Source organism: Vagococcus sp. WN80Y (genome assembly GCF_059621045.1).
On the sequence record NZ_JCAQHY010000171.1, the window covers coordinates 57,672 to 115,342 of the forward strand.

General features: G+C 37.5%; 59 protein-coding genes and 2 pseudogenes (2 of these 61 cut by a window edge). 17 read left to right on the forward strand and 44 right to left on the reverse strand.

The window, feature by feature from the left end; all coding sequences use genetic code 11:
* The 4 genes in view from lacD to pfkB are tightly spaced (at most 48 nt apart) and all read right to left on the reverse strand, a layout consistent with a single transcriptional unit that may run on beyond the window.
* A protein-coding gene (gene lacD / locus AC5KOD_RS18605; RefSeq protein ID WP_496916093.1) for a tagatose-bisphosphate aldolase crosses the window boundary here: on the reverse strand, window positions 1-861 show its 5' portion. Its footprint begins 129 nt before the window's first position; 861 of the gene's 990 nt are visible here — the first part of the coding sequence; it begins with the start codon at window positions 859-861; its stop codon lies off the left edge, out of view.
* 48 nt (window positions 862-909) lie between these two features.
* A complete protein-coding gene (locus AC5KOD_RS18610) occupies window positions 910-1,359 on the reverse strand; it encodes a PTS sugar transporter subunit IIA (RefSeq protein WP_496916094.1) in 450 nt (149 codons plus the stop codon).
* Between the two features lie 9 nt (window positions 1,360-1,368).
* A complete protein-coding gene (locus AC5KOD_RS18615) occupies window positions 1,369-2,781 on the reverse strand; it encodes a PTS fructose transporter subunit IIC (RefSeq protein ID WP_496916095.1) in 1,413 nt (470 codons plus the stop codon).
* A gap of 18 nt (window positions 2,782-2,799) precedes the next feature.
* The gene (gene pfkB / locus AC5KOD_RS18620) at window positions 2,800-3,723 is read right to left on the reverse strand and encodes a 1-phosphofructokinase (protein WP_496916096.1); all 924 of its coding nucleotides are present in this window, start codon (window positions 3,721-3,723) and stop codon (window positions 2,800-2,802) included.
* Window positions 3,724-3,876: 153 nt separating this feature from the next.
* Here pfkB and AC5KOD_RS18625 point away from each other — a divergent pair, with 153 nt between their 5' ends.
* Window positions 3,877-4,632 carry a MurR/RpiR family transcriptional regulator gene (locus AC5KOD_RS18625; RefSeq protein ID WP_496916097.1) on the forward strand — a complete coding sequence of 252 codons (756 nt, stop codon included), beginning with the start codon at window positions 3,877-3,879 and terminating at the stop codon, window positions 4,630-4,632.
* A 47-nt stretch (window positions 4,633-4,679) separates the two neighbouring features.
* On the opposite strand, the gene AC5KOD_RS18630 is transcribed toward AC5KOD_RS18625, so the two are convergent.
* From AC5KOD_RS18630 to AC5KOD_RS18660, 7 genes are all read right to left on the reverse strand, one after another.
* Window positions 4,680-5,972 carry an MATE family efflux transporter gene (locus AC5KOD_RS18630; protein WP_496916098.1) on the reverse strand — a complete coding sequence of 431 codons (1,293 nt, stop codon included), beginning with the start codon at window positions 5,970-5,972 and terminating at the stop codon, window positions 4,680-4,682.
* A 309-nt stretch (window positions 5,973-6,281) separates the two neighbouring features.
* Window positions 6,282-6,812, reverse strand: a complete 531-nt coding sequence (locus AC5KOD_RS18635) for an HdeD family acid-resistance protein (protein WP_496916099.1) — start codon at window positions 6,810-6,812, stop codon at window positions 6,282-6,284.
* 315 nt (window positions 6,813-7,127) lie between these two features.
* Window positions 7,128-7,835, reverse strand: a complete 708-nt coding sequence (locus AC5KOD_RS18640) for an HAD family hydrolase (RefSeq protein ID WP_496916100.1) — start codon at window positions 7,833-7,835, stop codon at window positions 7,128-7,130.
* Window positions 7,836-7,903: 68 nt separating this feature from the next.
* Complete coding sequence (locus tag AC5KOD_RS18645) at window positions 7,904-8,452, reverse strand: RNA 2'-phosphotransferase (RefSeq protein ID WP_496916101.1); 549 nt, start codon at window positions 8,450-8,452, stop codon at window positions 7,904-7,906.
* 644 nt (window positions 8,453-9,096) lie between these two features.
* Window positions 9,097-12,588 carry a hypothetical protein gene (locus tag AC5KOD_RS18650; protein ID WP_496916102.1) on the reverse strand — a complete coding sequence of 1,164 codons (3,492 nt, stop codon included), beginning with the start codon at window positions 12,586-12,588 and terminating at the stop codon, window positions 9,097-9,099.
* A 181-nt stretch (window positions 12,589-12,769) separates the two neighbouring features.
* Complete coding sequence (locus tag AC5KOD_RS18655; RefSeq protein WP_496916103.1) at window positions 12,770-13,174, reverse strand: organic hydroperoxide resistance protein; 405 nt, start codon at window positions 13,172-13,174, stop codon at window positions 12,770-12,772.
* Window positions 13,158-13,610 (reverse strand): MarR family winged helix-turn-helix transcriptional regulator, encoded by a 453-nt coding sequence (locus tag AC5KOD_RS18660; protein ID WP_496916104.1) that lies wholly within the window; start codon window positions 13,608-13,610, stop codon window positions 13,158-13,160. The genes AC5KOD_RS18655 and AC5KOD_RS18660 overlap by 17 nt, the downstream gene beginning before the upstream one ends.
* Before the next feature lie 250 nt (window positions 13,611-13,860).
* On the opposite strand from AC5KOD_RS18660, the gene AC5KOD_RS18665 reads away from it, so the two are divergent.
* Window positions 13,861-14,526, forward strand: coding sequence for a B3/B4 domain-containing protein (locus AC5KOD_RS18665; protein WP_496916105.1), 666 nt, complete (start codon window positions 13,861-13,863; stop codon window positions 14,524-14,526).
* A gap of 117 nt (window positions 14,527-14,643) precedes the next feature.
* Here the strand turns inward: AC5KOD_RS18665 and AC5KOD_RS18670 are convergent, their stop codons facing one another.
* The 17 genes and pseudogenes from AC5KOD_RS18670 to AC5KOD_RS18750 all read right to left on the reverse strand — a co-directional run.
* Window positions 14,644-15,507 (reverse strand): nucleoside hydrolase, encoded by an 864-nt coding sequence (locus tag AC5KOD_RS18670; protein WP_496916106.1) that lies wholly within the window; start codon window positions 15,505-15,507, stop codon window positions 14,644-14,646.
* 77 nt (window positions 15,508-15,584) lie between these two features.
* Window positions 15,585-16,262, reverse strand: coding sequence for a TIGR04282 family arsenosugar biosynthesis glycosyltransferase (locus tag AC5KOD_RS18675; RefSeq protein ID WP_496916107.1), 678 nt, complete (start codon window positions 16,260-16,262; stop codon window positions 15,585-15,587).
* Between the two features lies 1 nt (window position 16,263).
* Window positions 16,264-17,250, reverse strand: a complete 987-nt coding sequence (locus tag AC5KOD_RS18680) for a phosphotransferase family protein (RefSeq protein ID WP_496916108.1) — start codon at window positions 17,248-17,250, stop codon at window positions 16,264-16,266.
* Between the two features lie 5 nt (window positions 17,251-17,255).
* Window positions 17,256-17,954: a TIGR04283 family arsenosugar biosynthesis glycosyltransferase gene (locus AC5KOD_RS18685; protein ID WP_496916109.1), complete on the reverse strand. Its 699-nt coding sequence runs from the start codon at window positions 17,952-17,954 to the stop codon at window positions 17,256-17,258.
* Window positions 17,951-18,961, reverse strand: coding sequence for an ABC transporter ATP-binding protein (locus AC5KOD_RS18690; protein ID WP_496916110.1), 1,011 nt, complete (start codon window positions 18,959-18,961; stop codon window positions 17,951-17,953). The genes AC5KOD_RS18685 and AC5KOD_RS18690 overlap by 4 nt, the downstream gene beginning before the upstream one ends.
* Window positions 18,962-18,975: 14 nt before the next feature.
* Window positions 18,976-19,755 carry an ABC transporter permease gene (locus tag AC5KOD_RS18695; protein ID WP_496916111.1) on the reverse strand — a complete coding sequence of 260 codons (780 nt, stop codon included), beginning with the start codon at window positions 19,753-19,755 and terminating at the stop codon, window positions 18,976-18,978.
* Window positions 19,748-20,623 carry an ABC transporter permease gene (locus tag AC5KOD_RS18700; RefSeq protein WP_496916112.1) on the reverse strand — a complete coding sequence of 292 codons (876 nt, stop codon included), beginning with the start codon at window positions 20,621-20,623 and terminating at the stop codon, window positions 19,748-19,750. Before AC5KOD_RS18700 ends, AC5KOD_RS18695 begins: the two co-directional genes overlap by 8 nt.
* Complete coding sequence (locus AC5KOD_RS18705) at window positions 20,616-21,866, reverse strand: ABC transporter substrate-binding protein (RefSeq protein WP_496916113.1); 1,251 nt, start codon at window positions 21,864-21,866, stop codon at window positions 20,616-20,618. The genes AC5KOD_RS18700 and AC5KOD_RS18705 overlap by 8 nt, the downstream gene beginning before the upstream one ends.
* A 65-nt stretch (window positions 21,867-21,931) precedes the next feature.
* Complete coding sequence (locus AC5KOD_RS18710; RefSeq protein ID WP_496916114.1) at window positions 21,932-22,579, reverse strand: TVP38/TMEM64 family protein; 648 nt, start codon at window positions 22,577-22,579, stop codon at window positions 21,932-21,934.
* A gap of 9 nt (window positions 22,580-22,588) precedes the next feature.
* Window positions 22,589-23,344 carry a heterodisulfide reductase-related iron-sulfur binding cluster gene (locus AC5KOD_RS18715; protein ID WP_496916115.1) on the reverse strand — a complete coding sequence of 252 codons (756 nt, stop codon included), beginning with the start codon at window positions 23,342-23,344 and terminating at the stop codon, window positions 22,589-22,591.
* The gene (locus tag AC5KOD_RS18720) at window positions 23,341-23,715 is read right to left on the reverse strand and encodes a 4Fe-4S dicluster domain-containing protein (RefSeq protein WP_496916116.1); all 375 of its coding nucleotides are present in this window, start codon (window positions 23,713-23,715) and stop codon (window positions 23,341-23,343) included. The genes AC5KOD_RS18715 and AC5KOD_RS18720 overlap by 4 nt, the downstream gene beginning before the upstream one ends.
* Window positions 23,702-24,430 (reverse strand): TVP38/TMEM64 family protein, encoded by a 729-nt coding sequence (locus AC5KOD_RS18725; protein WP_496916117.1) that lies wholly within the window; start codon window positions 24,428-24,430, stop codon window positions 23,702-23,704. Before AC5KOD_RS18725 ends, AC5KOD_RS18720 begins: the two co-directional genes overlap by 14 nt.
* 27 nt (window positions 24,431-24,457) lie before the next feature.
* Window positions 24,458-24,919, reverse strand: a complete 462-nt coding sequence (locus tag AC5KOD_RS18730; RefSeq protein ID WP_496916118.1) for a rhodanese-like domain-containing protein — start codon at window positions 24,917-24,919, stop codon at window positions 24,458-24,460.
* Window positions 24,920-24,938: 19 nt separating this feature from the next.
* Window positions 24,939-25,349, reverse strand: a complete 411-nt coding sequence (locus AC5KOD_RS18735) for a hypothetical protein (RefSeq protein ID WP_496916119.1) — start codon at window positions 25,347-25,349, stop codon at window positions 24,939-24,941.
* A 19-nt stretch (window positions 25,350-25,368) separates the two neighbouring features.
* On the reverse strand, window positions 25,369-26,397 hold the full coding sequence (locus AC5KOD_RS18740; protein WP_496916120.1) for a sulfurtransferase: 1,029 nt from the start codon (window positions 26,395-26,397) through the stop codon (window positions 25,369-25,371).
* Between the two features lie 94 nt (window positions 26,398-26,491).
* Complete coding sequence (locus AC5KOD_RS18745) at window positions 26,492-27,409, reverse strand: sulfurtransferase (protein ID WP_496916121.1); 918 nt, start codon at window positions 27,407-27,409, stop codon at window positions 26,492-26,494.
* A gap of 404 nt (window positions 27,410-27,813) precedes the next feature.
* A pseudogene (locus tag AC5KOD_RS18750) lies at window positions 27,814-29,157 on the reverse strand (PTS transporter subunit EIIC); the annotation flags it as partial.
* A 259-nt stretch (window positions 29,158-29,416) separates the two neighbouring features.
* On the opposite strand from AC5KOD_RS18750, the gene AC5KOD_RS18755 reads away from it, so the two are divergent.
* Window positions 29,417-30,616, forward strand: coding sequence for an enolase C-terminal domain-like protein (locus AC5KOD_RS18755; RefSeq protein ID WP_496916122.1), 1,200 nt, complete (start codon window positions 29,417-29,419; stop codon window positions 30,614-30,616).
* A 5-nt stretch (window positions 30,617-30,621) separates the two neighbouring features.
* Here AC5KOD_RS18755 and AC5KOD_RS18760 read toward each other — a convergent pair whose 3' ends face one another.
* From AC5KOD_RS18760 to AC5KOD_RS18770, 3 genes are all read right to left on the reverse strand, one after another.
* A complete protein-coding gene (locus tag AC5KOD_RS18760; RefSeq protein WP_496916123.1) occupies window positions 30,622-31,326 on the reverse strand; it encodes a GntR family transcriptional regulator in 705 nt (234 codons plus the stop codon).
* 152 nt (window positions 31,327-31,478) lie between these two features.
* Window positions 31,479-32,654, reverse strand: coding sequence for an amidohydrolase (locus AC5KOD_RS18765; RefSeq protein ID WP_496916124.1), 1,176 nt, complete (start codon window positions 32,652-32,654; stop codon window positions 31,479-31,481).
* 36 nt (window positions 32,655-32,690) lie between these two features.
* Window positions 32,691-33,785 carry a PLP-dependent transferase gene (locus AC5KOD_RS18770; protein ID WP_496916125.1) on the reverse strand — a complete coding sequence of 365 codons (1,095 nt, stop codon included), beginning with the start codon at window positions 33,783-33,785 and terminating at the stop codon, window positions 32,691-32,693.
* Window positions 33,786-34,392: 607 nt separating this feature from the next.
* On the opposite strand from AC5KOD_RS18770, the gene AC5KOD_RS18775 reads away from it, so the two are divergent.
* Both AC5KOD_RS18775 and AC5KOD_RS18780 read left to right on the forward strand, forming a co-directional pair.
* On the forward strand, window positions 34,393-35,622 hold the full coding sequence (locus tag AC5KOD_RS18775) for an ammonium transporter (protein ID WP_496916157.1): 1,230 nt from the start codon (window positions 34,393-34,395) through the stop codon (window positions 35,620-35,622).
* A 45-nt stretch (window positions 35,623-35,667) separates the two neighbouring features.
* Complete coding sequence (locus tag AC5KOD_RS18780; protein WP_496916126.1) at window positions 35,668-36,009, forward strand: P-II family nitrogen regulator; 342 nt, start codon at window positions 35,668-35,670, stop codon at window positions 36,007-36,009.
* A 68-nt stretch (window positions 36,010-36,077) separates the two neighbouring features.
* Here the strand turns inward: AC5KOD_RS18780 and AC5KOD_RS18785 are convergent, their stop codons facing one another.
* The 3 genes from AC5KOD_RS18785 to AC5KOD_RS18795 form a co-directional block, all read right to left on the reverse strand.
* A complete protein-coding gene (locus tag AC5KOD_RS18785; RefSeq protein WP_496916127.1) occupies window positions 36,078-36,950 on the reverse strand; it encodes a PhzF family phenazine biosynthesis protein in 873 nt (290 codons plus the stop codon).
* A gap of 11 nt (window positions 36,951-36,961) precedes the next feature.
* Window positions 36,962-37,759 (reverse strand): class I SAM-dependent methyltransferase, encoded by a 798-nt coding sequence (locus AC5KOD_RS18790; RefSeq protein ID WP_496916128.1) that lies wholly within the window; start codon window positions 37,757-37,759, stop codon window positions 36,962-36,964.
* Window positions 37,760-37,870: 111 nt separating this feature from the next.
* A complete protein-coding gene (locus AC5KOD_RS18795; protein ID WP_496916129.1) occupies window positions 37,871-38,446 on the reverse strand; it encodes a DJ-1/PfpI family protein in 576 nt (191 codons plus the stop codon).
* Between the two features lie 138 nt (window positions 38,447-38,584).
* On the opposite strand from AC5KOD_RS18795, the gene AC5KOD_RS18800 reads away from it, so the two are divergent.
* From AC5KOD_RS18800 to AC5KOD_RS18810, 3 genes are all read left to right on the forward strand, one after another.
* A complete protein-coding gene (locus tag AC5KOD_RS18800; protein WP_496916130.1) occupies window positions 38,585-39,007 on the forward strand; it encodes an Lrp/AsnC family transcriptional regulator in 423 nt (140 codons plus the stop codon).
* Between the two features lie 137 nt (window positions 39,008-39,144).
* Window positions 39,145-39,657, forward strand: coding sequence for an anthrone oxygenase family protein (locus tag AC5KOD_RS18805; protein WP_496916131.1), 513 nt, complete (start codon window positions 39,145-39,147; stop codon window positions 39,655-39,657).
* 31 nt (window positions 39,658-39,688) lie between these two features.
* Window positions 39,689-40,276, forward strand: a complete 588-nt coding sequence (locus AC5KOD_RS18810; RefSeq protein ID WP_496916132.1) for a guanylate kinase — start codon at window positions 39,689-39,691, stop codon at window positions 40,274-40,276.
* Window positions 40,277-40,286: 10 nt separating this feature from the next.
* On the opposite strand, the gene AC5KOD_RS18815 is transcribed toward AC5KOD_RS18810, so the two are convergent.
* Entirely contained in the window at window positions 40,287-41,252 is a 966-nt protein-coding gene (locus tag AC5KOD_RS18815; protein WP_496916133.1) for a hypothetical protein, read from the reverse strand.
* Between the two features lie 200 nt (window positions 41,253-41,452).
* Between AC5KOD_RS18815 and AC5KOD_RS18820 the strand changes: the two genes are divergently transcribed.
* Window positions 41,453-41,722, forward strand: a complete 270-nt coding sequence (locus tag AC5KOD_RS18820) for a hypothetical protein (RefSeq protein ID WP_496916134.1) — start codon at window positions 41,453-41,455, stop codon at window positions 41,720-41,722.
* Window positions 41,723-42,575: 853 nt separating this feature from the next.
* Here AC5KOD_RS18820 and AC5KOD_RS18825 read toward each other — a convergent pair.
* The gene (locus tag AC5KOD_RS18825) at window positions 42,576-44,402 is read right to left on the reverse strand and encodes a penicillin-binding transpeptidase domain-containing protein (RefSeq protein ID WP_496916135.1); all 1,827 of its coding nucleotides are present in this window, start codon (window positions 44,400-44,402) and stop codon (window positions 42,576-42,578) included.
* A gap of 210 nt (window positions 44,403-44,612) precedes the next feature.
* The gene (locus tag AC5KOD_RS18830) at window positions 44,613-46,010 is read right to left on the reverse strand and encodes a glycoside hydrolase family 1 protein (RefSeq protein WP_496916136.1); all 1,398 of its coding nucleotides are present in this window, start codon (window positions 46,008-46,010) and stop codon (window positions 44,613-44,615) included.
* 223 nt (window positions 46,011-46,233) lie between these two features.
* On the opposite strand from AC5KOD_RS18830, the gene celB reads away from it, so the two are divergent.
* Together celB and AC5KOD_RS18840 are read left to right on the forward strand one after the other, a co-directional pair.
* Window positions 46,234-47,505: a PTS cellobiose transporter subunit IIC gene (celB, locus tag AC5KOD_RS18835; RefSeq protein ID WP_496916137.1), complete on the forward strand. Its 1,272-nt coding sequence runs from the start codon at window positions 46,234-46,236 to the stop codon at window positions 47,503-47,505.
* Between the two features lie 70 nt (window positions 47,506-47,575).
* Window positions 47,576-48,286 (forward strand): GntR family transcriptional regulator, encoded by a 711-nt coding sequence (locus AC5KOD_RS18840; protein WP_496916138.1) that lies wholly within the window; start codon window positions 47,576-47,578, stop codon window positions 48,284-48,286.
* A gap of 105 nt (window positions 48,287-48,391) precedes the next feature.
* On the opposite strand, the gene AC5KOD_RS18845 is transcribed toward AC5KOD_RS18840, so the two are convergent.
* The 6 genes and pseudogenes from AC5KOD_RS18845 to AC5KOD_RS18870 all read right to left on the reverse strand — a co-directional run bounded on the left by AC5KOD_RS18845 (window position 48,392) and on the right by AC5KOD_RS18870 (window position 53,076).
* Entirely contained in the window at window positions 48,392-49,597 is a 1,206-nt protein-coding gene (locus tag AC5KOD_RS18845; protein WP_496916139.1) for a hypothetical protein, read from the reverse strand.
* Window positions 49,598-49,628: 31 nt separating this feature from the next.
* Window positions 49,629-50,255, reverse strand: coding sequence for a hypothetical protein (locus AC5KOD_RS18850; RefSeq protein WP_496916140.1), 627 nt, complete (start codon window positions 50,253-50,255; stop codon window positions 49,629-49,631).
* A gap of 104 nt (window positions 50,256-50,359) precedes the next feature.
* Window positions 50,360-51,666, reverse strand: a pseudogene (locus AC5KOD_RS18855) (DUF438 domain-containing protein).
* A gap of 39 nt (window positions 51,667-51,705) precedes the next feature.
* Window positions 51,706-51,888, reverse strand: coding sequence for a DUF1858 domain-containing protein (locus tag AC5KOD_RS18860; RefSeq protein WP_496916141.1), 183 nt, complete (start codon window positions 51,886-51,888; stop codon window positions 51,706-51,708).
* A 214-nt stretch (window positions 51,889-52,102) separates the two neighbouring features.
* On the reverse strand, window positions 52,103-52,453 hold the full coding sequence (locus tag AC5KOD_RS18865) for a DUF2200 domain-containing protein (protein ID WP_496916142.1): 351 nt from the start codon (window positions 52,451-52,453) through the stop codon (window positions 52,103-52,105).
* A 95-nt stretch (window positions 52,454-52,548) separates the two neighbouring features.
* Window positions 52,549-53,076, reverse strand: coding sequence for a hypothetical protein (locus tag AC5KOD_RS18870; RefSeq protein ID WP_496916143.1), 528 nt, complete (start codon window positions 53,074-53,076; stop codon window positions 52,549-52,551).
* Between the two features lie 328 nt (window positions 53,077-53,404).
* Here AC5KOD_RS18870 and AC5KOD_RS18875 point away from each other — a divergent pair, with 328 nt between their 5' ends.
* The 3 genes from AC5KOD_RS18875 to AC5KOD_RS18885 all read left to right on the forward strand — a co-directional run bounded on the left by AC5KOD_RS18875 (window position 53,405) and on the right by AC5KOD_RS18885 (window position 55,244).
* Window positions 53,405-53,836, forward strand: coding sequence for a universal stress protein (locus tag AC5KOD_RS18875; protein WP_496916144.1), 432 nt, complete (start codon window positions 53,405-53,407; stop codon window positions 53,834-53,836).
* A gap of 48 nt (window positions 53,837-53,884) precedes the next feature.
* Window positions 53,885-54,253 carry an iron chaperone gene (locus tag AC5KOD_RS18880; protein WP_496916145.1) on the forward strand — a complete coding sequence of 123 codons (369 nt, stop codon included), beginning with the start codon at window positions 53,885-53,887 and terminating at the stop codon, window positions 54,251-54,253.
* Between the two features lie 271 nt (window positions 54,254-54,524).
* Window positions 54,525-55,244, forward strand: coding sequence for a DUF975 family protein (locus AC5KOD_RS18885; RefSeq protein WP_496916146.1), 720 nt, complete (start codon window positions 54,525-54,527; stop codon window positions 55,242-55,244).
* Window positions 55,245-55,603: 359 nt separating this feature from the next.
* Here AC5KOD_RS18885 and AC5KOD_RS18890 read toward each other — a convergent pair whose 3' ends face one another.
* Window positions 55,604-55,915 carry a hypothetical protein gene (locus AC5KOD_RS18890; RefSeq protein WP_496916147.1) on the reverse strand — a complete coding sequence of 104 codons (312 nt, stop codon included), beginning with the start codon at window positions 55,913-55,915 and terminating at the stop codon, window positions 55,604-55,606.
* A gap of 112 nt (window positions 55,916-56,027) precedes the next feature.
* Here AC5KOD_RS18890 and AC5KOD_RS18895 point away from each other — a divergent pair, with 112 nt between their 5' ends.
* The 3 genes in view from AC5KOD_RS18895 to AC5KOD_RS18905 are tightly spaced (at most 46 nt apart) and all read left to right on the forward strand, a layout consistent with a single transcriptional unit that may run on beyond the window.
* Entirely contained in the window at window positions 56,028-56,381 is a 354-nt protein-coding gene (locus AC5KOD_RS18895) for a BlaI/MecI/CopY family transcriptional regulator (RefSeq protein ID WP_496916148.1), read from the forward strand.
* Window positions 56,382-56,389: 8 nt separating this feature from the next.
* Window positions 56,390-57,529, forward strand: a complete 1,140-nt coding sequence (locus AC5KOD_RS18900) for a M56 family metallopeptidase (protein ID WP_496916149.1) — start codon at window positions 56,390-56,392, stop codon at window positions 57,527-57,529.
* 46 nt (window positions 57,530-57,575) lie between these two features.
* On the forward strand, window positions 57,576-57,671 hold the 5' portion of the coding sequence (locus AC5KOD_RS18905; RefSeq protein ID WP_496916150.1) for a hypothetical protein. The gene runs 213 nt beyond the window's last position; the window shows 96 of its 309 coding nt (coding positions 1-96); it begins with the start codon at window positions 57,576-57,578; the stop codon falls past the right edge of the window.

Sequence of the window (57,671 nt, forward strand, 5' to 3'; positions counted from 1 at the left end):
AGCAACCGCATCAGACCATGTCGCTCTTCCACATAAAACACCATTAAATTCTGAACCAGATTCTTTGGCAAATCGTAAGGTATCTCTGAACAAATCGGCACTAACCCCAGCACTTAAAAAGATAAAAGGTAGATGAGTTATGTCACTTTGTTCTTTAAAATAGCTAGCCGCTTCTGCTTGAGTATAAGCAATCTCACCGTCTGAAAAGCCCTCAACAAAAGCCATATTGACAGGAACTTCTACTTTTAAAACATCCACATTATAGCGTTCTTTAGAAAATTCCTTCATCATTAAATTAACTTTTTTAGGCTTTTTCTTAGCAAATTCAAGTCCCATATTATCCGAATTAGTCGCATCATAAGACAATAATTCCAAGTAAAATGGAATATCTTCTGCTAAACATTCTGATCCAATCCGCTCCACAAATGCGTGCTTTTGATCATTTATCTCAGCAGCTTCCTCGACGTCATAGTACAATAAAAACTTGACTGCCTCAGCTCCTTGCTCTTTAATTCGCTTCGCTGACCAGTCACTTAGTAAATCAGGTAAGCGACCTGCTACAGACGCATCATAGCCTGTTTTTTCATATGCTAGTAATAATCCCGCTTGCTTATCCCGACGCTTAGCAGCTGGTAAGCCATACTCCGGATCTAGTAAAATTGACGACGAATACTGAGTTAATTCTTCAGATACAAGAACTTTAAAAGCTTCGATCTCCTGTGACTGAACTTCTTCTCTGCCTGCTTTAACCATCATTTTTTTCATCGCACCTCTTTGGTCAATCGCCAAAGCAGATATAATTCCATCTGTCGATAATTTTTCCATTGCTGCATACTTTTTTTCAGTTAGTTTTAATTTCAACGCACGTTCTCTCCTTTTAGTGTCGGTTCTTCGCAATCCATTTAAGTATTAACCTAAATGATTATTAATCACTTCAAAAATAACTTCTTTAGTTGTTGCATTCTTTAACTGCTCCTTGATGTCTTCCTTCATCAGCATCCTAGCCACTTTTGATAGGAGCTGTAGATGAGTGGTTCCAGCTTCACCTGTCGGAATAAGTAAAGATACTACGAAAGTGATAGGCTGGCCGTCTAAAGATTGCCAGTCAACGCTTGACTCTAATGATAAAATCACAATGGCCGGCTCTTTAATCGCCTGACTTTGAGTGTGAGGAATAGCAAAGCCATCCATCATTCCTGTCGTACTTTCTGCTTCGCGGTCCTCTAATCCTTTTATAAGCGCTGACGCGTCTTCTGCGTAGCCATTTTTAACTGCTAGATTGGCAATCACTTGAAAAATCTCAGCCTGAGTCGTTCCAGGCACTTTCACGGCAATATTATCTAATGCTAGTGTCTCCATATTTCTCCTCTATTCTGCCACTTTATTGGCTTTTTCAAATTTACTCTTTTGAAGTAGACCAAGTAAAACGCCGCCTACCAATGAGCCAAGTAAAATGGCTCCTACCCAAGCAATTCGACCGGTCACAACTGGTAATACCAAGAAACCACCATGTGGCGCTGGTACTTGTACTTTCAACAAATAGGTTAAAATGGCCGCAATTGACGAACCCGTCATCATGATAGGCAATACTCTTAGCGGATCTTTCGCGGCAAAGGGAATCGCTCCCTCAGTAATATGCGTTGACCCTAAAATGATATTGACAATTCCTGCATTTCGATCAGCAACATCAAAATATTTTCTAAACAGTAAAACAGCAATTCCTGTAATTAATGGGGGAGCAATGCAGGCAGCTGAAACCCCTGCCATAAAGTAATGATTTCCTTGAGCAAGTAACGCAGTTCCCGTCACATAAGCCGCTTTATTGACTGGACCACCCATATCAAAGGCACACATACAGCCCACTAGCAGTCCTAAAATAATCGGATTGGAATCTTGGAAGCCAGCTAAAAAGCTCATCATTCCTTCATTGACAGCCGTCATTGGTTTCACTAAGAAATACATGACAACTCCGGTGATTAATACACCAAAAACAGGATATAAGAAAATTGCTTTAAGCCCATCTAATGATTTTGGTAATGTTTTAAAGGCAATTCCCAACAAGATAATTACGTATCCTCCTAAGAAACCTGATGCGATCCCTCCTAAGAAACCAGCACCACCATTTGCCGCTATCATACCGCCAACAAAGCCGACAACTAAACCTGGTCGTTTAGCTATACTTTCGGCTATAAATGCTGATAAAATTGGAACCATCGCACCCATTGATAGCCCACCAATATCTTTCAGCATTGCCGCTATTTGGTTATACTGAGAACTATCTGGATCAGCAGAATAAATTCCCCATAGGAAAGAAATAGCAACAAGCACTCCGCCCCCGACTACAAATGGCAACATGTGAGAAACACCGTTCATCAAGTCTTTATAAATTTTACGGCCAATACTTGGCTTTTCATCGGATACATGTTCCACAACTTGCTCTGACCCATTGGTATCAGGGTATTTAACACTACCTTTACCAGCTAAGGCATCTGCAATCAACTGATCCGCTTCCTTAATCCCTTTTGAAACTGATACATCAATAATTCGCTTGCCGACAAAACGTTCAGGGTGAACATCTTTATCCGCAGCAATAATGACAGCATCTGCCCCAGCAATATCAGCCGCGGATAACTCATTTTCAATCCCCACTTGACCATGAGTTTCAACCTTAATCGTCACATTCGCTCGTTTAGCCGCTTGCTCCAATGCCTCTTGCGCCATAAATGTATGAGCAATCCCTGTAGGACAGCCCGTTGCGGCAATAATTCGATAATTTGACATAATTATACATCCTCCCTTTTAGTTAACGACTTCAATCGTTATCTCTTCCATTAATTTTGGTACATTTTCAAAATCTGTTAATCCTTCTGTAAATGCCGTTGAACTCGCTGCGGCAATACTCATTTTAAGACAATCAGCTACTGCTTTGCCCTGACCTAAAAGACCGATAAATGTCCCCAACATCGTATCACCAGCACAAGCGGAATTCACTAAAACCCCTTTTGGTGCATTCCCTTTTAGACAGATCCCCTCAGAAAAATAATAAGCTCCAGCTTCCCCTAAGGAAACAAGTACATGCTGAGCCCCCCGCTCAACCAATTGTTTCCCATAATAAATAATGTCTGTTTGGCTTAACTTTTTCTTGTCAAACAGAACGGCTAATTCCTCGTCGTTTGGCTTAATACAATAAGGATGATACTCAAGTACATCGAGAAGCACCTGGGAACTCGTGTCCAGAACAAACTTAACCTCATTTTGATGCGCTATTTTAGCAATAGTCATAATATCTTGATCCGTCACGCCTTGGGGATTACTGCCTGATACACAAAGAGTATCACCCGCTTTCAATTCTTGAATAACAGAAAATAATTGCTCTAAAGCAGCTGACTCAATAACAGGTCCCTGATTAACTAGCTTGTACTCCGTCTCTTCTTCATCAACCTTAGTAAAAACATTAATTCGCGTAGTCTCAGAGACATCAACAAAGTTGGTAGTAATGCCTTTTTTTTCCATCTCTTTACGAATAAACTCACCAGTGAAGCCACCTAAAAACCCTATCGCACTTGTTTCAACCCCTAACATATTTAAAATAAACGAGACATTAACTCCTTTACCATTTGGCTGGATATCATTAGCTAATGTCCGATTCACCACTCTCGGATGATAACTCTTGGTCCGAACAAATAAATCAATAGCCGGATTCATTGTACAGGTAACAATCATGAAATTTCCTCATTTCTTGTGATAGTAACTCAATCTATGTTAAAATTATGCCACATAAAAAGATGTAAAGGTTTTCGGATTTTGGCATAAAGCAACGATAATGCTGAAAATATTTACAACAATACGGATTATTCAGAAAAGGTAGGCCTCCTGATGAAAAAAGAACCAGCAAAGAAAATGAGTCATTCTGAACAACATCTAACGACTTATATTGAAAATAACTTAGATAAAATTCCCGAAATGTCCATAGTCAAATTAAGTGAAGACGCCAATGTTTCTACTGCGACTATTGTTCGAACAATGAAAAAAATGGGGTTTGATGGGTTTACCTCCTTCAAGCACTATCTAAAAGATACCGAAGCAAACAATCCTCGCTTTGCCATTGTCGAACAGGTTGACAAAGAAATTAAGCAAGCTATTTTAAAAAATGAGCAGGAAGTAACACGTACAATTCAAATGCTAAATAGTGGAACCATCGAAGATGCCATTCAAAAAATAAAATCAGCGGACCGCATTTACATCTTTGCAAGAGGTTTTTCAGAGCTGATTGGCAAAGAGATGATGGTGAAATTTCAACTAATGAATAAATACTGTGAAATGCACGATGATCCTAACCTAATTCGTTCAATCAGTCGTCGGCTATCTAAAAAAGATATTGTCATTTTTATTTCTCTCAATAGTGAAACCTTAGAATTAGTAGAAGCGGCTAAAAATTGTGCAGCAGATGAAATTACAACTATCACTATTACTGCCAACAGTAATGGCCCTCTTTCTAAGCTATCTGATATCGTATTCGTAGGCTTTAAGTCGCCGATTTCTTACTTTCCTGATTATGAAGTTCGCTCACGATTACCACTTCAGGTCATTACGCGCATTCTCTTAGATGCTTACGCCGTTCGTAATAAATAAACTCAACAAGAAAAGCCCCTCGCATTGAGTGGCTTTTCTTGTTGAATTTAATGAATAGAGCTTCGGTAAATAAACAGAAAGCTTCCTCCAAGGAATCCATAATTTAATAACAGTCCAACTAAAATAGTCACAAGTGAATTAGCCTGCTGAAATTGTAAAAATCCTAGGAATAGAACCAACAGAATGTTGCTACAGGCGGTCGCATAAAAAACCTGTTTTTCCTTGCCAACGGCTTGCAAACTATATTTAGTTAATTCAAACAAGACTTGACTACTAAAAACACTTAAAATGAGAGGCAAAGCCTTCTTCGCTTGTACAACAACTACTTGCTGAGTGGATAAATGAGCCAAAATCTCTTGGCCGAATATTAAAATAAGCAAGCTGATTCCAAAATAGATCAACAGATTCAAAGCTATCGTAATAATCGGTAATTTCTTCTGAACACTTGGCTCATTTCTGCCGATGGCCTCACCAATTACAATCAACAAGCTATTGGCATAAGGAAATAACGCCACCTGCGCAAAATCAACCAGGACTCGGCATAAACGATAACCTGCAAAAAATAGAATTCCCAATTGAGTTAAAAAACTTGTCAGAACGACATTAAAAAGCGCTCCTTCTAAACACTCCTGACCCAAAAGCGGTAGGCTCTTTACTAGTAAGAATCGCTTTTGTCGACTCTTAATAATCAGAAGCTCTTTTAAGGTTTCTCTTAAGATAAAGCCATAGAGACCACATTCAATAAATACTGCTAAACTCGAGGCAAGGCCCACTCCAAGTAATTGTTCCTCTATAGAAAATATTTTAAAAGTTAAAAAATAGGCCAAAGCAATATGGATAACGGAGCTAATGGTTCCTATTATAACAATCAAATGGCTTTTCTTTTGAACCTTTAATTGATTAGAAAAAGCAAAAATAAGAAGATATGGAATTAATTGAGTCCCTACAATTTGTCCATAGCGTACCCCCAGCACTACTGAATTTCCCGTAACACCATAGACTCTTGTCAGTAAAAAAGAAAGAGTCGCTATAACACCAAGGCTCCCCATACAACCTATCAATAGATTTAACTCCAGGATTGATTTGAAATAGTCTTTAAAAAGCTTGGGGTGGGTAAGTCTAACCCGTGACGCATAAATATTAAAAGACAGTGTCCCTACGCCGAAAATACCCACTACGGCGAACAACAGGCCGTCAACAATCCCTGCAACGGCAATTGCTTCTGACGAAATACGACCAATTACCGCCGTTAGAATAAAATTAATTGCCATCATTATGAAGCTGTTAAAAATTAACGGCAATGATAGCTTGTTGAGTTCGTTTACTAATTGTTTCGTCATGATAATGAACCTACACTTTCACTAAATAATAGATAGTAAGCCTCAAATAAGACAAATAATTGAGACAAAACTGAAGAAAAACGCAAATAAACGGTGGCATTTTTGCCATCGTTTCCGCGTTAATTTCTTCATCTATTAGTTAAGCGCGTCCATAAAGGTAGATACCTCCCGATCCCTTGCTCCATGATAGATTAACTATATCATGAGAGCTATCACAGTGCAATCACACAAAAAAAGGGGGTGACCATAAGTCACGCCCCTATATTACACAGTGATCACATTAACTTGTATATGCTAAAGCACTGGAGGCTAAGCAAATGACGCAATTATTTCCTCAATTCCAAATAATAAGAAGTAAAACCCAATCAAAAGAGGTACCGTCAAAGCTGAAACGATTGGATTGAAAAATAATGATAGCCCGATTAGCACACAAATACCATTAAAAATAACAGACAACCAATAAATCCATGTACTTCTCACTTTTAAAAAGCCTGCATTCATGATATGAGCAATTGAATCTGTAATAAACCAGATGGCAAAAATCCAACCAACAACTACAATGCCTGAATATAAATTAAATAACAAAATGATACCTAATAAAATATCTAAGACACCTGTAACAATTAAAAATGTTGCATTAATTCCTGTAGCACTTTTAACTTTTGAATACTTAATAAAATTATTAACACCCTTAATAATCGCCAACACACCAAACCAAACAACCATTACCCCAATCGCTAGTGCTGGTTTTGAAAAGAAAATAAACGCTGCAATAACATATAAAATTCCAATAACTAAGTCTTTCCAATCAAATCGACTTTCTTTAACATTTGTTACCATCGTAATCATTCCTTTCAGTATTCTGCTAATTCCACCTATTCTGACATACATTTCCCAACAAATAGATCAATATCCTTGTTATCTAAAAGGTTAGCTTATGATGTCTTTAAAATCAACTAAAAACACTCGAGCCTTGATAGATTATCAACTAGTCCTAGTTTCCAATTTTTACAAATGATGTTATTATAAGCAAGATAGTTTTCATCTAAAAATAAGTTCTAAACAAAATAAACTTTTGACTTATTAGCAAAAAAAACAAGCGACTTATTTTCTCTACTCTAAAAATAAGTCACTTGTTTTTACTTTATTTAATTATTAAATCAGGTTATCACTAACTAACTCTTTTAGATAACTCAATAACTCAGGATGACTCTTAACCTCTTTTACTTCTTTCAGCTTAACAGTTTCATCTTTAGTATTCAACCAAATCGGTGTCCAGCCAGCAGCACGTGCTCCTTCTACATCATTCACTGGATTGTCACCAATGTAGTAGCAATCTTTAAGCTTACTAGTCAATTTCTCTGCCATTGTATCAAAAACCTGTCGATCTGGCTTAGAAATCCCGATGTCACCCGAAACTAGAATTTGTTCATCCGCAAACCATCTATTCAGCTCCAGCGCTTCAATCTTCATTCGCTGATGATCGCTCGGACCATTAGTAATAATTCCCATTTCTATCGGCTGGCTCTGACAATAGTCCAGTAGTTCGATCACTTCTGTTGATAGGCTTATATGCCTTTGTTCACGCTGATATGCTTTTTGCCAATCTTGGCAATCCTTATCTGACATATTCCTCCCTATGGCTTCGTAGGCTTGCTTTATTCTGATTAAGCGCATCTCATCAAGGTCAATTTCACCACGCTCTCGCCTAAAATAAGCAGTCTCACTTGACCGTTGAAAGTCCTCATATACTTGACTTATCTCCTGTTCAGTTAGAGCAGGTGTGATTGCTTTAGTCGCAAGAACAAATTGATCCTTTTGAAAATATAATGTGTCATCTAAATCAAAGATAATACTTATCATCTGATCCTCTCCTCATTTTTCTGGCCTTATCAATCATAACAGCATTCTTTTAATTATAAAAAATCTTACTAATTAAGTCTCCGAATAAACTCTTGTGGAACAATTTCTGCTAACCAAATATCGTCCTTCTCGCTATAAAATTTGTACCCTTTTTGATATGCCTCTGAAGACTTAACCTCTAATAAAACGGGATTAGCATCTCGTCGTTTTCCTACTAAAATAGCTGTCTCTTCATTTTTTGAAAGATGAACATATTGTCTTCCTTTCGGAACTAACCCATTAGCTAAAATACTTTCCAGATACTTGTGCGCCGTTCCGTGATAGAGGATTGCTGGTGGAACGCTCTCATTCTTTGCTATTTTTTGAGAAAGGCTATGCCCATATACTGCTCTAATCTGCTGATTTTTAATTTCCCATCGCTGTTTCTCGGATTGGCTTAGTATCTCAGTAATCATTTCTTCCGTTAGTTCATATTCTTCTTTCAGGTTCACTTTATCAACTAGTTCTGTTAGCGAAACAAAGCCAGCCTCATCTAAAATCAGGCCAAAATCTTCGGGCTTATGTCTTAATGCATATGAAATTAATTTACTTATTTTCTCCTGTTTTTTAGTTAACATGTCTATCGATTCCTTTTAGATTAACTATAACATAATCTAAAACCTAAAAAAATACCCAGTAATAACAACTCGTTTAAGGTTCAAACTCGTCATTATTATTAGATACTAATCGTTTCCATGCAACTGTTCATCTAGCTATCAAATCAACACCGCTTCGTTATTTAATAAAAAATCTCAATTTGTCCATGTCCGCAGAAACGTTACGTCTTTTCAAAATGTTTTGTTATCCTAATAGAGTTGACCTTCTTTATAAACGCCTAACACATCAACTTTCTTAACTAACAAAAACTTAAATAGTCTGTTGTTTCAACATTGTACGCTTTTGTGCATAATTTTATTCTATTTTTGGATAAAAACGTTATTTATACTACGTCAACTAAACTCTTATTCACCTAGTTATATCACATTAGATACGCTTTGTCTAATCAATAACTATCCCTTTGCCCCCCTAACTTTCCACAAATAGCCATTACTTAACTAGTCCCGCTTTTTTAGAATGACATAGGCTCGCCATTTAAGAGCACTATGTCACTCTATTAAAAGTAAATACATGTAAAAATGTAGTAATATAGCCGTTCAACAGGTAAGTTAGACATTTATAAGAAAGAACATGATACTCACCCAAACCATTAGAATACTGACAATTATTTCCAACTCGAAAAATAACCTTTAATCGTCTGAGTCAATTTTTTACGATTAACTTTTTGATTGCGACGATTCCACTCACTAAAGCTTCCTAAAGCAATCAATACGATTCCTCCTAAAGCAAGATAGAGCCACCAAGGAACCGCAGCCCAAAAATGGCGCTGGCTATACAAAATAAATACAGCGAGATAAATCAGACCATTAGTAAAATAAGCTGTATATTTTGTCAGATAGGCAATAACCACTAAAATCAATGCAAAACTCGCCCCATATAAACTAGTCGTCAAATCCTGGTAAATTAAAGACGCACTCATATATCTAACTAATAATAAGCCTGAAACGAGCCATTCTAACATCCTAGCTTGCTTTCTCGCTTGCCAAAATCCACGAGCACTTAGCGTTAGCGAACCAAGCAAAACAAGATTCATTAATAACTGACTCAATTCCTCATTAATAGGGACAAAAAATGCCACTAAAGCATCATTAATTAATAAAATACCTAGACCAACAGCTAAACTGCGTTCAATTCGCTGAATCAAAACATATCTTTCATAATAACTCATGCCAACTAGCAAGATAAGGGTATAACCTTCCAATAAATTAACGGGAACCTCTAAAAATAATAGACCTGTTAATCCGATTAGTTGCACACAGGCTATAAGATTTAGGCGAATTCCATTTTCCAATAAGAGAGATTGCTTCTGTTTTAAAGCAAATACAGCTGAGAGAAGTATCAACAGCCAAACTGCTATAGTTAAGACAAACTGATTCTCAGGAAACTTGTCATAAAATAACAATAGCGAATAACTTAATACTAATAATAGGCTGATTTGTTCTACTTGACGACACTTCAACACAATCAAATACCCAGTTGCAAGTCCTAGTAAGAGTATGCTAACGAGAATAATAGAAGGGCTGACAGTCGACTGTTTGTTAGATTCCCCTAGTAATAACAACAACGTCAGGACTAAATTAAGTGCTCCCGTAGGCCAAACATACCGCTGTTGAGATTTCCAAAAATAAGCCATTGCCGTTAGAACTAAAGTCAGAGCCGTTAACAACCAATGTGAGTCTATGGAAACATCAAACCAGCCTTTTAAGCATATTTCTATCAGAAGGATGACGAGATAGCCCTCAACTAGAATGATTCCACGCTTATACCAAGCATTTTTTACCGATAAATAATAAGTAGCCAAAAGAGCCATTGGTAAAAATAACCCGATAAAAGCATGTGCTTCATGAGAAATCAAAATTGTCTGCATAATACTTCCCAACCATAACAAACAAAAAATCAAGCTCAGAGTAGCTTTTCTTAACCATTCAAAATGACGCTTCATCAACACAAAAAAGAGTAGCATGATTGCTTCTATATAACAAATTTCAGCAAAATTCGAAAAATCAATTAAATACAGTGGATAAATTAACGTTGAAATCAAGCTAATAGGAATTATTTCGAAAAAGAGCTTTTGATGAAGATGAGTTCCACTGTACCACGCTAAGTAACCCCCAAAAGCAATAACCAAGACATCGCCCCAACTATTGTTTGGCTGATTCATCATTAAAAATAAACTCATGCCATATAACATCCAACTAGTGCCATGACTCATCATAACGAAAGATTTTTCCAACCACTTTTGTAAAAAATGACTACTTACTAGCACTAATAAACTTAAACTAAAAATGAACCACGGTAGCGCTTGAGACTCAAGTAATCCTCTTTCTGGATCAACTACTGTCGGGAAAAAAGCCAGGACTAACCCAATAGGTAAGATCGAGCTTAATCGGCGATTTACCTCTTCTCTTCGCAAGCATAAATGAAGAAGAGTTCCCCATGCAATCAAATGCCAAACAGTTTGTTCTATAGGTTTAACTGTGCTAAGGAAGTAATAATTCCACAAACAAGTTACACCATAGACAATACTGGCCCTCACAACTACATACCTTACTAATTCATTCAATTGGTTCTTAATGATAACAACATTTGTCAGAACAAAAAGAAGAATCATTAATAAACGATAATGCCAATCACTTGATAAAGGTAGAAACAGAATCAAATCCGCTCCAAAAAAATAACCAACAACGCCTAATTTAATTCTCATTTTTAAAGAGCAATCACGATAAACAAGCAGAGCAATCGCTGCTACTATTGAAATACTACTGAACAAGCTCATCCCTAAAAACTTTCCATCTATTAGTTGATGACTAAAAAATGAAAGGCACAACAGTCCTACCAATAAACGATAATAACCATTTTTTAAGGCAATAAATTCATGCTCCAAGTATTTTTTTTGTTGCAAAAAATCACGTAACAAACTGTAGCAGAGAACAAGAATAGCCCCTACAAGTGGTCCAAACTCTATATCATTCCACCAAACAAATAACACACTAAATGTGAAACCGACACCAAGCAACACATAACTAAGTCGTAATAATCTCAGTCTAGTTCGTAAAATACTCGCCTGAGACGCTAGCTGAAGACTTAAAAGGGGATATATTCCCATTAAAACAGCCCCACTAATTGTCGGCTGTACTGCTCTGAACGAAAAAACAACTGTCAACACATTTACGACGAAATAAAACCACTGCCACTCTTTACTTTCAATCTCTTTAGAAAAAAGCTGGTAAATTTGGATTGTTTTTCCATTGAAAAGAAAGAGTAATCCCAACATCGCGAGACTTTGAACAAATTTCCAAGGAAAAATGCTTCGTGTCAAAAATAGCGTGCTCACATAAGACAGTCCAAAAGAGATCTTTGCCATAATAGGCAGCTCATTAATATTTCCAACTTTTCTATAAAGCCCAGCAAATGCCGCAGTTAAAACAAACCCAAAAATAAAATGACCTGGACCACTTAAACTAAAATAATCACCAAATAAATGATAATAAGCGCCACTGACAAATGGAAATGGTAAAAATAAACAAGCTAAAACAAGAAAAGCCTTGCCCGTCTGGGGTATCTTGAGTTTCATTGCAAGCTTGGAAATCCCATAAAAAACCACAGCAACCAAAGAAATCATGGTAACTTTCGTTAATGGTGACATAAACAACCAGCTAGTTGTTGCTAAAACTGCCCCTGCTAAAAATAGCAACACAACCCCTGCTATTAAAATAAGCTGCAAATTACGCTCTCTTAATTGTTCAGCTGTTTTTACACCCACAGTCGGTCGAGCCTTGACAATCTTTGATTCAGGCTCAACATCTGAATCGCGCTTTTTAGTGACTTGTCTTTGACTATCTGCTAGTAAATAAGACGCCACATCTTTTTTAGCCGTTGGCTTAACTTTTATTTTTTCAACTTCTGGTTCCTTTGGTCTCCTAATGGACTTGACCTGATCTTCTGTATAAGACTGATAACCTGAAATAACTTTATCAGCTGTTGGATTATCAATATAGCCTTTTTCAGCTAGTGTTTTCAGCTCTTTTGTAATAATTTTCTCTCGATTAAAGTAACGAGCTAATAATTTCACTTGTTCTTGGTTCAGTTCACTCATTCGTTCTCCCTCTTACGCCTTATTCAACTCTATATTTTAATGCATCATTCATTCTATTAAATTTTGTCACTCACTAATAATACCTTATCTACTACTAAAAGGTTACATTAACGCTCCATAAATAAAAAGAGCCTATTAACAATTTCTGTCAATAAGCTTCTTCTAAGTATTCTGCTAATTATTAAACAACGACTAATTCCACGTCAATATTATTTCGAGTCGCTTTTGAATAAGGACAAACGTCATGGGCTTTTGCAACTAATTCCTCAGCTTGCGCTTTATCAACCTCATCAATCTTAACCTCTAATTGAACACCAACTTGAAAACCTGTTTCTGCATCACTATACAATGACACTCTCGCAGTAACAGAGCTCTTTGATTGAATCTTTTCCTTTTCCATTACAAGTTCAAGTGCGCTATTAAAACAAGCACTGTAAGCTGCCGCAAATAATTGCTCTGGATTGGTTGTATGCTCTTTCTTCACGCCAGGTGAAACAACCTCATACGAAAAACTTTTATCTGGTGAATGAACTTCTCCCGATCTGCCACCAGTATTAACGACACTAGTTTCAAAGATTTTTTTCATGAACGATTCCTCCTATTTTCTTTTCTAAGCGGTTCACTTCTTTTAAAAGTGTTTTGTAAGCCTGCTCATCAACCTCTAGTTGCTCGAGACAACTCGACACTTGGCTAACAATCTCTGTTTCCAATTCTACCGCTTTAGCCGTCAGTGAAATGCTGACTTTTCGTTCATCCTCACGAAGACGAACTCGCTGAACATAGCCATTATGTTCCATTCTCTTCAATAACGGTGTCAACGTTCCACTATCTAAATCAACTCGTTTACCTAAAGCAGTTACTGTCTGATTTGACTCCTCCCACAATGCTAGCAACACAATGTATTGGGTATAAGTTAAACCAAACGACTCTAATGCGTGAGTATACATTTTGGTAAATTGCTTAGATGCCTTATAAATTGAAAAACAAAGTTGATCATCTAATAAGCGACTAACAGAACTCATCTCTTCACTCCTAACTTGTGAACAATTTAATTGTACACAATCTTTATTCAAAAAACAAAGATACTGCCTAAAGATTGGTATGATCAACTAATCTTATAAACCGTTTCCCTTTTAATTCTCGACATGATAGACTAATCTTATACACCATCAGGAGAAAGGAGCGATTAGATGTTCTTTGCCCCATTATTTGAAAACGACGTACCAGTCTCTCTTTAACTACAACGAATCTAACTTAAGGGAGAGACTAAACATGACTATTGCAATAAATACTCGAATTACAGCTGAAACACCACACTTGAAGTTACTCGTAACAGAACTAACCTTTTCTTATGAAAAAAAACAACGTGCTATCTGGGAAGAGTTACTAAATCCGCTCATTAAAGACATTGAGCAGCATGACCAACTTGAGGAGATACGTATAAATCCATCAATCATAGCAACTAAAGCAGCCTACAAGCACTACGGAAAAGATCCTGCTCGTTTTAGACCTTCGTCTGACAGTCTTTGGCGCCGAGTTGTCCAACAGAAAGGGCTCTATCAAATCAACTCCCTTGTTGATTTGAATAATTATTTCTCATTACGATACAAACTACCTTTTGGCGTCTATGATTTGGACAAATTATCGTTGCCGATTGAATTAACAGTTGGTGAAACTGGTACGAGCTATCCCGGCATTGGAAAAGCTGCTGTTAATCTCGAAGGTGCTCTCGTTTTAAAGGATGGCCTTGGTTATTTTGGTGGTCCAACCAGTGATTCTTCACGGGGCATGATTAATGAAGATACTAGACATGCCTTGATGATTGCCTATGCATTTGAAGACGATGAAACATCATTGCAAAGCATCCAAACAACTATCAAAACCACCTTACCAGACTATCTTTTAGAAGGTAAGATAGTCAATCAATTTATTTGTTAATTAAACTAGCTAAAAAAGGAACGTTGGGATAGTATGCTTCCCACGTTCCTTTTTAAAATAAAATAACCCCATCTCCCCATACAAAACACTCGATAACCATCTTTTTACCTTGGTAGATCATCCCAAGCGTTGAATCGTTTCAATCATCAGCTGATTAAAAGCCTGAACATCTAAAATATGCTCTGGCATCCTTACCAATTTACCTTTGCCTAATTCACTTGAAATAGTCATACGTCCTTCAGTTAATTCCTGATATGGACTTAGCCAAACTTGCTCATCAGAAAATAAACTTGGATCGTGTAAATAAATTGCTGTCGTCATATCCCAATTACAAAACCCATCTAATCCCAGATGTTGAAGATTCCAATCACACCACTCACCCAAGGCATCCGACAACCATTTCCCTTTTTCAGTCTCACTGTTAACTAACCCGTCACATAACTCCCGCGGAAAAAATGCTTGAGCAGTTAAATGACCATTCATAATAACCAATGGTGCCTCAGAAAGTAATACCGCTTGGGTCGCTTCTGGGTCACATGAAAAATTAAGTTCCTTAACTAAATGTTGGTTCACTTCCAAAGGTGCCAATGTCCCACCCATTACAATGATCTCTTTGACTTGCTGGAAAAATCTAGGATTATAAGCCACTGCTCCGAACAAATTGGTCAATGCCCCTGTCGCAATTACCGTAATTTCCTTTGGCGCTTTCGCAACACTCTCAGCTAAAAATCGGCTAGCCACGCTACGACGATTTTCCTTATTCTCTGCCCCTGGATAGAGAACAACCTCTAGACCAAACTTGCTTATAAGATTCCGACTCGCCCGCTCCACTGACTTACTATCACTATTCCCATAGGTTAGCGTCACGCCCAAAACCTCAACCTCTGTCATTCCTAATAAATAAAGTAAAGTCACCCCATCGTCAACGTCTCGATCAGGCAATCCCAAGGTATTATCACAATCAATTATTACTTGTTTCATTTTTTACCTCCCACAGTTTCACGAACCACTCACGTTTTCTCAATTGCTAATCTACTCGATTATACAGCTAAATTTAATCAGCTTGAACAACGCTGATTTCGGATCAGCCAGTCATTTAATAACAGATTATCAGGCAACGGGGTAGTCTTATAGTGAGACAAATCATCATGATAGTCAATATCAACCAATGACTCAACTTTTGCAACAGACAAGTTTTTTTCTGCTATTTTAATTATCGTCTGTTGGAACACACTTTTACCTCCCCAAGGAAAATCAGTTTCCAAAAAAATAAAATCAAGTGACTGCCTGTGTGCACCAATTAAGTAGTAACCACCGTCTAAAGAAGGACCAATCACAATATCTCGTGACTCCAGTAAAGAAAAAGCCTGGGTAATCGTCTGTGGCGTAACTTCAGGAATATCGCTACCAATCAATACTAGTTGTTGATAACCACGATTAAAAAGAGTCACAAACGCTTGATTCATTCGTTGGCCAATCGTGGCTCCTTCTTGCGGAAAATATTGATAGCTTTGAGGAAGCTTGCTTAAAAAGTCACTCGGTTCTCGCTCGTCAGAATAACAAACAAAAATATCATGATCCTCATCAACTAACTCTTCTAGCTTACGGAATAAATCAAAAATCATCGCTTCTTGAATTTCTGCACAGTCATTTTTTGACAATTTTCCAACTAGACGCGTCTTCACTCTACCTGGAACCGGAATTCGTGTAAAAATAATAATAGCTCGTTTAGTCATATTAAATTACCCGTTCCTTCAACGCATGTTCCAAAAAATCAATTTCCATGTATTGACTGACCTTCCTGAATATAGTTTCATTTTTTAGTAATTTCTCACCTGACATATACTGATCATAAGCCATTGCCGACCAAGCAAGTGCTCGCAGCATTAAGTAAGGACTGTAAATTGCGAGAGCCTCTTCTAATTCATCACGTTTAAAACCCGTTCGAGCTACATAATGAGTTATAAATAGTTGCTTCTCTTCCTCCGTTAGCCGCTGATTCGATCGCCATAGGGTTGTTGTTGATGCTAAGAATTGAGTCAAATCTTGACATGGATGACTAATAACCGGTTTTTCCCAATCTATCAACCAGCCTTGACTATCCCCTATAATAAAATTATGCGAATTAACCTCCGTATTTGTTACACACCAATGATTCAACTGCTCAAAAACTTGTTCTTGTCTAATACCTTGCTGACACTCATTCAAAGCTCGATCAAATAATTTTAATTGTTTGGCCTCAATATACGGACTATTAAACGCAGGTTCTAAAAGCCGACGACACTCTTGTACGCGTTCTGTCAACAAGTTATATTCCCTCTTAAGCTGTTGATTACTTGCCGCTGAACGTCCGTGAATATCCCCAAATATAGCAGCCGCTTCAACTAAATCTCGTCGATAATCAAGTGGTCTACCCTCTAAAAATGCCATCACTAGAATTCCTTGCGAAAAATAGACACGACTATCATCAACATAATAAGGGACAGGTGTTCTTTTAGTTGGCTTTAGCCACTCAAGAGCATGATATTCATACTCTATCTGATTAGGTAAATCAAGTTGACTCTCATAATTAACTCGAAACACATAACTTTTTTTCCCATCATCCATCAGATAGTTTTGATTACATTCTCCTTGAGCAAGAAATTGGATTTTAAAGGAGTCATTTAAACCAAGTAGCTGTGGTAATCCAACCTCTTGACAATAAGCTTTGATTTTTTTCTCCATTTTCATCATCCTTTCTTTTGCTGGTAGCTCTTGACCAATGTTGTTGGAGAAGCTCCTAACATAAACCGCAATTTTAAATAATGCATGCTTAAATGAGTACGCCAAAGCCCGCCAACAATAAAGCGACGCGCGGATGTCCCAATTTTGCTGGAATGATTAGCAAATTTCCCCTGTCTGTACAGTCGACGGCTCAGTAACCAATCTTCCATCAACGGTTCCTCATCAAATCCCCCTGCTAGCTGATACGTACTACGCCACAAAAAAAGGCCCTGGTCACCAAAGATTAACCCCAATTTGCGGGCTCGCCAATTTGATGTAACTTGTAAATATCGAAAAAATAAGCGTTGACTATCATAAAAATAGAGAGGAAAAAAACCAGCAGAATATCCATCCTGATTTAACAACGATACCATCTCTTGAAAAATATCAATCGTTGCCGTTACCTTAGAATCAGCATGTAAAAACCACAACAGCCTTCCTTTGCTAAGACTTGCACCATAAACCAATTGCTTGCCACGATTACTAGCTGGTAGATGCGCCACTTTTGCATAAGGTCTTGCTAGTTCAACAGTTCTATCCTGACTCCCTCCATCAACAACAATTATCTCAAGTGACATCTCTGTAGGTATTTGCTGAAGTGACCTCAACAAACTCTCAATCGTCGATTCTTCATTCAAAGTAGGTATAATAATTGAGCAGATCACGGTAGCAACACCTGCCAAATATTTGGCTGAGTAGGCATCAAATAGACCCTTTGACCGATTTCTCCCTGCCCCTGAATATTAGTGAATTGGCAACTTGTCGCCCCAATTTTAATCCGATAACGCTGACCATTTGGTAACCAACTGACACTCTCAATAACACCAGAAATCCCCTGTTTTCCGAAGCTAAACGGTTGACCAAAAGGGATTAATAACAATGCTTCCCCACTTATTTGATTGGGATTTAACACCTTAGAAATCCTGTCATTTGTTTCTGAAATCACATAGCTCGTTCCCGAAACAGTCCCTCGCAGATAATTTGTTTCATTGATGAAATCAGCCACATCCTTATTAGTAGGCATAAAATAGAGCTCCTTTGGACTTGCGATTTGCACAAGTCGGCCTGCCAGCATAACTGCTACTCGATCAGATAATTGAAATGCCTCTTCTTTATCATGTGTCACAAGCAAAATACTAAACTGATAGTCCTTTTGCAAGCCAATCAAATAATCTCGAGTAGTCGCCCTTAAATTAGCATCCAAACTTGAAAATGGCTCATCTAATAATAACAACTTAGGTTCTAAAACCACTGCACGGGCTAGAGCCACCCGTTGCTGTTGACCACCAGATAGTTCAGCAGGATATGCCTTTTCTAATCCCGCTAATGCTAATTTATCAATAATTCTAGCGACTTTTTGATCCGTTACCGCCTTTGACTCTTTTTTCATTCTCAGGCCAAAAGAAATATTATCAATAACTGTCATATGCGGAAATAACCAATAGTCCTGAAAGACCAAAATAGTTTCCTTTAACGAATAGTCATGGCTAAATATTACTTCACCAGTATAACCAGTTTCAAGTCCAGCAATTATTTTCAACAACGTCGTTTTTCCTACTCCAGATGGACCTAATAATGTCACTATTTCTCCCGGAGAAATACTCAATTCAATCTCTTTTAAAATAGATTGCCGTTGATAACTAAATCCAACTTGATGTAACTCAAGGCCCATAGCCACGGCTCCTTTCATCTTTTATTTTTGCCTATCGCCAAAATTCGGTTAATCACTGCTACCCCAAAAAGGGATACCGCAATAAAAATTAAACTATAGGCAGATGCCATCTGCATGCGACCATTTTGGGCATACGGTATTAAAAGCATCGGTAATGTTACAATTGTCCCTCCCCCGATAAAAAAGGTCGGGAGATATTGACTCATCGAAATAATGAAGACTAATCCACTAGCCGAAATCATTCCCGGTCTTAATAAAGGAAAGGTGACATGACGCCATATTTGCCAGCTGCTAGCGCCTAGATTTTTTGCACTTAACTCGTAGCCCATCCCTATTTGACGGTACATTTGAATCAGTATTTGCAGAGCGTAAGGTAGCATAAAATAGATATGGACACTAATTACACCCGTTAGTGTGCCTGTTAATCTTAATTGAATCATCGTCGTTTGTGTGGCAGTTATAATCGCCACAGCAGGTAAAATTAATGGGAAGTATAATAAAATAGACAATGCCCGAACAGAAATAGACCGCTGTAAAGCAAAAATCTTAGCTGCAGGAATGGCAATTAACATCGTTGCAAAGGTTGCAAGACTCGCAATCAAAAAGCTGTTTATCATTGCCGCTTTCAATTGAGAATCAGATAAAATTATTTCACGAAAATGACGCAAAGTTACCTTTGCTGGCAACAGATTAGGGTATACCCACTCTTGACTAATCCCCAACACAAGTAACCAGATCAACGGAACTAGAATCACTAGTGCACATAAATGACGTAACATCTTATAGTTATCCATGAATGATTCCTCGCTGATTCCCACCTGGCAACCAACGGCTGACTGCCAAACTAATTAACACTATACTCGAGCAGATGATTGACATTACTACATTTAACGCCATTGATTGAGGACGACTTGCTAAATCAGCCTGTCCAAACAATGCGTACGCTGTTACTGCTAGCGGTTCTCTACTAGGACTACCTAACAAATAAGGAACCTCAAAGGACCCAAATGCGAAGGCAAAGATGATGACAAAAAGGCTCAATAATGTTGGTTGAATTAGAGGCAAAGTTATATGCCAAAAACGTTGCCTAAAAGAAGCTCCTAAGTTCTTCGCCACGACATTGTACCCAAAATCAACTCGTTGCAAAATCGCAAGTAATGTCACAGCGACATAGGGAATTTGTTTGTATAAAAACACTAAAATAATCCCCACTCCTCCTTGATCGTGAACCCACAAAGGAAATTGTCCGCCATCACTAATTAAGCCAACTGCTAAACATAAACGCGACAATAATCCAGTCTGAGAAAACAATTGCAGAATCATCATTACCACAATAATATGAGGTAAGGTAATCGGTAATTGAAAAAGTTTTAACGATTTTTTTTTCTGTTCGCCTACCTTCAGTAAGAGCATCGCTAATCCTAAGCCAAGCATAAGCGAAAAAATGGCCGAGCTAAAAGTTAGATAAAGTGTATACAACAAGGACTGTTGAAAATAAGGGTCGCTAATAACCTTATTATAATACTCAAAAGTTAGTGTATCTAGTCCAATAATTGGATAATAGCCTAGGCTAACCTGTAAAGCCTTAAATAATGCACCTAAAAGAATCGCGCCATTTAAACTAATAAATGGCACGAGTTTTAACCATGACTTCCTACTCATGTAAAACATGCTCTTTCCAAAGCTCCTCAATCAACGCTATTTTTTTTGCCGCAACTTCTGGAATCTGTTTAGCCTGCAACTCTTCTAAACTCAATACCCCTTTATTATCATATAAACTCGCTAAAGAGGTCAAGGACTCCTCAGACAACTTAGTTGCATCAAAAGGGGGAATAGCATAACCATAGTCAGCCGTTGCTTTCTTCAATTGAGCCTCTTCACTAATCATCTCATTTATCAATAACAAAGCAGCGTCCTTTACAGCAGAATTTTCAGCAATTGCTAAATAATTTTGATTTGTGATAGTCCCCTTATCAAAAATAAAGGTTTCAACACTCTCTTTAAACTCTTTGTCCTGACGTTTTTCAGCCACGTGCATTTGCGAATAACTATAGGTCATATAAATCTGATTAGCAGCAAACATCTGATCTAATTCAGCTGTTGTCGCTGGATAAGTTGTTCCTTTTTGCCATAAATAGGGTTTCAAGTCATTTAAATAGTCAAGCCCTGGTTTAATCACTTGATAGAGCTCTTCCCTTTCAGCTGGAGCTTGATCCAACGCATCAAACCCAATGACATCACAAATAATATTGCGAACAAACGCACTTCCTGTAAATTCTGGAGGCGCCGTATAAGTTAATTTGCCAGGGTGAGCTTTGGCATAGTCAAGCATAGCTGCAGCGCTAGTCGGATATCCGTCACTAAAATTCTTTTTATCCCCCGCAAAGACCAGTTGAGCAGTTCCATAAGGTACCTCATAGCCAGCAATCTCCACTCCGAAATCGTAAAGAGAATTATGACCAGCAACATCCATTAACTTATCAAAATTACTAACCTTATCTGTAATAGGGCCAAATAACAAATTCGCTTGTTTAGCTGTGTAAAAATTTTCCCCATTAATCCAAATAACATCAATATCCCCAGTCTTTGCTTTCGCTTCCTTTTCATTTGATAATTTTGTTAGAATATCATCAATCCCCATCGGAATGCGTTTAAGCTTAATGTTATATTTTTCTTTCATCTTTGGCATAATTTCTTCATCTACCCATTGATTTGCTTTTTCCGAGCCTCCAAAACCGTAAAACGTAACGGTTTTTCCTTTAGCTGTTTTCTCGGCCTCCTCGAAAGACATCGGTTCCACTACCTTACTCGTCTCTTTATCATCAGAATCCTTCGATCCCTTTTGACAACCACCTAGAGTTAAACTCATTAACAAGACTAATACTATTATCACATTCTTTTTCATTTTTACTCCCTTTCATCATTTGCTTGATTGACTCATTCCTTCAGTACTAGTATAGTTTTTTTCTATTAAATCTTATTTCGCCATAATCTCTTTGGAACAACAGACAATAAACTCAACAAAATTCCCGCTAAAGCAAGTTCTAACATCAAATGAAGCGACACGCCTTTAGTCGCAATTTCAGATGCCATAAACGCATAAATAAAACTAGCAGGCATCATTGTCACAAAAGAGATCAGAGAAAATTTCCCTACTGTCATGGGTGTTAATGCATAGGCATAACTCTGAATAGCATAAGGAAATACCGGAACTAATCGAGTAAAGATTAAAAAGGAGACGCCATTTTCGACCACTCCCTTTTCAATCCTTTGAAAAATGTCAGTTCGTCCAAAACGTTTAATCACATACTCTCTAGCGATAAACTTGCCAATAATAAATGAAATTGAACAGCCAATAGAAGCGCCGATGATAGTCAAAGTACCACCTATCCAACCGCCATATAGCAACCCGCCTGCAACAGCTAGTAATTGTCCCGGCAACATCAATACAGCTACAATAATTCCTAATAAAATGAATAATAAGTAACTCCACCAGCCAAAACTAGCCAACCATTGTCTCAACTCATTCACATCTGTTAGTAAGTCGATAAAGCCAAATTTATATGCCATCACAACTAAAATGATGACACTCATGCTAAATATCAAAATTTTCTTCATCAGTAAGTTTTATCCCCTCTGAATGATTCTTTTCGACCGATATCGATTCGCCCAAGCCTTTATCGGGTGACTCAATGGATCTGACTCAACTTTATCCCCCTGATAAATCACTTTTCCAAAAATCAAATCTAATAAATGCCAAGCTTGTCCGCCACCTAAAATCATGGCAGACGTACAAGTTGCGCAATAGGTGACTAATTGCTCCGTCTTAAAATCATTAACTCGTTTCGTCGCCTGCGCTTTCGCCAGAGACGGGTTTGTCACACCACACATACCGCCCATACCACAACACAATGTATTTTTACCACTCAACCTATTTTTAGCAACTTTATACCCCAATTCAGCCAGAATTTCACGAACGGCTTGATGAATCTCTGTTAATTCTTTTGTTGGGCAAGAATCCTGTACGGAAAAAATAACATCACTATCTTGCGCTTTATTCTTCAACTCCTGAGGTAGGCCTAGCTCAGCCATAATCACCCATAACGATTTTACAGGAAATTGTTGTTCTTGATTCATCATCGCTAAGCACCCTTGACAAGCCACTATCAGCTCATCAACTTGACACTCTTCGATTGTTTCCGCTAGTCTGCCAAATCGCTGCTTAAACATCACTTCGTCGCCAATATATTTCGTTGGCTTGCCACAACAGCCCTGAATCAATACTAAATCAGGATAATGTCCATTTAAATATGCTATTATTTGACTGATCCGAGTTGGACTAGATGAACTAAGCGAGCAGCCTGCCATGAAACCATACGTCATTGTTTTCGTCCTCCTCGATTATTCCCTGTAAAAAAGGAACTACATGAAAAAAATTGGTGAAAATCAACTGATTGTAATTGCTTGAGTGGTCGCTTTTTATTTGCTCTAATTAAATCTTGACGCATTGCTAAAAAGGCCTTATCTAATTCTAACTTAAAAGGACAAACGACCGTACAACGACCACATAGCAAGCAAGAAAAAGGAATGATCGGTTCACTCTCCTCACTTTCAACAATCGTTGAAAATAACTCTTTAGGTGTCTCACAATATTTTTGCAAAAACAAGCAATCTGTCGTACAACGTCTACAAGCCGTACATTTCTCCGCAATAAAGCGAGCCAACTCTAAAGTTTCCTCACTATACTTTGTCATTCTCACCAACAACTTCCTGACGATTTTTCTTGTTTAATAAAACTTTTTTCAAAATTAACGACATCACAACTAATAAACAAAAACCTAAAATACCATATAGCATGACCTTAGTCTCTTTCCCTAAACTGCCTCCAACAAATGAATAGACAATCGTAGCTGGTAATTGACCAATTCCTGTTGCCACTAAAAATGAACCAAGTCCCATCCCTGTCAACCCTGCCGCGTAGCTAACTACATCAAAGGAAATAAACGGAACTAAACGACAAATCAAAATCGTATAATTCCCATATTCCGCAAAAAAACCATCCATCTTTTTCAAAGCAGGAGCCGTTACTAGTTTTTCCGCCACAGGACGCCCTAAAAAGCGTGATATATAAAAGCATAAAACAGCTCCTAACATTGCACCTGTCCAAGAATAAAAGGCTCCCTGCATCCAGCCAAAAACCCAAGCATTGGCAAAAGTAATAACAAAAGCTGGTAAAGGGGCGACAATTGATTGGAACATCATTAACAACATAGATACAATTGGTGCTAGAGCGCCAAAGGACAGAATATAGTCTTTAAGTGCTTCTATATTGGCACTTGCCAACATTCTAGTAGCCTGATTGACCGCCGTCTTAACAGACGGTATCAATAAATAGCTAGAGACGACTAGTGCCAAAATTAGCAGTACTATTAACAACTTATGATGTTTACTTAGCCATTTTTCTTTCATCTTATTCCCCTTTCACTTGAGTCAGTTCTAATCAGTTACCCATAGCTCTTCATGAGGCCAACCTTTAGCTCCTTTTTCAACAATAATTAACCGCTCTGCGGCAATACCTTTTTCTTGCATCAACGAAATTGTACGCTTAGCACCTCCACCTCCACCTGGGCACATAACATAAATCGGATCAGCACCGTCAGTAAAATCAGGTACCGCATCTGTGATCATTTTTTCTAGCTCAGGTGTATCGACTGGATAAGCAGGCACACTTATTGATCCGGGTAAATGCCCTTTAGCAAAATCCTTTTTCGGTTGAATATCAATAATTTGATAGCTTTCCTTATCCTCTATCGCTGATTTCATATCATCCGCTGTAATAAATTGCCATTTGATGTCATCCTCAGCACGATCATTTTCCTTTTTATTACAAGCTGCTAACCCTAGTCCTACTACTAACAAACAAAATACAGCAACACTCTTTTTGATTACCTTTTTCATCTTAACCCCTCTTTTCATCCTATTTTTCTATTCTTAATCGTAAAGCCATTACGCCATATTGACCACAAATTGCTATGAAAAAACTAGCCGATGCAAAATAATAAATTGAAATGACTAGTGGTGACAGACACCATTGCCACACAACAAATCCCACGCACAAAGTCAACAAGACACCTACCTCAAACCAAAGTACAATCGATCTTTGTTTCTTTAACAGTCTAAAGATTAAAATAAAGGCCAGCACTAATAATAACATCGCTAATAGGTTAACGACTAAACCAATAAACCCCGTTCCAACTTTTTTTGTAAAAAAAGACACATTCCGCATAAACCCCAAATGATTGGCATAATATTTTTGTGCTTGATAAAGAACAGCTAATAGCCCCAGTTGACAAATATGAATAAATATAATCCCACTTCGTCTAATCATGATTGGGCTCCATCTCCTATTATTTTTTAATTTCTAAAGTCTTGGTATCTCGTGGATCACCAACCTGAACAGGATACTTAGCTGGATCTTTCTGATGGCCTAAATCCCAATCATACCAACCACCATCATATAGTCGAACATTCTCCCATCCTTCTTGCAAACAAATGAAGAAGGCTGTTGCCGCTCGCCAGCCAGTTCCGCAATAAAACGCGACTTCTTTGTCAGGCGTAATTCCCCACTCTTGCCATTCTTTAAAAATAGCTGTCGGTTCCTTAATTGTGCCGTCCTCATTAACTAAATATGCAACATCAGCACTAGATTTGCTAGATTTAGCATAAACCGCTCCTAAAGGCTCTCCTGCATTTTCAATATACGCATACCCACTTGTCTCACCAATAAACTCTTCCCAACTTCGAATACTAGCCAAAACTAGCTCTGGATTTTCTGCTTGAACTGCAAGTAAATCATCTGCTGTCTTAATCAGATATTCTGGTCTGGCTGGAACCGTCACACCAAAATCAGTCGCCTCTTTGCTTTTTTGGACGCCTTTTTCAAGATCATAATCAGCACTTGTCCATGCGGCCAGTCCACCATCCAAAATCTTAACCTTTTCTACCCCAAGCCAATAAGCAACAAACGCCACTCTCGCAGCAGCATTGATGTCTTCCGAATAAACAATTAACTGACTATCTTTTGTAATCCCCTTCGACAGAAAGGCCTCCTCACAACTATCTGCTTCTAAAATATTCCAGTGGCTTTCCTCTGTTTCAATTTCCATTGTGTCCATGTGTACCGCATTTGGCAAATGACCTTTTTGATAGCTTTCACCCTCACCATAAGAGGCTTCTAAAACAACTGTATCAGTGTCTTTTACAGCTTCATTGACCCACTTAGCATCAACAAAAAAATCGTTCTCTTTAATTGTTCCTACTAACCTTTCTTCTGTTGGTACTTCCTTGCCACTTTTTGTTTCTTCTTTTGGCGCCTGTTGACATCCGACTAAGACTATCAAGGCTGATACAGCTAACCCAAACTTAAATTTTTTCATTGCGTACACAAAAGCCACCTCTTTTAATATAATTTATCTAACTCTGATTAACTTTTTTGCTCATTTATTCACTTATCGAATTTCTGTACATCGGTTATTTTTCAACCTCATTATTAGCCGACCAAGTATAATAAGAACCATCGTAGTTTTTCACCTGAGTGTAACCAACGGCATCTAAAATCACTTGCATATAAGCAGAACGAATCCCACCAGTGCAATAAGTAACAATCTTGTCCTCTTTATTTAAACCAGCCTCACTAGCCAATTTTTCGATCTCTTTATTGGATTTCAACTGTCCCTCTTTATCAAATAACTCCGTATACGGTAGATTAATTGCATTAGGAAGATGACCTCCTTTGGCTTCACCAAATTTTGTGGCACCTTCGTACTCTTTCACAGAACGAACGTCTACTATTTTATAATCTTTTATATTTTTTTCGAGTTCCTTTGTTTCTATACTATGGCTTTTATCCAGTTCGTCTATCTTGACCTCGACTGGCTCTAAACTTGTTACATTTTTAGTTGTTTCAAACCCGGCCTCTTTCAAAGCTTTTATACCACCGTCAACCATCTTGGCATTTTCATATCCTGCCTGCTGTAACGTCCATAAAATCCGACCTTCTTCTCCCCAGCCTTCAACACCATCTGAAAATAAAACTAAGTCGGCTTCTTTTCCTATGCCAATTTCACCAAGTCGTTTAGCCAATTCTACTGGCTCATAGACAAGTCCCCACTCATAGTCGCCTTGAGTTGTCTTTTCCACATCTGACAAATATTGCCAAGAGATAGCAGTTGCCCCCTCAATCGTCCCTTTTTTTGCATTATCCTCCCCACGACAGTCAACCAATACTACTTCTTCTTTGTCAGCTTTTACACTTTCAGCAGAGACAACAACCTCACTATTGAATGGTACTTTTACTTTAGCCTCTTTCTCCGAGTCCTTGTTAGAACATCCTGTCACAGCTATCAATGCTGATAGACACACCAATAATTTCAACCTTTTTTTTATCATACTTTTCCCTCTCTCACTATTAATCTCTGTGATACAATAACTTTTTGAAACCCTTTGCACATATACTTAAATAATAGCAGCTTGTGCTTAAAATCACAATAGTCTGTTTCACTAAAAAAGTGGCTATATCTAATCTGATTTCTCTATCATTAACCAGTAAAATCATTCTATTATGACTGATTTCCTAATCAGAGAACCTCCTGTCACCATCATTCCAAATTAAGGAACCGTTTACTTTCTTATTCGTTATTAGTTTTGCCCACGTAGAAAACAACTGTATCTCAAAATAAAAAACCGAAGCTAGGATATATGTCCTAACTTCGGTTGTCTCAAATAGAATTACTTTCAAAGAAATGGCAATGATTCCAGCTTCATTTGAAAAAATTTTATGCTTTTTGTGCTTTTGGGACAAAAAAGTAAGCTACTCCAAAAGATACACCAATTGCAATCACAATTCCTAATGCAGCAAAAATAAAGTATTGACCAATATAAGCCGGTAAACTGAAAATACTGGATAGAATATAGCCATATATCCTGACACCAAAAGCACTAATGAAGGCAGAGGCTACTGAACTACCTATAGTGGCCGCAATAAAAGCTTTTTTATACTTAGTTAACACCCCAAACAATGCTGGTTCAGTAATGCCTAATAAACCTGAGACAGCCGCTGAAACAATAATTGATTTTTCTTGTTTGTTATCTGCTTTAAAGTACATCGCTGCCGTTGCACCAGTAATCGCCATATTTGCCATAAACATCATTGGCATTAGCATGTCGTACCCTTGATTAGCAAAATTTTGCAACGCGATTGGAGTCATCGCGTGATGTAAGCCTGTCAATATAGCAATCGGACGAATTGCTCCGACAATCACACCTGCTAAAATAGGAGAAATTGAAAACAACCAGCTTACACCATCTGCTAACAAATTACCTGCATGAATTCCGATAGGTCCGATCACTGTTAAAGCAAGCAAACCCGCTAAAAATAATGAGATAGTCGGGGTAAAAACAGTTCTTAAAACCTCTGGTAAAATTTTGTCCACCCAATTAAAAATATAACTCAAGGCCAAAACCGAGAAAATAATTGGAATGACTGTCCCCGCATAGTTAAATACCGGAACTGGTAAAACACCAAATAATAAAAATTGAGAAACTTCACCTGCTGCTACGGCCGCCGTCATTGTAGGAAATTGTAACGTTGCTGCAATAGCAATTGCTAAATACATATTAGTCTTAAAAATTCTTGCAGCGGATGCTGCCACAAAAAATGGTAAAAAGGTAAAAACACCACTTGCTAACATATCTATGACTAGAAATGTCGGGGTCGTATTAGAAATGACCTTCAATGCAACTAACCCTGCCATCAGCCCCTTGATCATTCCTGCACCAGCAATTGCTGGGACAATCGGCCCAAACACGCCAGAAACAGTATCCATGAAAAGTGACACTAAGCCTTTTTTCTCATGAGTATCAGTTGAAGTATCAGGTACTTCTCCATCATCTAAATTCAAAACAGCTGCTAGTGTTGCAAAATATTCGGTAACAGTTGTACCAATGACTACTTGTAATTGATCGCTTTGATATTTCGTTCCCATAACACCGGGAATCTTTTCCAAGGCCTCATAGTTTACTTTGTCAATGTCTTTCAAATCAAAACGTAACCGAGTCATACAATGCCATGCATTGTTAATATTACTTTCTCCTCCAACATTTTCAATTATCTCCTGAACAGATTGTTCATGTTTCATTACTACCAACTCATTTCTTTAAAGTTTTTCGTGATTCCGTTTGCAAAATCATAATAGCATATAATCCGGATTACGCAAAACAGTCCTAAAACTTAAAAAAAACTGAATAAAACGTGATATAAATAGCTTTTCAAACATTAAAACCACTTAATTGGACTGGTTTTTATCGATAATAAATCGTTTCAGCATGCCAAATTGACTCTAACTAACTGGCATGGTTAAATAGCAACTATAGATAACTATTTTAAGGAGTGGAAATATGAAGCAAACAATCATTACAGATGTTAGCTGTTACGCTATCAGACCTGATAGACATAATTTAGTAGTCGTAAAAATTGAAACAAATCGAGGGGTAACTGGTTATGGTTGTGCAACATTTCAACAGCGTCCTTTAGCAGTCAAAACAATGGTGGAAGAATACATCAAACCAATCATAATGGGAAAAGATACAACTAATATTGAGGATTTATGGCAAATGATGCTCGTCAACGCTTATTGGCGGAATGGTCCAGTCATTAATAATGCCATTTCAGGTGTTGATATGGCCCTTTGGGATATTAAAGGAAAGCTTGCAGACATGCCACTTTATCAACTCCTTGGCGGGAAATCACGAACAGCTATTCCAGCTTATACCCATGCTGTCGCAGATGATTTAGATACATTATATCAAGAAATAGACAGCTTTTTAGCAGAAGGCTATCAGTACATTCGTTGTCAACTAGGTTTTTATGGTGGAAATGGCACTAACATGAACTTACCGGAGGGGCAATTGGCGGGGTCTTACTTCGATCAGAATCAATACATGAACACGACGTTAAAAATGTTCGCCGCTATCAAAGAAAAATACGGTGAACAATTTCAAATGTTGCACGATGTTCATGAGCGCCTATTTCCTAATCAAGCTGTTCAATTTGCAAAAAAAGCCGAACCTTTCGATTTATTCTTTTTGGAAGATATCCTTCCACCCAATCAAAATGAATGGCTTGCCCAAGTGCGAGCTCAAACAAGCACACCTATAGCAACTGGTGAGCTGTTTAATAATCCAGCCGAATGGAAAAATCTTGTCATTAATCGTCAACTTGATTACATGAGAGCTCATGTATCGCAAATTGGCGGAGTTACGCCGGCCTTAAAGCTAGCTCATTTCTGTGATGCAATGGGCATAAGAATGGCTTGGCATACACCATCAGATATTACCCCTATTGGTCTAGCTGTCAATACTCACCTTAATATTCATTTACATAATTCAGCTATTCAAGAGAACATTGATGTTCCTGCAACAACTAAAACGCTGTTTAGTCATGTACCCGAACCAGTCAAAGGCTATTTCTATCCAATCGATAAACCAGGCATTGGCGTTGATTTTGCCGATAGCTTGGCCACAGATTTCCCACCCGTTTATCGAGAACACGAATGGACTCAAAGCCGAATCCCAGACGGAACATTGATCACACCTTAAACAAACTATTGCCTAAATTGATGATTTTGCTTGTTAAAAGGCGTAATATAGGTACATGAGTAATCAATTGCAATGACCTCACTAGCTTCATAAACACGACCGTCATCAAGCAAGCAACGGTTATCAATTTTCATTGCTGGGCTGCCCTTCTTACATTGAAGATGGGCAGCCTGTTCTTTTGTCACTAAAACTGGGGTATAGCTCGTAATATAATGAGAAATTTTAAACCCACTCTGTTGGACAAACTTCTGAATTGAACTCTCAATCACCTCTTGATTAAGATCTGGAAAAAGGGAAACAGGCATCCGAGACGTCTCAATTTGTGTCAATTGTAAATTAACAATTCGCAACCGCCGAAAACACCAGACTCCATCTCCCTTTGCAAGTTGGAAAGTCTGGCAATCTTTGTCATCTGCAACTTCCTTTGTAAGACTTATAAGTTTCGAAGAAATCCGATCATAGGGATTACGAGTTAAAGAATTATAGACTAACGGATGTTGTTTTGCCTCTTTTGAAATAAACATTCCTGAGCCTTGGACAACCTTTATAACCCCTATATCTTGAAGGTTTTTTATGGCCTCTTGAATAGTAAAACGAGATACCCCGTAACTCTCTGCCAATGCCCGCTGATTAGGTAGCTTCCCTTCATAAAATTGATTTTGATAGATTTTACTTAATAGATCTTGAACAATGAATTCTCTTTTTTTCATTCATTCGACTCCCTACATTTCAAATAGTCATCGCCCGATACTCAAAACTATTTTCTTAAAAACTAGCTTTTTAATTAATTGATTAAACGAATGGATTTCTCCATCTTATCATTAACTTTGTAGCGTCAAACCAGATTATTACTAAACAGACCTTAACTATCCCTCACTATTTTCACAGCTGGTGAGTTGTAATCTTTCAGTAACTTCACCGCATTTTCAACATAGTAGGTCACAGCAACTGCTAAAGCTCTATCGTCAACCTCAAAAGCTGGATGATGCCATTCATGAGGGCTTTCAGTGCCAATAAAAGCAAATAAACCGGGTATTTCATCTTGATAATAAGCAAAATCTTCTCCGCCCAAAGTCACTTCTGGAACAATAATATCAGCAAATTCTCGTGTGACTTGGCTGACTCTAGTAGCCAAATCAGGATCATTCCAAACAGCTGGTGGGCTTTCAATCCACTCTATACTTCCACTCTGATCAAACGCAATAGGAAGGTTTATCGCAACTTGTGCCGTTAATTTTCTCACTTTTTCTTGGACTTCTTTTGAAAAAGTACGGATGGTCCCCTCTATAAAAACCATCTCAGGGATGACATTCCATGTGTTACCACCTGAAATATGAGTCACACTTAGAACCGCCGTATCCACAGGAGATACATGACGACTAATGATACTTTGCAAAGCAGTCACTATCTGACAGGCAGTCGAAATTGGGTCTGACCCATTATGAGGTGCAGCAGCATGGCTTCCAGTGCCTCTAATTGTCAACTTAAACCGATCAACAGCTGCCATCAAAGGACCTTCTTTAATCCCAATCGTACCAACAGGCAACTCTGGCTTATTATGAAAACCGATAATCGCCGCAACTCCTTCTAACATTCCAGCATTTATGACCTGTCGAGCTCCACCATTATCTTCTTCTGCAGGCTGAAAAATTAGACGTATCCTGCCCTTTAGCTGCTTTTCACGTCCCTTCAACACTGTCGCCGCACCTAATAATGCTGTTGTATGAAAATCATGACCACAAGCGTGCATGACACCAGGATTAGTCGATCTATAGCTAAGATTAGTTGCTTCTTCTATCGGCAAGCCATCAATGTCTGCTCGCAACGCAATTATCGGTCCCGGTAACTCACCAACTATTTCTGCAACGACGCCCGTTTTTAATGGAATAGATAGACACTTAATATCTAAAGCCTCTAAATAATTTTTAATATAAATTGTTGTCATTACTTCTTGATTCGATAGTTCTGGATGAGCATGTAAATAATGCCTAATTCCTGTTAACTCAGTTAAAAAAGCTGGTGATAATTCGCTCAACATCTAAGCCCCCTCATAACTTAAAAAAGCTGCCTTTTATTATACACTTTCAAAGGCTTGTTTCAAATCAGCAATCAAATCCTCGCCTGCCTCAATTCCAACCGATAACCTCAAAAGGGTATTCGTCAAACCATAACTCTCACGTATATCTTGTGGAATATCCGCATGAGTTTGGGTAATTGGATAAGTAATTAGGCTCTCAACCCCACCTAGACTTTCTGCAAAAGTAAATACTTCTAAATTAGCTAAAAAGGGCTTAATACAGGTCTGTGCTGATACGTTAATACTAATCATACCACCTCGTCCAGGATAAAGCACTTCTCTAACGTGAGGAACGCTCTGCAAGTAGTTAACCAGTAACTGCGCATTTTTTTCATGTTGTGCCATCCTCAAAGCTAACGTCTTTAATCCTCTTATCAACAACCAACAATCAAAAGGAGACAAAACCGCACCAGTAGTATTCAAAAGTACGCTTAATCGTTCACTAAGATCCTGTCGATTTGTCACAACCGCCCCAGCTAGTACATCGTTATGTCCACCAAGATACTTCGTTGCACTATGAATGACAATATCTGCACCTAGCTTTAAAGGCTGTTGAATAATAGGCGTATAAAAAGTATTATCCACTACTACTAAAGCTTGATACTTCTTTGCCACTTGCGAGATTGCCGTAATATCTACCATCTTCATCAACGGATTAGTTGGTGTTTCAATAAAAATACCTGCTGTTTTATCTGATAACATATTTGCTACTTCTGCTACTTCATCAAAATAGCTAATTTCATAAAACCCTTGTTCCACCAATTGCTGAAAATATCGATAACTACCACCATATAAATCACGAGAGGCAAGTAGCTGACTACCTTTAGGAAATAATCCCATCACTAGCTGTATGGCACTCATACCTGAACTAGTCGCAAATCCAGCTAGACCTCCTTCCAATTTTGCCAGAGCCTCTTCTAACACTTTACGAGTTGGATTTTGAGTCCGAGTATAGTCAAAACCTGTGCTTTCTCCTAAAGTAGGATGCGCAAATGTCGTTGAAAAATGAACGGGTAAACTAACAGCGCCAGTTCTTTTATCACATTTATTACCAATTTGAGCTAAAACTGTCTCAACTTGTCGTTCTTTCATGGAAAATCTCCTCTCTTTCTTTTTTTACTAAACAAAAAACGCCCTTGTCATAAATCTACTGTTTATGACAAGGGCGTTAGTTTATCTGCAATAAACCAACACGGTACCACCTTGATTGTGACTTATAATGAAGCCACCTCGCCAAATACTTAAAGCATTATCACTGCTTTGCATACTCTGGCGCGATAATGGGCACTCCCATTCTAAGCTCACTTATTTGCTCACCTAAAAAAACTCAGAGACCATTTTTCACTTAGTTTATCAGTGTCTTTTTTCATCATTAGTTGCTCTTTAGGCCACCTTTTTTAAGACTTTCTGTAACTGATTTTACTAACTTACTTTTCTCTTCAACATTTTCTCTAATTAAATTTTAATCTTAATTTTAACCATGATAACAAAGAAAAAAGTCACTGTCAAATATAAACCACCTTCACAAAAAGACCATAAATCAATAAAAAAATCCTAAATCATATATTAAACCATCATTCTGTTTACCCTACCCAAGCATAATTCTTCGCTAAAAGCATCGCACTTTATTTTTAATTATGATAAAATATCTCATATTCAAAAAATATTTTTCAGAAAAATTTCAGGAAGGGTGATACGTATGAATTCAGGAGATATCAGTTTCATTTTAGTTTGCTCTGCTCTCGTATTTTTGATGACACCAGGACTTGCTTTTTTCTATGGCGGGTTAGAAAGACGAAAAAATATTTTGAACACTATGATGATGGTCATCTGTGTACTAGGTCTTGCATCAGTATTATGGTTTGCGGTTGGTTATAGTCTATCATTCAGTGGTGACGGTAGTTTTGTCGGCAACCTTGATAAATTCTTTTTTAGAGATGTTTCACTAATTAGTGGCTTTAAAGAGAACAGCACCATTCCAGAAGGTCTATTTTCAGCCTTTCAAATGATGTTTGCATTAATTACAGTGGCCATTATTACCGGATCAGTCGCAGGACGGATGCGCTTCTCTGCTATTTTTTTATTCATCGCTGCATGGTCTCTCATCGTCTATTACCCAATGGCGCACATGGTTTGGGGCGGCGGTTTTCTTGAAGAGATCGGCTCAATTGATTTTGCTGGTGGTAATGTCGTTCATATCAGTTCAGGTATTTCTGGCTTAGTTTTAGCCATCGTCCTTGGAAAACGCCGCGGATACAATAAGTTGGAATATCGTCCGCACAATATTCCTTTTATCGTGCTGGGTACTGGCCTCTTATGGTTCGGTTGGTTTGGTTTTAATGCTGGGAGTGCTCTAGCTGCAAACAGCCTGGCCGTTCACGCTTTATTGACCACTCACGCCTCAGCCGCAACGGGCATGCTATCCTGGATGTTGATAGAAAAATTAACCATCGGCAAACCAACTATTGTTGGAGCCTCAACAGGAGCGATTGTCGGTCTAGTTGCGATCACACCAGGAGCAGGTTTCGTTCCGTTATGGAGTGCACTTCTTATGGGAGGCCTTGTAAGTCCCTTCTGCTACTATTTTATTGGAGTTATCAAGCGAAAACTAGAACTAGATGATGCTCTAGATGCCTTTGGTTGTCACGGTGTAGGTGGGATTTTCGGTGGCATCATGACAGGTGTTTTTGCAAAAAAATCAATCGGTGGTGTCGATGGTCTTTTATACGGTGGAATCGATTTATTTATCGCTCAAATAATCAGTATTCTCGTAACTCTTGCTTTCGCGGGTTTAGCTACTTTCCTGATCATCTCTCTGATTAAATTAGTGATGCCTATCCGTGTATCAGAAAAAGAAGAAATTCAAGGTCTTGACTTAATGGAGCATGACGAAACAGCCTATCCAACCTTCTTAGGAATGGATAATTAGACAGCATATCTTGTAAATGACGCAGCCAACAAATGGAGGAATCTTATGAAAAAAATTGAAGCGATTATTCGGCAAGAAAAATTAAATGACCTGCAAGAAGCCCTCTTCCAACAAGCAGGTGTTAAAGGCATGACTGTCTCGCAGGTTCTTGGTTATGGTCACCAACTCGGCTGGAAGGAATATGTTCGTGGACAAGAGGTACTCACAACGCTTTTACCTAAATTAGAAATAAATATGGTTATTGCTGACAATAAGCTAGATGAAGTTATTGCGATTATCATTCGTAGCTGCCAAACTGGTGAGGTCGGTGACGGAAAAATATTCGTTTATGACGTTGAAAATGCGATTCGCATTCGAACTTCTGAAACAGGTGAAAAAGCTCTATAAACGACTAAAAGAACGAAAGTTTTCATTAGAAACTTTCGTTCTTTTTAGTCATACTTTTGATTATTTTATTAATCTAGCTCTAATACCAATACTTGATTAAAACAAGCCGTTCCAGTGATAGTCACTTGATGATTTCCTTTTGGTCCCCGCTTAATTTTCACGCCAACTTGCCCTTCTCGATTAACATGTTTCCCTTGATAAATAATTAGCTCCCTCTCTTGCTCGTGATACTCATGATTCAGTAAGTAGGCTCCCATCACTCCCGAAGCCGTTCCTGTAACTGAATCCTCTCGTGTTTCAGCATAGGGAGATGAAAAATGACGACCATAATAAACACCTTCTTCAATTGATACAGGCGCAAATGGATGAACCGATGAACGAGGCCGCTCTTTAAGTAGCTTGGGAAAAGCATCAGCAGTAGCCATCATTTTATCTAATGTTTTTGACTCACTCACAGGAACAATTAATGTCCATGAGCCTGTGTTCCCATATTGAATTGGCCAAGTCGGGTGCAACTCACTAGCTGTTATGCCAAGACTACGACAAAGTGCCTCACGATCTCCTTTAAAATCCAGAAATTGTGGCTCAGCCTGCCTCATTGTAATAGAGTGAGTCTCTTCAGAATAGCTGATTGGTAAAAGTCCCGCTCCTGTTTCGATGGTGATCTCTTGACTCCCTTTCCCTTGATACAAGGCAAAAATGGCGCCAACAGTCGCATGACCACATAAAGGCGTTTCATAACCAGGAGTAAAGTAACGCAAGCAACAGGAGGCTACTTGACTGGAACAAATAAAAACTGTCTCATTAAATCCTACTTTTTTGGCTAATTGTTGCATCTCTTCTTCAGTATAAGTATCACCCATCATAACTATACCTGCTGGATTTCCTTTTCCCGCTTCTTGCGTAAATGCATCAATTTGAATCACTTGACACTTCTTCATTATCTCACCTCTTATTTTATCCCTACATTAACACAATAACTAAAATAAAATGTCCGTGGCTGACCGTTAAAAGCTTCTCTTACCGACTCTTCAAACGCAATTAAATCAGTTTCAATTAGTTCTGGCTGTCGGGCTAAAATAGCTTGAACACTTTCGTGATTTAAAGATAGCTTGATAAATCTTTCCGCATCTCCCGCTTCTGTTTTCGATAAATGGATTTGTCTAGTATAACGAAAATAGCCACTTCTCGACATATTTATCAGATGATTATCCTTCGGCCATTTTCGCTGATTATCACGTACGGATGCCTCTGTCAACATTAGTTGGTTGGCTTTACTAAGTAGTTTATTATAAAGTAGTTCAGATTGCCATTCTCCAATAAGAGGTCCAGCATTATCAACTGTCAAGAAGACACCGTCACGAGTTAAGAGACGATTAATTTCTTGAAGGGTTGTATGAGGTTCCATCCAATGAAAGGAATGCGAACAACAAACAACATCCGCACAACCTGTTTGAAGTCCCGTTTCATGCGCAAGTGCTTGATGATAGACAAGATTATCAACTGCTAAACTTTCAGTTAACTCTCGTCTGTCATCATTGGCCGCCACTCTAACTACCAAGTCTGAGTGCCTTGCCCACTCACGAGCTGATTCCACTGTCCCACTTCCTAGATCAACTACTACAGCAGGCCTCCTCCCCAAATCGGCGCATATTAACGCAATAATCTCCTCAGAAAATAAAGGGCTTATTTCTTCATATAACTCAGTGGAACTAGAAAAACGTTCCACATTTTTTTGATGATTAACCACAAAAGATACCTCCTACCAACTACTCGTAATGCCATTATTATAGCACAAAAACACAGGATCAATAATTCGTAAAACGGATATTTAATAAATGTTTTTTTCACCAATAAACTTTTATTTTCCAACCCCCATTCTTTTTTTTACTTCCATCATATTTGCTGTCGATGTCAGTTCTTCAAGTAACCAAAAGCCAACATCAAGAGCCGTTGCTGGTGATGAAGAAGTTACAATATTATCATCAATGACTAAAACCTCCACTCCCATAGCGGCTAATTGATCTTGTCTTGGATTATTTGGATAGCGATAGGTCGTTCCTTTTCGATTAGTCAACACCCCACTCTTTCCTATTGCTAGAGCTGCAACACAGATAGACGCAATTGGCTTATTTTGTTGATCAAATGCACGAATAACCTCAAGAAATCGTTCATCAAAAGCATCTTCGTAGAATTCAGCCTCCTCAAAACCACCAGGCAATGCTAGTGTATCAAAATCGGCTACATCTATGTCAGATAAGAGTTCGTCGGGTTGACAAGTCCAGCCCCAAGTAGCCCTTAATACTGGATGCAAGCCTACGGTCAATAATTCCGTTGCGCCATCGCCTTCTAATAAATTCCAGCCAATAATATCCGTAAAAACACTCGCTTCGTATGCTTCAAAACCATTTGCTAATAACAATAGAACTTTTTTCATTGACAGTCCCCTTTTCTTTTTTTGATTAATTAATGATATAATTTATTCCAATGAAAAAACAGCTAGAAAAAAAAGAAAAACAGGCTATTTACCTTAAATAATTAAATTATTTAGTCCTTTCACATTAAGGAGAAAAAGATGGATAAAATTGATTATCAACTACTTGCTTGTTTGGAAAAAAATGCTCGCATATCTATTAAGGAATTAGCACTGAAAATTTCGTTAAGTGCACCCGCTGTAAAAGAACGAATGACTAAACTGGAAGAAAAAGGAATTATCGAAGGCTATACTATACAAATTAACCATAAAAAAATGGGGAAGACCCTTGAAGCTTTTATCTTGGTTGAAACAACTAACTGCAAGGCTTTTCGAGAATTCTGTATAAAAGAACCCAATGTCTTAGAATGCCATCGATTAGCTGATAAATATAGCTATCTTGTCCACATTATAGCTAGCTCTATGCAAGAAATGGAAACCTTTATCGACCACTCGCTTAAATTCGGCAGCCCCTCTACACATTTAGTCTTTTCTTCTATTAAGAATCAAGAAATTAATCTATAAAAAATTGGCAGCTCATTAACATCGCCTGCCTATATCTTCAAAAATGCCAGAATACATCAATAAATGGTATCATATAATTAGCACTTGTTTTTATGTTAATCTTTACAGTCACTCTCAAAAAAACAGGAGGTCATTTTATGATTGGACATCTTCCCACTAGCCATCTTATACTATTTATAGTCACATCTATTTTAGCTATCACCATGTTTCTTTTTTTCTTTAGTTGGTCATTTTCAAAAATGCCTAGCCTAAACAAAACGCCAGCTGATGTTGCAGTACCTTCCATGAACGCCCTGAATAAAGCTCTCAAAACGCCCTTTTTTTTAGTCCCCTATTTCTTAGTTCCTATCACTTATATTGGTTGCGGTTTGTTAAGCCAATATATAGTCAAAAATAGTGGTGCCTTACTGTTTTATTTGGCCGCTATCGTTTATGTAATTGGCGTTATTATAGTCACTAGCGCCATCTGCGAGCCTTTAAACTACCAACTATTACAAACTAAAATACCTATAACACCTGCTAATATTCAAGAGAGCTGGCACATTTATTCTAAAAAATGGCAATTTTGGAATCACATTCGCACAATAAGCAGCGGAATGTCCTTTATTCTTTTCTTTTTAGGAATACTAATCCTATTGAAAAACTATTAAAATCAATCAGTTAATTTAGGAGCGTGATAAAATGAGCGACACTCGCTTAAACCATCCACTTTTTGTCATATTAGGACCTAGTGGCTCAGGTAAAACCCGCATAACAGAAGCTGTTTTCCAAAAAAGGGCTAAAATCATCACTCATACCACACGTCCCATTCGTTCAGAAGAAAAAGCTGGCATTGATTATTATTTTGAGTCTGAAAATAGTTTTCAGCAACTTTTCTCTTCGGGGCAATTAATAGAGCAAGATACTTATCACGGCTATCATTACGGCGTGAGTGCTGCCGAAATTTTAACACGCACAACCCATCAATCAGCCTATGCTATTTTAACTTATAATGGACTAAAAAAAGTTTTCTCCCGTTTTCCGAATGATGTCATTATCATTTTTTTTGATGTTAGCAAGGAGCATGTCAAACACCGCCTGATACAACGAGAGTCTGATCCTCAACTAATCAATGAACGGTTGGCCCTATATGATCAAGAAATTTTATTGCGTGATCGCTTAATAGATTATCCTGAGGTCTATTTACTAGATGCCAATCAGGCCTTCACAACCGTTGCAAACGACTTAGCTACCATCATAAAAAAAGCATCTAGCCACTTTCACGGCTAGATGCTTTTTATCAATAACTAGTTCTTTTCAAATAATTTTGTTGTAGGCTTCTGGATTCGCGATAAGCGGCTCTCATCTCTTGTCGATGAGCATGACTAATGTCTTCAGCAGTATAAGCAACAAAATGTGTAATAACAATATCTTTAATCACAGCTGGTAATCTCACATACCTATTTTCCTTAATCTCCCCTTCATCCCCAAAGAAAGATGTATAGGATAAATCAATCCCAATCCCGACACCTTTGAGACTAAAAAGAGCATAAATTAACATTAAGTAGCGTTCTTCTGCCGATAATTGACTACGTAGAATTGCAATATAACGATAATAATCATTCAATGATAACTGGTGAGACTCTTGTCGCTGATTTAGTAACGAAATAATCAGTTGAAAGTTATCAAAGTAGGGCTGTAATACGTGTTTATTAGCTTCTAACCACAGCTCAATATCTGGTTGATTTTCATTAAGTGTCTCTCTTATTTGGCGTTTCATTTCTGCTAGGGCTGATTGATCCATTGCAGTCTCTGCAAGTATCGGTAGCTCTTCACTCGTCTGCACAAAACCACTTAATTCTTCTGCTAATTTCACTCCCATATCAAGTTCTAATTTCTTTTGATCTAAGAGTGTCAATAACTTGTAAAATTCCTCTGTCGTTGCCCCCTCAATTAATTGATTAGCCAACTGCTCCTGTCTAGCCATTAAGCGACTTATCAAAATAAATAATAACAATGGAATCACCGTTAAGCCTGTTAACTTTAGCGATTCTAGCCAAGGATTAGCTAATTGTCCAAAAAATAGAAAACGATAAGCAACTAAAATTAAAGCCACACCTATTAGGCTTTTATAGATAAATTGTCGATGACGACTCGTCTGTTGGAAATTTTGTTGTGGCAACGCTAATGTCTTTTTAGACTTATCTATAATATCACCAATAGTAACATTTTTTATTTTTTCATATGAACTCTTTTTTTCGGTCATAGTTCCGGCTCCTATTCATGTTATAAGTTCTTCTTCTATTAAATCACTTAATAAGCATTAATTCAATGAATTCGACCAAGCCATCACTTTTTTAATTCAAAAAAACAAGTGTATGTTAACATTATTACAAGCGTACTGTTTCATTAATAATATTATCTATGATATTTTATACTTATATTTAAATAAAGGTGGGATAACACATGGAAGAAAGAATCACACATATTAGAAAACGACAAGTAACAAATCAATCAACTGAAAGTATTTACGCGGTTTTACTAGATAGTGGCGATACCCTTTCTGTGCCAACTTTATTAGATTACCTATCAATGGGCTTTGACTATTATTTTATCGATCGTGCTAATCGCGCTGTCTTGATTGAGGCTTGTCACCCCATCTACAAGGATTCCTTTATCCAATCGAAGAGCCTCAATCCTAATCAAGATGATTTATTGTCGCTTCCTTCTTTTTAAGCAATCACAAAATAGTTAAATCAACTATAACAAAAAACCACAATTTAATTAAAAATTGTGGTTTTTAAGATAGAATCAGGATTTACTGATTAACTCTATTTCGTTATTTAAATAAATGTAAAAATTAGAACCCATGTCCAGAATCAGTTGACACCTGAGGCCACTTAATTTTTACGAATAAGAGAGTACTTAACCTGCTAATTCAGCCTTTTGACAGACTCTAACTGACTGATATAGACTAAAAAAATAGTCAACTGAATGACTTTTAAATTAGTTAATTATTATGACTATCGTTATGTTAACAACGGTTTAATAGTTTTGCTCTCACGTTTGCAGATGTTATTTAATTGAGAACGAGAATTTGCTCCATGTCCGTGATAAGTTGACAGCAAAAGGAGTTTAATTTTACGAGTTCCAATCTCTCATAATGCCATATTATCTAATTTATAGCTAATCGAGCTTATCAATACTTGCTAATCCTCTTCTGTCAACTGACTGCGTATAAAAAAATGAGCTAAATAATTTCATGTTATATTAACTGAAATAGAAATAAAAAACCAGGAAGCACTCGTTAAATCAATCACCTCGTACATTTTCTTGATACAGTCTTATCAACTGTTGGCTCCCTTGATTGTCCCATAGTTTATCGATTTTGTAAAAGTGCCTAACTCATCCTTTTTAGTACAAATTGTCATTTAGCTATCGATATCAAAGATAACTGATTGCCGTAAACTGGCTCTTAATAAGATTCTACGCCAAATACCTATAAACAGACAGAGCCAAAAAGGCATGAGTTAAACAACTTAAAATTAGCTCAGATATCAACTATCAAAAATTGAGCTTGACTCTATTACTATTCAGTAATTTTTTTTAATTCCAATGCTCGTTTTAATAAATTATTAGAAATCGGCGCGATAATATTTGTTGGCACATCTACTCCTGCCCCAGCTTTATTGATCGTCACATACACGATAAACTCAGGGTCTTCAATCGGTGCCATCTGAACTGCGGACTGAACGTATTGATCCCTCAGATAAGCTCCATTTTCAAAAATTTGAGCGGTTCCTGTTTTTGCTCCGACGTTATACCCCTCTATTGCATACATTGATCCCAAGCCATAATCAGGTAATGTTACCACATCGTGCATCATATCTAACACTTTCGTCGCAGTTTCTGGACGAATCGGTTCACTCACGACCTGCGGTTCCACCAGTTCTTCTTGACCATCAGTCACTATTTTTTCAATAAAATTAAGCTTCATCATTTTGCCTTGATTGGCAATCGCAGTAAAGCCTTCCATCATTTGAAAATTGGTAACACCGATTCCTTGGCCATAAGCCGTCATCGCTCTATCAACTGTCGTTGAATTCTGAATAACCCCAGCACTTTCACCAGATAATCCAGAGTTTGTCGATTTTCCAAAACCAAATTTTTCTAAATAGCTTTGCCAAGTAGGTCCCATTGCTTGTTCCAAATGAACCATTCCGACGTTACTTGACCAAGCAAAAGCTTGACGATATGTCATCAATCCTCTACCAACCACATTATGGTCTCTAATCGTTGCATCATCAACATCAATACTCCCTGACATAAAAGTCGCATTTTCATCAAAATTACCTGAATCAATCGCTGCTGCGACAGTAAATACTTTCATGGTTGACCCAGGCTCGTAAGACGGATCTTCAATCAGTAAATTACGCCACATGGCTTGTTGAGTTTCTGAATCCGAAAGCCCATCTTTCGTTTCTGGATTAAAAGTAGGGCGCTGAGAAGCTGCCAAAATATTGCCCGTTTTTGGATCAGCAAGCATTACTCGCATATCAGTCATACCGTACTGGCTATAAATATCTGCCATTAATTCTTCTGCATAGGTTTGCAATTTTATGTCAAAGGTTGTATAAATATCAGCGCCATCTTCTTTTTTCTCAATCTCAACCACGCTACCAGGAATTTTTCGGCCTTGACTATCTTTTTCAAAGCGAATCTTACCATTTTTACCGCTTAGCTTCTGATCGTACATCTGCTCAATCCCCAGAACCCCCACAGCTGCCTTATCCTCTGGAAAATCAGTATAACCAATCATATAAGAAGCAAACTCGCCATTAGGATACATTCTGCTTTGGCTTTCTTTAAAATAAAAACCTTTAATATCAGCTGTAGCAAATGCCTCTTCTAATTTTTTCTTTGTTTCAATGTCAATATCCTTGCCTTTAGTTCCAAACTCGGAATACAGAATATCTTTACCACTTTCATTTTTACCAGGGTTCAGGTATTTTTTTAGTTCATCGCCTTTAATCCCTAATATCTGCTCAATGATTTTAGCTGCCTGATCTTTCTTATCTGCTTCTAAATACAATTTAGGCCGCTCACCTGTTTTCGTATCAGCTATCCCTTTATAAGTCTCATCTAAAACAACATACATCAGATATGAAGACACTTCTGTCGCAATAATTTCCCCATTGCGATCGTAGATAGTACCGCGCTTTGCTAACACCGGTTCCTCACCTTGATACAATTGTTTAGTCTTTTCATCAAGAGAGACTTTCCCAACCTTACCGGAGCTAACTATATATGATAAACGTCCAATAAAAACTAAAAAAACTAGGATCGTTAAGATAAAAAAGACTCTAGCAACTTTTCGCCGTTCCACAATTGGATTTACTTTTCTGCTTTTTTTCATGCAAATTCCTCATTTTCTCTGTTACTTTTAGTTTACGCATAAATTCAGACGTAGTCAAAGTATTTTATCATTATATGACCAATGATTAACAAAGCTTAAGAAATATGCGCTAATTAGTGTTCCATTCAAAAAAATAAAGAGTAAGTCAAGCATAATCGCTACGCTTGACTCACTCTTTAATAACTAGAGATTCGCTTATAAGAAAACCAACTAATCATCAAATCCGTTCTCATCTGATACCATTTTATACCAATGACCACTTTTCTTGATAGTTCGCTTGCCATCTTGATTAAGATCAACGGCAATAAAACCATAGCGATTTTTGTAAGCATTCATCCAAGACCAATTATCCATACACGTCCACATATGATAGCCTTGGACATTACTTCCTTCTTGAATCGCTTGATGAACATATTTTAAATGATCCTTAACAAATTCAATCCGGTAATCATCTTGAATAGCTCCATTTTCATCAATGTACTGTTCTTCCCCTTCAACACCCATTCCATTTTCTGAAATATAGCACCGAATATTGCCGTAGTTTTCACGCACATTCGTCAAGATATCATAAACACCTTTTTCATAAATTTCCCAACCACGATACGGATTCATTTTGCGACCAGGCATCTCATAATTATCAAAGTAATCATCAGGTAGTGGACCATGACTATGATCAATGTCTGATTCCTTTGCTTTAATGCGGCGAGGCTGATAGTAGTTAATTCCTAACAAATCAATGGTATTCTCTTTAATCAATTCCAGATCGCCTTCCTCAACAACTGGTAACATGTCTAGTTCTTTGATTATTTCAACTAATTCAGTTGGGAATATTCCTTTAATTGCTGGATCTAAGAAAGAACGGTTGAAAAATAAATCAGCATAATTCGCCGCTTTTACATCTTCAGCATTTTCAGAATCACGTGGATAACTCGGTGTTAAGTTTAAGATAATGCCAATTTCACCATCAAGTCCCATCGCATGATAAGTCTCAATTGCTTTAGCACTCGCTAAATTTTCATGATAACCAACCTGTACCGCTTCCTTCATGTTAATGTGATTAGGATAATGGAAATCATACAGATAGCCACCCTCAACTGGTACGATTGGTTCATTATGAGTAAACCATTTCTTTACACGATCACCAAATAATTCAAAGCAGGTTTTAGCAAAAAACACATACGCTTCCACTGTTTCACGGTTCAACCAACCACCTGTTTTCTGCATAGCCATAGGCATATCAAAGTGAAACAAGTTAATAAAAGGTTCGATATCATTGGCAAGTAATTCGTCAATCACTTGATTATAAAAGCTCACCGCTTTCGGATTAACTTGTCCTGTCCCATTGGGAATCAAGCGACTCCATTGAATACTCGTCCGAAATGATGTATGTCCTGTCTCCTTCATCAACTGAATGTCTTCTTGGTACTTAGTTAAAAATTGAGAAGTCTTTTCAGGCCCTACTTGATTAAAGAAACGTTCTGGTGATTCTTCATACCATCGATCCCAAATACTTTCTCCTTTTCCATCATCTGGCAAACGACCTTCTGTTTGTGGCCCACTTGCAGCGGACCCCCACCAAAATCCTGCTGGAAACCTATACGTTGTCATTAGATAAACTCCTTTAATAGTTGATTTTACTACCTTACAACATTTATTATACACCATCCCACCTAAAAAAGACAAATCTTTAATTATAAAAGACTAGTCTTTTATAATTAAAGATGATACAATTATCAGGAAATCGATTTCAAATTACTTTAATAAGTCTAAGACGTAATTACTCTTGACTATCTGTCTTTCAAAACAACTTACAAAAAGGAGAACTCTATCAATGAATAATTTTATGGATAAGTTAGCTGAAAAAATCTTACCGATTGCTAACAAGTTGGGAAACAACCGCTACTTAACAGTTTTACGTGACGCCTTTATGCTTTCATTCCCTCTCACCATGTTTGGTTCAATCATTGTTGTCGTTAATAATTTACCTTTTTTCAGTGACAGCACTAAAGGAACCTTGACAAACCTATTTGGCAATGGGCAAAACGCCACTATGAGTATTATGTCTGTCTTTGTTACCTTTGGTATTGGGTATTATTTATGCAAATCTTACGACGTTGAAGCTATCTTTGGTGGCGCTGTCTCATTCGCTTCTTTCCTGATTCTTACTCCATTTTTTGTCACTCTTGAAGACGGTTCTGAATTAAGCGGCGTTTTAACACTCGATCGATTAGGCGCTAAAGGAATGTTTATCGGTATGATTGCCGCTTTCCTCGCAGCAGAATTGTTCGCACGAATCACCAAAAGGGGCTGGCAAATAAAGATGCCTGATGGCGTTCCTCCAGCAGTCGCAAAATCCTTTGCAGCACTTATTCCAGCAATCATTACATTGTTTCTATTTCTACTAATAAATGCTGGTATGACAGGAATTTTCCACGCTAATCTGCACGATCTTGTTTACGAAGTAATTCAAAAACCACTTATGGGCTTAGGTAGTGGATTACCTGCCACATTAATCGCTCTATTCTTTGTACAATTTTTATGGTTCTTTGGTCTGCACGGGCAGATTATTGTTAACTCTGTTATGGACCCAATCTGGAATACACTAATGCTAGAAAATCTTGATGCCTATAAAGTTGGTGAAGCACTTCCACACATCATCACAAAACCTTTTATGGAAGTCTTCACCGTTGGTTTAGGTGGCTCAGGCATGACCTTGGCGGTTGTTATTTTAATGGCATTTTTCGTAAAAAGTCAACAATCGAAAGATGTGGGACGCTTAGCTCTGGCACCAGGGATTTTTAATGTTAACGAACCAGTGATCTTCGGCTTACCGATTGTCATGAATGCAACCATTTTTATTCCCTGGTTACTAGCTCCATTGGTTGTAACCACATTAAACTATTGCGTAATGGCAGTTGGTCTCGTTCCTGCTCCTACAGGTGTCTCTGTTCCATGGACTGTTCCAATTATTATCAACGGAATTTTAGCCACAAACTCAATTTTAGGAGGGCTATTGCAAGTTATCGACTTCGTTATCGTAGGTATTATTTGGTTCCCATTTCTCAAAATGTTAGATAAACAACGAACACTTCCAGCAGAATAATTCTATTATAGATTGTTTCGGTTGAAAAACTTCTATATAATAGGGTCATGATGAAAGGTGGCCGATGGCAGTGACAAAGTATGAAAAGATTGCTAATATCTTGCGAGATCGAATTAAAGAAGGGGTCTATCCTCCTGATTCGCTCTTACCTAATCAACTTCACTTTGTTGAGGAGTTCAACGTTAGCCGCGTTACCGTCAAAAAAGCCATCAACATTTTGGCCATGGAAGGCCTTGTTTATAGTCAACGAGGAGCAGGTACCCGCGTACTAAAAAGTCGTATCTGGGGAGACGAGGATTACTCTGCAACGGAGTATGATGGCTTAAGTCAACAGATGAAAAATCGTCAGTTAAGCAGTCAGGTCATCGTTTTTGAAGTCGAATTTCCTAATAGCCTAGTAAAGGATAAACTTCTACTGAATAATCATCAGCCTGTTTATAAAATTGTCAGATTGCGATTAGTTGATGGTCACCCCTATGTTTTAGAACATACTTACATGCCCACTGAGCTTGTCCCTAATCTAACACCAACAATCTTAGAAAACTCGATTTACGACTATATTCATAATGACTTAGGCATTGCGTTTGCCGGTGCTTACCGAAACCTCAAAGCCGATAAAGCTGATCAGTATGACATCAATTATTTAGATTGTCTGGAAACAGACCCTATTTTAGAAGTCGAACAGGTCATCTATTTGAAAGATGGTCAACCAATCGAGTATTCTCGTAGTCGCAATCGCTACGATCAACGAAGCTATTCGATTTTAGATGTCATGGAATAATTCTCTCTTCCTCTGGTAATCGTTTATTATAGTGATCGCTTAGAAAAATAGTAATGCTAAAAACCAAGAGTGTTCAGACCATCAAGTCATACACTCTTGGTTTTTTCAGTAAGATTCCTCTTTAATTTCTACTATTTCTAAGCTTTCGATCATTGTAACAAATAACTCTTGCTCTTTACTGGTTAACGTCTTGTCAGAAAAGAACAAAATATCACCTTTAACCTCATCTGTTTCAAACTGATAAACCCATCCTTGATTATCAGTTAATTTTAACACCCCTTCTAATAAAAAATCGTGATAATTAACGCGTTCCTTTTCAGAAACAGTTAAGCCTAGATCCTTCAAAGAATAACTCTGAGGAGAATGTTGAGAGTCTTTATTTTTAATTGATAATTCTAATGTCAACCTCGGTCGCCTATCACTTTCCATGACTAACCACGTATTGCCATTATCATCTGTAATATCACCCTCCGAGAGTATATTGAAGACTTTGGGAAGGTCAAGTAACACTCGATGATCACCAACATCAAATTGAGTATTCTTTTGCTTCACTTCCTCTGATGACGAGTGAGTGGATGTCAAGTTCTCATTAATGGGACTAGGGCTTATATTTTTAGAAGAAACGCTTCTCATTACCACTAGCGACAAACCTAGAACAACGAAAATAAACAAGATAGACCATAGTAAAATCCGTCCTTTACTTCTTGTTTTATGAACTGTTGAGGCAACGTAAGGCGAGTCATATCGACTATAGCTTTCTGAGAACTCTAAAAATTTAGCCTCTGCATCAAATGATGAAAAGCCACATCCTTCACTTACAGGATTTTGGCTAACAATTCTCACCCACTCCGCTGAAGGCCACTCATCCCTAATAAGCGCTAATTGTTGTCGTAAAAAAGCGAAAAATGCTTCGGTTGTTTCATAGAATTCAGAAAATTCAAGTAATGATAATCGCACATAATCCGTATCACTCTGCAATTGTTCGGAAAGGAAAGCAATAAAATCCTGCGTTAACTGATCTACTTCGCTTAAATATTTGTGACTAAAAGCCGCAAGTTGCACTGAATTTTCAATAAACAATGGCCGTGTGATCACAAAATCAAGTTTTTCCGACCATTCTTGCCAAAAATCAGTCATTTGCTCCGCTTCTACATCAATCGTTAGTAACAGCTCCTCAAACTCAAGCCAGATAGGCTCATAATCATCTAGTAACTCTTGATTTAATAGGCCAATCCAAAATAAAGGCAAACTATTATTGGCTTCAAACAACACCTTATTTGCCGAATTCGATAAATAACTACGATTTCCCATTGTTCCTCCTATTTTTTTATAAAAGCTTATTTTAAATAATTCCGAAAAGATATAGGAATATTAAAATTGAAATCACAGCGATCCCTAAAGGTCGCAGTACTTTATTCTTCACACGCGTCCACTTCATCTTTGCCAAAATAGCTTCATTCGTTTTAGTTAGATTTAATGTTTTAATCTCAGTAGTATCACAATAGACAATAACAATCGGTTGTTCTTTCGCAAATAAATTATTGTTTTCTCCCATAATCAACGAAATCCCTCTGATCTCTGATGGAAAAGTCCGTGACCCTTTTTTTGAGATTCCTAGTAAATCATTGCGCTTCTTAATGTAATAATTGTTCTCATCCTCATACACCCGATTACTAGAATCAGCCCAATCTATGCTCTCTATCTTTTCTTGCCAAGTCACCTTCACCTCACGGACAAAGTCATGACGATTTTTCAACGCTAAGGCAACTTGATAGACATCAAGCCCCACAAATGGAAGTATTAATATAAACAGACTCACTTTCAGTACCACAGGAACAACACTTAGCCCAACTAACAATATACAAACTAACAAGCAATCAATTGTTAACCGTTTTATGCAACGCTGTTTGTATAACTGCTCAAATGATCCTTGATAGCGATTAAAATCATTTTCTACAGAATCTCTCATACAGTCTCCCTTCTTACCTTAAATAATAGCCTAATTCTAACATATCACCTGTAAAAACTGAACAAAAAAACAAAGGCATTCCCCACCTTTGCTTCATTTATCTCTTAGTCTTCATCCAGCAACCGCTTCTGTCCCGTTAACTGTCGAATATCTGTCACATCTTGAGTCACTTCAAGACATCCTAAATAAGCACCTTCTTGATCGTGTAAAGCAAAATAGCGAATAACTATTTTCCGAGGCCCCATATCAATCCAAAAATCGGCTGTTTGACGTTCTCCTAACTTAAACTCTCTCAAAATCTGCTCCACCACATGCATGCTCTTAGGTGGATGACAATTAACCACCTCACGTCCGATAACAGATCGAGTTCGGGGGAAAATCCGCTCGGGTCCTTCTGAATAAAAGCGAACACGATCATCCTTATCAACGAATGTCAAATCCACTGGCAATAATTGAAATAGTGCCTTCAACTCAGCTAAATTTAAGACGCCTGTCGGCAATACAACAGAGCCTTCCTTTATGCCTAATTCCTCCCACTCATACGCCTCATTTCTTTTGGTCGACTGTCCTGCCAAGCCCTCTGTTCTATTTTTAGCCTCCACCGCCGCCACTTGTCGTTGCTCATGAGTTTTAGTCTCCTCTGCCAAAGCTTGCGGACTCACCTTATAAGATAAGGGAGCAGGGATAAAAGCAAACTCAATCTCAATACTATCCTCAGCAATTTGTTGCCATTCCTTTAAACTAAAAACCTCTAATACCATCGGAATCATAATTTCTTCCTCTTTAAAAATCATTTCTGAAACCTCTTCAATTAATGCTTCAATCGCATCTCTTAACTGATTGATTATCACATTCGAAGAAGAGACCATTTCAATTGCATTTTGTATTTGTTGCCGAATTGCATCATCCACACCCCACATAACTTGCGGCGGAGCCGTAATACCGTAACGTTCCATGTAAGAAAAAATCAGCGTTTCTTTACGAGCATAATGGATATCAACTTGGTACAAATCGCGCAAGGCGGCTACTAAACGCTGATGATAACTCGTCTTCCCTTTGGCAAATTTCTCAAAACATGGCCGAATTTCATCTTCAAGCAATTATGTCATCACTTTATTCTCCAGTCTCAATGTATGCACTGGATGTCCTGGCGTTTCATGCTCATAGTTCGATCGATGAATATCCTTAATAACCCCCTTAAATACGGCGGCATGAACCGTACAGAGACGTTGAATCACTTGAGGATCTAATCCACTAGCGATTAACTCTCGCTCTGCCGTAGTAATTTCGCTAACGTCAATTCCATTAAAAAATAGATCAAATAACTCTTTAGCTTCTTCAAAACTCTCCCATCATGAAGTAATGTTAATATTTCTATTATCTTCTTTTGTCGCTCCACTGTATCATTCATGCTCCTTCACCTCATATCCTTTCTCTCGTAAGTATGCCTTTAAGTCTTTCCACAAATTTTTTTCATCCTAGCGCCTTTTTCCAAAGTCATCTTCTTGCCCGCCGTCGCCAAAACTAAGGGATTTTTCACGCCATCAAGCCCTATATTAACAAGTATATCAACTAAATCTGGATACTGAGTCACTAGCTCGTATACCGTCTGGTTTGAATAAATTGGTTTCATTGTCTCACTCCTCTAATTGAGAATATCTTAACCTAATTGAGAATCCTTCTTAAGATTACTACTTTGTTAAAATAATAATAAGCGAAATGAGCCGCTACTTAAAAACTAGGGAAAACCCCATGCAAAACTAAAAAAAGCGAGACACGTGGATTCCTTCCCTGCCTCACCTTCTTCAATTATTTATTTTTATAACTCTTAAAAAACAAAGCCACAGCTAAGCTCTTAATATTTTTTCCATTTTTTTTCCTTTTGCAAGTTCATCGATCAGCTTATCCAAATAACGAATTTTTCGCATCAACTGATCTTCAATTTCCTCTACACGATAGCCACAAATAACGCCTTTAATAAGTGAGACATTCGGATTTAATTGCGGAGCCTGCTCAAAAAAAGTTTCAAAATCAACTTCTGCTGCTAGCTGCTCCTGCAAAGTTTTCTCATCATACCCCGTCAACCAATAGATAACAGTATCCACTTCATCTTTTGTTCGATTCTTTTTTTCTACTTTTTTCACATATAGCGGATAAACGCTGGCAAATGATGTTGCAAAAATTCTTGGTTTTGTCATTTTTACTCACGCCTCACTTTTTGCTGTCTAGCCTTGCAAAGACAGTCTCAATTTAGTGATCACTTTTCGATCACTTTATTCTATCATATGTTAGACTATTTTTTAGCTTGAAAATACTCCAATGTACCAATTCCAAACGTTTGAAAATGATGAGACAGAAACAAATCCTCTTCTAGCCAATCTTGGTGCTCCTCGTAACTATTACTTTTTTTCATCAAAGCAATTTCCTCTTGAATATCCTCCGGTGTAGAAAAACGCTGTCCTCTGACAGCAATCTCTAAAAACAAGTAACTCATTTCTTCTTCGAAACAGACCTCACCAGCATTTTTCTCTATTAAGCAATTTACTGCATCTGCTACTAACATTTTGAAAACATCACTATTATAAAGGCTAACCGATATATTTTCTGATTTAGGTCCAGATGAGCATTCAATGAACTGAACTCTATCCTCCCTATCAAAAAACACAGATATTTCAGCCTCATCCAAATAGAGAGGATTACTTTTTTCCTCCTTCACCAGATTAAAATCAGCTAACACTCGCGCTCTATCCTCGCAAAAACTGACCATTTTCCCACCAATTAAAGCTCCCTTTAGTGGCATTAATTCAACTTGCATGTTCATCTATTTCTTCCCTTCAAACTCATTGTTATAACATAATTATACCGCTAGTTAAAAAAAATAAGTAGGCTCAATTTAGAAAAAAATTTACCTGACTAATTTGAGACATACAACTGGTTCGACTACCAATTGTCTCCTCACCCTTTTTTGATACAATTAATCCCTTTACTTCATTTCTCTGCAACAATCCAATGCTCATTTTCAAAATGACCAAAAACACCTTTTTCTAATAAGCTATGGCACAGCATAAAAATTGACTATCGCTTTCAGACAAAAGATAATAAGAAGTAGATTAAGTACTAATTAATTAAAATTGAATGGAGGAATTTTAATGCCCAATAGAGGAAAATACAAAAAAATACTTGTTGGAATCGACAACTCTGAAAATGCTAGTAAAGCTTTTTTTGAAGCTGCCCACATTGCTAAACGAAATGAAGCTGTTCTTTACGTCGTTCATATCATTAATAATCTAGTAGGTTATTTGACAGATGATGCTCTAAGCCAACTCAGAGATGATGCCCAAGAACTGAGCCTTAATTTAATCGACCAAGCAAAAAATATCGGGTTCACCAACATCGAAGTTATTATCCAGGTTGGGTCACCTAAACAATTAATCACACACACTTTGCCCAAGGAACTAGGCGCGGAATTAATTGTTTTAGGTGCAACTGGTAAACATCGTTTACAAGAGTCAGTATTAGGTTCCGTTCCTCACTATGCTTCAACAAATGCTAATCGAAATGTTCTAATCGTTAGACAATAATATACCAGAATAAATTAATAATAGAACAAAATTGAGGGAAACACACAAATGAAAACAATTGAAGATTTTTTTGACAAAATTCCAGAAGAAGCAAACAAGAGACGAATCACTGAGATTCTCACTTGGATTAAAGAAACTTTCCCAGAACTTGAGATGACTATCAAGTGGAACCAACCAATGTATACTAGTCATGGTACATATATTATCGGCTTCAGTGCCTCAAAAAAACATTTAGCATTTTCACCAGAAACTGTTACGATCGCACATTTTGCAAAAGATATTGAAAAAACTGGCTATAACTTCACCGACAATATTGTTCGTATTTCGTGGGATCAACCTGTCGAGTATGACTTACTAAAAAAAATAATTGAATTCAACCTCGTTGATAAGGCAAACTGCCAAACTTTTTGGAGATAAGGCTGAAACTATAGAACACAAGCTGTCAAATATATGAGATTGCTTGTGTTCTTTTAAATTGACGAACTAAAATAACATTTAAATACTCACTAATTACTCTCTTATTTAGTCACTCGTCGCTTTCAAAAAATGACCGACACGACTCCCTTCACTCTTAACCAACGATAAATATACATTTTAACCATTACAAGTCTAAACAATAACGAAATATGACACATCATGATATAATGTTTTAGAAACAAAATAAAAAATAGTAAAGGAAGTGAGTAATATGACCAAAAATAGGTCAGAACTAAAAAAAGAAGCAAAGCAAATGCTCAGTGGAAATTGGGGCTCCGCAATTTTACTTAATTTAATTCCAACACTAATCGCGATTGCCATTGCAGCTATTATTGGCTTTACTTTTTACCGAACTCTTGTTAGTTTAGGTGTTAATTTCGATTCATTGGCTTCACCAACATCAGACATGGCAGATACCACAAATAATGGCAGCTCTGGTGGCTCTAGCTTTATCGGAGGATTAATTGCAACTATTTTTAGCTCAGGAATTTCATGGACTTATTTAGATTTATTGCGCAATCGTAAACAAAGTATTACGCCATTCAGTGATGCCTTTAGAGCGTTTAAATCACCTTTCTTATGGGGAATTGTCGGACTCTATGTATTAATCAGCCTATTTACTTTCTTTTGGGGCTTATTGCTAATAATTCCTGGTATAATCAAAGCTTTCTCATACTCTCAAAGCTACTTCATTTACTACGATGTCTTAGAGGAAACTGGAAATAAAATGAGCGTACTAGATACGATTACTGCTAGCCGTCGTTTAATGGACGGCCATAAAATGGAGCTATTCGTTTTGCAGCTAAGCTTTATTCCTTGGCACATTCTTTCTGTTGTCACATTCGGAATCGGCTATTTATGGTTAAACCCATATATTTCAGCAACTACTGCTGCCTTTTATGACAACTTAAAAACAAACGCTCTAGACTAATAAAACACTTGAAAAGTGGGCTGTGACATAAGTCACAGCCTCTTTTCGTTCTACCTCTATTATGTGACAAATCCACTCTCTCGGAGAAAAAATGACTTTTCCACAGCTTCTCTTTTTCTCATTTATTAACTAAGCCAAACCTGTTAAAGGTCAATGATAATCAATAATACTAACCTAAGAGGAATTGACTACATCGATAGTCACATGGTATTATTAAACTATCGAGGAAGCGAGAAGGCATTAGTCAATTCCCCAATTACTCATGCAACCAGTTAGTTCCCTTATATAATTGGTTCCCCATACTTCTTTGTTTCCTCTGTTATTTATGAAACAATCGTTAACATAGTAACTAAAATCCATCAAAAATCCAGACGATTACGATGGATTTTTCCCATATAAGTGGAGATATAAACTGAATCCTTTTCAATAATTGTTTTAACTTCCAACCAACCTGACAAATCACCATTATCAAATAAGTAATAATCTTTAGGTGTCTCCTTAGACGTGCGGACGACTTGGATCCATCGCTCACCATTTTTAGTAACAATCGATGATTCTATTTTTTCTATTTCCAATTCTTGACGTTCTCTATTTAAAACCATAATAGCTAAAAGACATATTATTAGTACACTAGAAAAGATGACAAGGATGGTGACTCTTTTTCTTTTCACGTTATCTCTCCTACACAATCCCTTGATTTTGTATGTTTCTACGTGTAGAATAGCATTGACTAAACCATTAGTCAATATTACTTTACTATAAGTAACAAAGGAGGTTTCTTCAATGAAATTATCAAATTCCGAGTTAAATGTCATGGAGATTCTTTGGGAGCATGGCCCTATGACTGCTGGAGATATTGCTCGAATTTTATCAAAAAAAATTGGTTGGAATCGCAATACAACCTATACAGTCATCAAAAAAGCAATTAACAAAAAAGCGATTATGCGCTCTGACCCTCATTTTTTGTGCACAGCTGTCATCACTAAAGAGGAAATTGCAGATGAACGGACCCAAGCTCTCGTTCAAGATATGTATGATGGTTCTTACGACCGTTTTCTCGCAGCTTTAGCAAAAAATGAAAATCTCACAGCTAAGAAAGCCAAAAATCTACTTAAGTTTATTGAAGAAAATAAGTAGGTTATATTATGACTATTATTTATAGATACTTGATAAACTATTGCGTCTTGCTTCTTTTTATTATCGCGATGAAACTCATCTTCAAAAAACGAATGCCTAGTAGCTTATATAAAATTTTATGGTTATTTTGCCTAATTAGACTGTCTATTCCAATGGGTGTCAACTTAAAAATCATCCATCCAGCAGCAACAGCCTTACCTCTAACCGCAACTGTAATCGAAGCCAATAGTCGTAACTTGATGTTTACAACTTCTACCCTTTTAATTATTATCTACCTAATTGGAGTTGCTATCACATCAATCAAGTTCCTTTTGGATTATCGAAAAATTGATTTTTTAGCTAAATCCAGCCTACCAGTTTCTTCTACTATCAAAAGGACATGGATTGAACTTTTAGGCGTTAACACGAAGACAGAGATTCGCTATTCTGATGAGTTACTGCAGCCCTTTGCTTATGGTGTGATTAAGCCAAAAATCATTTTACCACAGTCTCTGATATCTGAGATAGACTCTCCCGATATGGCGTATATCATCACTCATGAAATGACGCATATAAAAAATAAAGATGTCTTAATCAAACGCTGGAGTACTCTTTTATGTGCCATTCACTGGTTCAACCCGCTAGTCTGGTTAATGGATCGGTTGCTAACTGAAGACATTGAAAAAACCTGTGATGAGATGGTTATTGATACATTCGGCCTAGCCAAACGGCAAGAATATGCCGAACTACTACTAGTCAATGCCACAAAAGGTATTGATGCTAATCGTCAACCAAGTTTTGTTTCTTCACCAGTCACTGATCGAATTAAAACCATCATGAGACTTAATAAACCTCAGCACGCTTTAGGAGTCTATTTCGTTACCATTATCACAGCTCTGATTTTTTTAGCTTCATTACTTGGTTACAGTCAAACAACTACTGCTTCAACTATCACAGAATCCACTCCTGTAGTAGAAGACATAGGTACAGGAACCGAGAGTATCACAGTTATTGATGATGTTCAGTCTGTCGACGAGAATGTTGATGCTTTCCCTATCCTTAAACCAGACAATGAGATTGACCTAATGTCGGTCGAACAAACAAAAGAATATTTAGAGACTTACAGTAAAGATTTGACTAACTACCTGCAACAAATTGCAGAAGACTAGCAAACATTTACTGTTAGCTATAAAAAATTAAAGAAGAGGTGTCTAAATGAAGAAAAAAGTACTAACTTGCTTACTCGTTTTATCAGCTATTCTAATTTTCCCAACTCAACTCTTTGCGGCAGAAACACAACAACCCTCAGAT

Excerpts from the sequence above, each read along its gene's own strand:
- AC5KOD_RS18690 (WP_496916110.1), bottom strand. The coding sequence starts at position 18,961 with ATGGGCCTTGAGTTACATCAAGTTGGATTTAGTTATCAACGGCAATCT.
- AC5KOD_RS18810 (WP_496916132.1), top strand. The coding sequence starts at position 39,689 with ATGAGCGACACTCGCTTAAACCATCCACTTTTTGTCATATTAGGACCT.
- AC5KOD_RS18660 (WP_496916104.1), bottom strand. The coding sequence starts at position 13,610 with ATGAGTTCTGTTAGTCGCTTATTAGATGATCAACTTTGTTTTTCAATT.
- AC5KOD_RS18800 (WP_496916130.1), top strand. The coding sequence starts at position 38,585 with ATGGATAAAATTGATTATCAACTACTTGCTTGTTTGGAAAAAAATGCT.
- AC5KOD_RS18720 (WP_496916116.1), bottom strand. The coding sequence starts at position 23,715 with ATGACAAAGTATAGTGAGGAAACTTTAGAGTTGGCTCGCTTTATTGCG.
- AC5KOD_RS18770 (WP_496916125.1), bottom strand. The coding sequence starts at position 33,785 with ATGAAAGAACGACAAGTTGAGACAGTTTTAGCTCAAATTGGTAATAAA.
- AC5KOD_RS18610 (WP_496916094.1), bottom strand. The coding sequence starts at position 1,359 with ATGGAGACACTAGCATTAGATAATATTGCCGTGAAAGTGCCTGGAACG.
- AC5KOD_RS18700 (WP_496916112.1), bottom strand. The coding sequence starts at position 20,623 with ATGAGTAGGAAGTCATGGTTAAAACTCGTGCCATTTATTAGTTTAAAT.
- AC5KOD_RS18615 (WP_496916095.1), bottom strand. The coding sequence starts at position 2,781 with ATGTCAAATTATCGAATTATTGCCGCAACGGGCTGTCCTACAGGGATT.
- AC5KOD_RS18825 (WP_496916135.1), bottom strand. The coding sequence starts at position 44,402 with ATGAAAAAAAGCAGAAAAGTAAATCCAATTGTGGAACGGCGAAAAGTT.
- AC5KOD_RS18655 (WP_496916103.1), bottom strand. The coding sequence starts at position 13,174 with ATGAAAAAAATCTTTGAAACTAGTGTCGTTAATACTGGTGGCAGATCG.
- AC5KOD_RS18640 (WP_496916100.1), bottom strand. The coding sequence starts at position 7,835 with ATGATAAGTATTATCTTTGATTTAGATGACACATTATATTTTCAAAAG.
- AC5KOD_RS18675 (WP_496916107.1), bottom strand. The coding sequence starts at position 16,262 with ATGACTAAACGAGCTATTATTATTTTTACACGAATTCCGGTTCCAGGT.
- AC5KOD_RS18680 (WP_496916108.1), bottom strand. The coding sequence starts at position 17,250 with ATGGAGAAAAAAATCAAAGCTTATTGTCAAGAGGTTGGATTACCACAG.
- AC5KOD_RS18900 (WP_496916149.1), top strand. The coding sequence starts at position 56,390 with ATGACTATTATTTATAGATACTTGATAAACTATTGCGTCTTGCTTCTT.
- AC5KOD_RS18865 (WP_496916142.1), bottom strand. The coding sequence starts at position 52,453 with ATGACAAAACCAAGAATTTTTGCAACATCATTTGCCAGCGTTTATCCG.
- AC5KOD_RS18625 (WP_496916097.1), top strand. The coding sequence starts at position 3,877 with ATGAAAAAAGAACCAGCAAAGAAAATGAGTCATTCTGAACAACATCTA.
- AC5KOD_RS18635 (WP_496916099.1), bottom strand. The coding sequence starts at position 6,812 with ATGGTAACAAATGTTAAAGAAAGTCGATTTGATTGGAAAGACTTAGTT.
- AC5KOD_RS18715 (WP_496916115.1), bottom strand. The coding sequence starts at position 23,344 with ATGACGTATGGTTTCATGGCAGGCTGCTCGCTTAGTTCATCTAGTCCA.
- AC5KOD_RS18735 (WP_496916119.1), bottom strand. The coding sequence starts at position 25,349 with ATGATTAGACGAAGTGGGATTATATTTATTCATATTTGTCAACTGGGG.
- AC5KOD_RS18820 (WP_496916134.1), top strand. The coding sequence starts at position 41,453 with ATGGAAGAAAGAATCACACATATTAGAAAACGACAAGTAACAAATCAA.
- AC5KOD_RS18710 (WP_496916114.1), bottom strand. The coding sequence starts at position 22,579 with ATGAAGAAAATTTTGATATTTAGCATGAGTGTCATCATTTTAGTTGTG.
- AC5KOD_RS18645 (WP_496916101.1), bottom strand. The coding sequence starts at position 8,452 with ATGTTAACTAAAAAACAGGAGAAAATAAGTAAATTAATTTCATATGCA.
- pfkB (WP_496916096.1), bottom strand. The coding sequence starts at position 3,723 with ATGATTGTTACCTGTACAATGAATCCGGCTATTGATTTATTTGTTCGG.
- celB (WP_496916137.1), top strand. The coding sequence starts at position 46,234 with ATGAATAATTTTATGGATAAGTTAGCTGAAAAAATCTTACCGATTGCT.
- AC5KOD_RS18630 (WP_496916098.1), bottom strand. The coding sequence starts at position 5,972 with ATGACGAAACAATTAGTAAACGAACTCAACAAGCTATCATTGCCGTTA.
- AC5KOD_RS18860 (WP_496916141.1), bottom strand. The coding sequence starts at position 51,888 with ATGAAACCAATTTATTCAAACCAGACGGTATACGAGCTAGTGACTCAG.
- AC5KOD_RS18775 (WP_496916157.1), top strand. The coding sequence starts at position 34,393 with ATGAATTCAGGAGATATCAGTTTCATTTTAGTTTGCTCTGCTCTCGTA.
- AC5KOD_RS18765 (WP_496916124.1), bottom strand. The coding sequence starts at position 32,654 with ATGTTGAGCGAATTATCACCAGCTTTTTTAACTGAGTTAACAGGAATT.
- AC5KOD_RS18725 (WP_496916117.1), bottom strand. The coding sequence starts at position 24,430 with ATGAAAGAAAAATGGCTAAGTAAACATCATAAGTTGTTAATAGTACTG.
- AC5KOD_RS18745 (WP_496916121.1), bottom strand. The coding sequence starts at position 27,409 with ATGATAAAAAAAAGGTTGAAATTATTGGTGTGTCTATCAGCATTGATA.
- AC5KOD_RS18885 (WP_496916146.1), top strand. The coding sequence starts at position 54,525 with ATGACCAAAAATAGGTCAGAACTAAAAAAAGAAGCAAAGCAAATGCTC.
- AC5KOD_RS18870 (WP_496916143.1), bottom strand. The coding sequence starts at position 53,076 with ATGAACATGCAAGTTGAATTAATGCCACTAAAGGGAGCTTTAATTGGT.
- AC5KOD_RS18785 (WP_496916127.1), bottom strand. The coding sequence starts at position 36,950 with ATGAAGAAGTGTCAAGTGATTCAAATTGATGCATTTACGCAAGAAGCG.
- AC5KOD_RS18880 (WP_496916145.1), top strand. The coding sequence starts at position 53,885 with ATGAAAACAATTGAAGATTTTTTTGACAAAATTCCAGAAGAAGCAAAC.
- AC5KOD_RS18730 (WP_496916118.1), bottom strand. The coding sequence starts at position 24,919 with ATGAAAAAGGTAATCAAAAAGAGTGTTGCTGTATTTTGTTTGTTAGTA.
- AC5KOD_RS18895 (WP_496916148.1), top strand. The coding sequence starts at position 56,028 with ATGAAATTATCAAATTCCGAGTTAAATGTCATGGAGATTCTTTGGGAG.
- AC5KOD_RS18850 (WP_496916140.1), bottom strand. The coding sequence starts at position 50,255 with ATGAGAGATTCTGTAGAAAATGATTTTAATCGCTATCAAGGATCATTT.
- AC5KOD_RS18830 (WP_496916136.1), bottom strand. The coding sequence starts at position 46,010 with ATGACAACGTATAGGTTTCCAGCAGGATTTTGGTGGGGGTCCGCTGCA.
- AC5KOD_RS18705 (WP_496916113.1), bottom strand. The coding sequence starts at position 21,866 with ATGAAAAAGAATGTGATAATAGTATTAGTCTTGTTAATGAGTTTAACT.
- AC5KOD_RS18650 (WP_496916102.1), bottom strand. The coding sequence starts at position 12,588 with ATGAGTGAACTGAACCAAGAACAAGTGAAATTATTAGCTCGTTACTTT.
- AC5KOD_RS18755 (WP_496916122.1), top strand. The coding sequence starts at position 29,417 with ATGAAGCAAACAATCATTACAGATGTTAGCTGTTACGCTATCAGACCT.
- AC5KOD_RS18815 (WP_496916133.1), bottom strand. The coding sequence starts at position 41,252 with ATGACCGAAAAAAAGAGTTCATATGAAAAAATAAAAAATGTTACTATT.
- AC5KOD_RS18805 (WP_496916131.1), top strand. The coding sequence starts at position 39,145 with ATGATTGGACATCTTCCCACTAGCCATCTTATACTATTTATAGTCACA.
- AC5KOD_RS18795 (WP_496916129.1), bottom strand. The coding sequence starts at position 38,446 with ATGAAAAAAGTTCTATTGTTATTAGCAAATGGTTTTGAAGCATACGAA.
- AC5KOD_RS18780 (WP_496916126.1), top strand. The coding sequence starts at position 35,668 with ATGAAAAAAATTGAAGCGATTATTCGGCAAGAAAAATTAAATGACCTG.
- AC5KOD_RS18670 (WP_496916106.1), bottom strand. The coding sequence starts at position 15,507 with ATGAAACAAGTAATAATTGATTGTGATAATACCTTGGGATTGCCTGAT.
- AC5KOD_RS18665 (WP_496916105.1), top strand. The coding sequence starts at position 13,861 with ATGACTATTGCAATAAATACTCGAATTACAGCTGAAACACCACACTTG.
- AC5KOD_RS18845 (WP_496916139.1), bottom strand. The coding sequence starts at position 49,597 with ATGGGAAATCGTAGTTATTTATCGAATTCGGCAAATAAGGTGTTGTTT.
- AC5KOD_RS18695 (WP_496916111.1), bottom strand. The coding sequence starts at position 19,755 with ATGGATAACTATAAGATGTTACGTCATTTATGTGCACTAGTGATTCTA.
- AC5KOD_RS18740 (WP_496916120.1), bottom strand. The coding sequence starts at position 26,397 with ATGAAAAAATTTAAGTTTGGGTTAGCTGTATCAGCCTTGATAGTCTTA.
- AC5KOD_RS18875 (WP_496916144.1), top strand. The coding sequence starts at position 53,405 with ATGCCCAATAGAGGAAAATACAAAAAAATACTTGTTGGAATCGACAAC.
- AC5KOD_RS18760 (WP_496916123.1), bottom strand. The coding sequence starts at position 31,326 with ATGAAAAAAAGAGAATTCATTGTTCAAGATCTATTAAGTAAAATCTAT.